Below are 45,156 nucleotides of genomic sequence, written 5' to 3' on the forward strand. Positions count from 1 at the left end.
AGATGACGAATATACACACTGGAATTGTCCCGATACTGAATGGGTTACTACTCTTTCCGACTTGGTTAATCCGAAAAAAATAATCCAAAAGAAAGACGATTTTGATGAGGATTGGTTACGTTTACGTTATTATAAAAAATGGGAGGAACCGAAGAAAATTGGCAAGGATAAATATTTCGGACGAAGAAAAGATGTTTTCTACCTGATAGAAAGTTATTTGGTTAGAAAAACAGATAAGTTAAATATTATTAAGTATTTAGAAAATAGAAATCTTTGGGGTAGACAGATGCCTGAACGTCGTGACGAACATTCATTGCTGTTTAATCGCGAAAAATTTTGGTCTCCCGCTTATCTTGATACTTACCAGAGTAACAAACGAATATGGTATACGATTCCTGATACCTCTTATAAAGTTTTAGTTACAACCGAAGCCGCAAATGGAGGTATAGAAAATGATAAATCGGGAGCTTGCGGTTCATATCGTATTCCTTGCAAATATATCTTTGAAAAAATGCAGCTTCAATATGCACCAGTTGATGGCCTTTTAAAAAATATGGAAGGAGAAATTATTGTATTTAACCATAATCTTAGAGGAGTTCTCATCAAAAAGAAGGGTTTAATTCAATTCTTAAATGAAAATAAATTGGAAATTATTTGGACGGTACTTGGTGAAAAGCTTTCATTTATTGATGATAGAAATGAAGAATCATATTTTAAAGTTCCTTGTGGCGTCTTTTGGCTGAATGAGCATGGTAAAATGGAAGGCGAATTAAAAATGTACGATAGGTATTGAGATATGGAATTATATTGTTATCAGGCAGAATGTGGCGATGCCTTACGCATTAGATATATTGGGGATGACGGGAATCCGCATAATATTTTTCTTGATTCGGGATACGAACGAACATTCAGATATGTTCTTCAACAAGAAATAAATTCACTTATTGATAGTAATGAATCAATTGATTTATGGATTATTTCCCATATCCATGATGATCATATTGGCGGAGCAATAAAATATTCCAAATCGGTAAATGATTCGGAGACTAAAGATATAGTAAAGACTTGGTTTTATAATCCGCCTCGAAAATATTCGATTCCAAAAAACAATAATGATGATATCAGTTCGGCAAAAAGTATCCGACAGGGGGATTTGCTCTATGATTTTTTGTTACAAACCAATAAACTTCCGACATTCGATATAACGACAAACTTATCATGCCAGAATTTATTTGGATTAAAAATGTATATTCTTTCTCCGACTTCAACCACTATAACAGAGCTTCGAGAAAAATATAAAGATGGTAGATTGTTGGTCAGGAATGAAATAGATACTATTAGCAGCACAAAGGCAGCATCAATATTTGATTATGATAGATTGTTAGAGTCTTTTGATTTGAATAACTTTGAGGAAGATGATTCATTGGAAAACAGAAGTAGTATTTCTTTACTGTTTGAATTTGAAGATAAAAAAATTTTGTGGCTGGCTGATTCGCATCCAACAGTTGTCTATGAATCGCTATCCAAGATGGGATTTTCAGAAATCAATCCATTAATTTGTGATTTTGTCATTGTTTCACACCATGCAAGCAAAGGAAACAATAGCAGTGAGTTATATCATATTATCCGATGTGATAACTATCTTGTCAGTTCCGATGGTGAAAATACACATTGTCTTCCAACAAAAGAAGCATTATCACGAATTATCAGAAACCCACGCAGGGACTTGGCAATTCCTTACAATTTGTATTTCGCATACGATACTGACAATTTAAAAAGGATTTTTCAGTCTGACACGGAAAGCGTATATCGTAAATGGAATTTCAAAACAATCTATACTAAAGATAAAAGCTTGCTTTTTCGATTGTAACACCTGCTTTTAAAAGAAAATGTTACACCCTGTTAAATTTATCCATTTCACTTTCTTTTAAAGCGTCAACAATTTTCACATAAGGTTTCATCGCTTTGTAATCACTATGCCCCGTCCATTTCATAATCACTTCCGAAGGAATACCCAAATATAGCGCATTGACAATGAAAGTACGGCGACCGCAATGAGTGGTCAACAAGTCATATTTAGGATATACTTCTTCAAACCGCTCATTCCCTTTGAAATAAATGATACGCTGTGGTTCGTTGATACCAACAATTTCGCCCAATTCTTTCAGATATACATTCATTTTCACATTAGAGATTACAGGTAAGGCTTTGTCATCTTCAAAATGATAATCAGCATATTTTTCCAGAATAGCACGACTGTATTTATTCAGTTCAATTTTTAACCCGTCAACTGTTTTTTGAGTTACTACTTCAATATGGTTAGGTTTTATATCTGAACGACGCAGTTTGGCGACATCAGAATAACGTAAACCCGTAAAACAAGTAAAACAAAATACATCCCGTACACGGTCAAGATATTGTTTGGATTCGGGTAATTGATAATTGAGTAATTGCATTAGTTCTTCCCACGTTAAGTGAATTACTTCTTTAGAATTTCCGTCTGTTCCTTTAAATTTTGGTCTGAATGAATCATGAAGTGTACCTGAATAATACCCTTTCTTGTGTGCCCACCTCAAAAGCCAACGAACAAAAGCTACATTCTTACTGATTGTAGTATTACGCATACCCAAATCAAACAGGTACTGTACGAAATTTTGCAAGTCTGATTCCGAAATAGTTGAAATATCAATATCCTTGTTAAAATTAGTCAAATGCACATTCAAAGTTTTAAATTTCGCATAAGTAGAATTTGTCCAATTGTTTTGACGTCCCATTGTCTTGGTAAATTCGTCAATATAGTCGGAAATAGAGCGCTTAATCTCAATTTCAAAGTTATCATTGTCTATGCCATTCATTTTATTAAAAACGTCTCTATACTCTTGTGCAGTAGGGATATGGTTGTTAACCTCAAAAGATTTGAAAACGTCGTCCACTAATTTTTCCAATCGCTGTATTTCATTATTTATCACTGTAGCCGATATTTTCTTTTTACCATGCGTAGTCCCTACTTTACATCGTTGTGCTTCCTTAATCCATTTCGATAATTCCACACGGTAACCCACATTAAAGGCTACAATCGTATCCTTATTATACCGAATCCTCAATCTTACTTTTGCATCGGATTTGTAACCGTCTTTTTCGTTTCCTTCTTTATCCAAAAAGAACAAACATTTTCTCTTTATATCCATATCAAAAAAACTTAGTCCCTACTGTGCAAAAATAGGGACTAAAAATGAGATATGCAAGGACTTTTTGTGATATTTTATTTATTTGTAAAAATCATAAAAAGCTATAATACAGAGATATTTATGTGAAAATGAATTTTTATGATATTATGTGAATGGAGCCGTCAGCTCCACCAGAAGGTAAATCAAAACAAAAAACTCGCGAAATCAATGATTTGCGAGTTTTTTGTTTTGATACAAATAGCAAAAAATTCAAATAATAACATTCTCTAGGTGGCCAATTCGGTTACCTTGAAATAACAAAACTTTGGTAACCGAATTTCATTCGAACTCAAATCGTGCTGTGAAATCACCTTTGAATTTATCCGCGACGGTTACGAAATCATCAGTGCTACGACTTGCAGGAATATAAGAAAACATCAATCACATATTATCCTGTCACACATTGTTTCGACGATCTCGAAACCGAAGGTACCCTGAAATATTACAGCAAACAATGCAACGTAATGGGCGAAATACTACTTCATGTTATGACTATTTTACCTCCAACTACATGTAAATCAAAACTCTACCAACCTCTTCGCCTCCGAACTCGAAAACAGTTACAACAACTGTGTCTGTTCCTACATTAGGGAAATAATTAACTTAGATAGCTTTTGATGAGATATCGAAGGATAAATGTATATAATGTTGCCAATAAAAATTAATAATTTATATTTGCAAAAGGATACAGATTTCGTATCTGTTTGCAAATAAAATAATGAGTATTCGATGACATACAATTATTTAGATAAATATTTGGTGAAAATACGTTCGAAAGGACGTTATTCATTCACAATAAAAAAATTACAGGAGGAATTTAATGTGTCTTATCGAGCTATCAAACAGAACCTTTACAGGTTAAAATCCAAAAATGAAATTGCACAGGTTCGTCAAGGTTTTTATGTCGTCATACCACCAGAATATTCCAAGCTGGGAATGTTGCCTCCCTACCTGTTTATCGGCGATTTGATGAAATCACTGAATAAACCTTACTACGTAGGATTGTTGTCTGCAGCTGCATTAAACGGAGCTGCACACCAGCAGCCCATGGAGTTTTTTGTTATTGTGCAAACTCCTGCCCCACGGAGCATTAACAACGAAAAACTGAAAATTTCTTTTTTCTCAAAGAATATCTGGGAGCAGGATGATATCGTGAAGAAAACAACAGATGCAGGATATATCAACGTTTCTTCACCCGAATTAACCGCATTGGATTTATTGGCGTATACCGATAAAATAGGACTGAACAGAGCGACAACGGTATTGCAGGAGTTAGCGTCAACAATGAAGGTTTCGGCACTCTCGAAAACTGCAAAGAAATATTCTCATACGCCAGTAATTCAACGATTAGGCTACATTCTGGATAAAATATTGGGCGAAGAAAAATTGGCAGAAGCATTATTGAAAGTCCTGAATGACAGAAATGTCGTTCCTGTGTTATTATCCACTCAGAAAGAGAGAAAAGGTGAAACAGATACAATGTGGAAGGTAGTTAAAAACATGGAAATAGAAAGTGATTTATGATACCCCGGAGATATATAGAAGAATGGAAAACACAAGCACCTTGGCCAAATGACGCACAGGTGGAACAGGATTTGGTAATAGCAAGGGCTTTGGTCGAAATGTTTTCGGATGATTTGCTGAACCGCACTCTGGCTTTTCGAGGTGGGACCGCTTTACACAAGCTCTATTTGCAGCCTCAATCCCGTTATTCCGAAGATATTGACTTAGTACAAATTAACTCGGAACCGATCAATCCGATACTCAAACAAATTCGTGAACGACTTTCTTTCTTCGGTACCAAGCGAACAGTAAAACAACACATCCACAACAACACCATCATTTACCGATTTGAGACAAGTACACAGCCCATCATTAACATGCGGTTGAAAATTGAAATCAATACCCGTGAGCATTTTGATGTACTCGGGTTAAAACAAATTCCCTACAAAGTGGAAAACACATGGTTTTCTGGCGAATGTATGCTGACAGGTTATGAATTGGAAGAATTATTGGGAACCAAGTTGCGTGCATTGTATCAACGTCGCAAAGGTCGTGACCTGTTCGATTTATATTGGGCAATAGCGCATCAAAATGTCGATACCGAAAAAGTTATTCGTTGCTACAAAACTTATATGCAACATTCCGTTGATAAACCGCCCACACAAAAGCAATTTCTTGCCAACATGGAAGAAAAGATAATTGACAAAGAATTTTTGGAGGATATTCACATCATATTGAAACCAGGTGTTGAGTATGATAATTTGGAAGCTTGGGAAGTAGTGAAAAAGGAATTGATTGAAAGAGGTTAAACTGAAAAAATATCAGACAATAGAAATATATACGCTTCTTAATAGCCTATTTGTTAGTGCTTTGTTTCTTATAATAGTGAATTGATCACTCACTTTATGAAATTATTTTGATAAGAATTTATTTAATCCTCATTTTTCATCATTAGTTTTCTTATGTTTGTAAGGTTTTATATTATCCTATCCTATTATAATAAATATTAAAACAATACTTTTATCATTCAACGATTTGATATCGATCTGTTTGTCAGCGACGGTCATTCATACTTGTCGACAGGTTAATAGTTTGATAGAAAAACTTGCAAAGGAGAGCAAATTCTTGGTGTTATCTAATATTTTTCATTGATGGACATAACAATCTATGAAGTAAAGCAAAAAAGAGACCTGAAAAAATTTGTCAGGTTCCCGTTTAAACTATATGCAACCTGTAGCAACTGGGTCCCGCCCATTATTGCGGATGAAATGTCCACATTGCGGAAAGATATAAACCCGGCATTTGACTATTGCGAAGCCAAATACTGGCTGGCTTATAAAGGTAAGGAAATAGTAGGGCGGATAGCAGGTATCATCAACCACCGAGCAATTGAGAAATTCAGGAAACGTTCATTAAGGATAGGTTGGGTGGATTTTATCGACGACTATAATGTGTCCGAGGCGTTATTTTCAGCGGCAGAAGATTGGGCGAAAGAAAAAGGATTGATCGAAACACACGGACCGCTGGGCTTTACTGATATGGATAATGAAGGTTTATTGGTTGAAGGTTTTGAAAACCTGCCGACAATTGCCAGTATATATAATTACCCGTACTATGAAAATCATTATGTGAAATATGGGTACCAGAAAGATGAAGACTGGCTACAGTATAAAATTGACTTTACAAGGCCTGTGCCGGATAAAATTGAAAGAATTAACAAACTGATTATTGAAAGGTACAATCTTAAAGTATTGAAGTTTTCATCCACAAAAGAGATGTTGGGTCGTGCAAAGGAAGTGTTTGATGTTTTGAATACATCGTTTTCCAATCTTTATGGTTTTGTTTCGCTAACAGATAAAGAGATCGATTACTACGTAAAGCAGTATTTCTCATTTATCAATCTCGAATATGTTTGCCTGGTTGCCGACAGTAATGATAAGATTATCGGTTTCGGTATCAGCATGCCTTCTTTGTCCCGGGCTATGCAAAAGGCTAAAGGACGACTTTTCCCGTTTGGTTTTATTCATTTGCTAAGAGCACTGAAAAAGCGTGATACTATTGATTTATACCTGAATGGGGTATTGCCCGAATGGCAAAAAAGAGGAGTTCATTCAATATATTACTCTGAAATGAATAATGCATATTTACGGAATAAAATTCCGGTAGGCATAACGAATCCTCAGCTTGAAAGCAATGCAGGTGCGATTTTGGCCTGGAGGGATTATAATAAAGAATTGTACTTCAGAAGAAGAGCGTACAGTAAATCAATCGGGTAATATTCAATCTCCTGAGGATTTTATTGCTACTGAATGTGTTATATATTACCAAATGATATGAAAAATCGTTGGGTATGGTTTTCTGTTGCTACGGTAAAATTGAATTTACCAATTCTTTAAAAGACATGTTGTAGAAAATATTGACGCGATGATTCTAATTGAGTGATTCGATAAAGAAGAACTGTGAGGTGAAGCCAAAGGATGATTGTGGATTATGCTTATGACATAGAAACATTGAATAGATCCGACTTCAAAATTATCCATCGAACACGCCACTTATTTGCATCAAAACTCAAAACTAACTTTCTCTATAGTCTAATGGGGTCATGCCGGCATACTGTTTAAAAAAACGCCCGAAAAAGGACGGATTAATAAAATTTAACTCTTCTGAAATCTGTACAACTGTTAAGTCAGAGGTCTTTAACAGGACTTTTGCTTCGAGTATTACAGCATCAATGATCCATGAATTAATAGATCGTCCGGTTATATTTTTCAATGTTTTTGATAGATATTTAGTCGTAATACATAATTTATCCGAGTAGAATGAGGCACTTCTTTCTTTTTTGTGATGCTCTCTTAATAACCTGATAAACTTCTCTACGATGATTTCTCCCCTTGTAGTATATTTTATGATATTACCGGTTTTAGATTCAGAATATAAAGAACCAATTTGTACGATGAGCGAATAGATCAAACCCTTAACGACCTCTTCTTTATATATGTTATCTTTTCGGCCATAAGATTCTAGAATAAAAGCATGGAATTTCATTAAATATTTCATATCCTCATCCGATATAACCAGGCAAGGACAATTTCTTATTCTGTCAAAAACGTCGAAATCAGTAGGTAAGGAGGTGATAAAGTCAATAGAGAAAAATAAATTTTCGACAAAATCATCCTCAGAACTTTCCATTGGCTCAACGATCTGGTCCGGAAGGATGGTAAAAATGGTATTTGGTTTTAAAAAATACTCTTTATAATCTATTTTGACTCTCGATGTCCCCTTAGAGCATATCCCGAACAATATTCCTTTTAAAAGGAAAGGGTGTTCGAGTGAAATATCCGAAGGAGATGAGGAATTTGTAAATACATAATTTCGAACCGTTCCCGATTGAGGATCTAATAAACCGTCTAATGATACTATAGATAATTGTTTCCGCATATTATAAAGATAGTTAAGGATAACTAATGAGATGTCTTTTCAAATTAAAACAATATTTACTACTGCTTTTATATCAAAATTAATTCACAAAGCGACATTTAGAACGTTTCTGGAACTATTCAGGTATTAAATCAGGAGAGCAAAAGCCCAATATTTGTAACGGAATAAAGCAAGAATAGTTTTTAGTGCATGGCATTATAGTCTTTTTTTAATGGATTATTTGGTAAGGTGCCATCATTGTAAGCTTACTTATAAATATTTTGTAACAGAACTAAAACTTAAATTGTATGAACAGATGTAAGGCATCACAATACCGACAGGAAAATGTGGATAATTTAATATGGCGGGTAATTAAACTTTTCATCAAACATAAAAGGCAGATCTTGGAAAGATTTGCCCTTACATGTCCTCAATATGAAATTCTTTCCGCATTATATTATTATTCCGATAATAAAACAGAAATATATCAGATTGACCTGTCTGAAAGAACAGAAATTGATCCACTCACCACTTCGATCATTTTACGTGGTTTTCAGGAAAAAGGCTTGATAACACTACATCACAACAGTATGGATACCCATATTGTCATTGTTGAGTTTACTGAAACCGGAGTGGAATTATTCGAAAACGTTTCGAAGCAGATGAAAAAGTTAACCGACCATGTATATCAGGGTATAAACATGGATCGTCTCATACCACAGTTAATAAAACTATCAGATAAATTTAATAATTTAATTTAAGAAGATCATGAAAACTAATAGAATATTTTATGGAGCAGTAGTTTTTGCCATGTTTGTCTCCTGTGGAAACAAACAACAGGATGCATCTCAGGCAAACCAATTGGTATATCCTACAGAGATGTTGAAAAAGTGTGATGCTCAATCACAGGTTGTGTATCCTGTGTCGATTAAAGGGCAGGAAGACATTGAAATACGTCCCCGTATCGATGGCTTTATCGATGCTATTTATGTAGATGAAGGTTCGGCAGTGGAAAAAGGACAATCACTTTTCAGGATCAATTCGCCACAGGCCGAACAGACCCTTACTACCGCAAAAGCATCGTTGATCAGTGCACAGGCGCGGGTAAATACGGCAAGAATAAATGTAGAGAGAGTAAAACCTTTAGCCGAAAAAGGAATTATTGGTGAAGTCCAACTGGAAACAGCCAAAGATTCTTACCAGTCGGCATTGGCCGATATGGCACAGGCAGAAGCTGCACTTAAAAATGCACAGGCAACTGTTAGCTGGACGAATGTGACCGCTCCCGTAACAGGTTTTGTCGGTGCATTACCCTATCGTCAGGGAAGTCTGGTGAATTCATCCAATGTGCTCACTACCGTTGCCAATACAGGTAATGTATTTGCCTATTTTTCATTAAATGAAAAGGAATTAAGGGCTTTGATGAATGATCTTGAAGGGACCACCCAGAAAGAAAAGATCAAAAATATACCGCAGGTGTCATTAATCCTTGCCGACGGGACTAAATATCCGGAAAAAGGAACAGTAGAAACCATTACAGGAGTACTGAATGCAAGTACCGGATCAGCCAATATAAGGGCCGAATTCCCTAATGAACATGCTGAATTGAAAAGCGGAACAAGTGGAAGTATCATTATTCCCCGCACATTACACAATGTCTTTCTTATTCCCCAGAAAGCCACTTTTGCCCAACAGGATAAGACGTTGATCTTTGTTGTACAGGGCGATTCTGTGGTGCAAAAAGTAATATCGGTTGTCCCGATAGCCGGCGGGAAAAGTTATGCGGTAACCGACGGATTAAAGGAGGGGGAAAGGATCGTCACCGATGGCATTGTCACATTGAGCCATGGTAAGAAAATAGAATTCAAATAATCTTAATTTCCGGAAACCATGTTAAAATTATTCATAGGAAGACCTGTATTATCTACCGTAATATCTATTATTATCGTAGTACTAGGCTTCATCGGTATCGTATCGCTACCGGTTGAAATGTACCCGGATATTGCACCACCCACTGTACAGGTGGAAGCACAGTATCCCGGAGCAAATGCGGATGTGGTGATGAATAGCGTGATCATCCCACTGGAAGAACAGATAAACGGCGTGGAAGGAATGACCTATATGACTTCTACGGCATCAAATACCGGTATTGCCAGTATCTCTGTGTTTTTTAAAAAGGGTATTGATCCCGATATTGCAGCAGTAAATGTTCAGAATCTGGTTGCCCGGGCCACATCACAATTACCTGCTGAAGTAAATCAGATCGGTGTTTCGGTGAGGAAACAGTTGAGTAGTTATATCCTGATGATCTCGTTGTCTTCCTCCAATGAGGATTATGACGGACAGTTTATCCAGAACTATGCCAATATCAATCTTATTCCCCAGATAAAACGTGTTTACGGTGTTGGAGATGCGATGGTATTAGGTGCTAAGGACTATTCAATGCGTGTGTGGCTCAAGCCCGACGTAATGGCATCATATAAAGTAAATCCGACAGAAGTGATTGCGGCATTACAGGATCAGAATATTGAAGCAGCACCCGGGGAACTGGGACAGAATAGTGACCAGACTTACCAGTATACACTGAAATATACCGGAAGATTAAAAACGGTAGAACAATTCGATGATATCATTATCCGTTCAGAGGGTGGTCATATTCTACGATTGAAGGATGTGGCCGATATTGAGTTGGGATCGTTGAATTACAGTCTTATCAGCCGGACAAACGGGAATGAGTCCGTTTTTATGGCCGTTAGTCAGACCGCCGGATCCAATGCCCAGGACCTGATCAATAATATAAAGAATGTGATCAATGAGGCGTCCCTGACATTCCCTCCCGGATTGGAAGTGACTTATATGGTAGATGTCAATGAGTTTTTAGATGCCTCCATGCGGAAACTGATCCAAACATTTATTGAAGCCCTGTTATTGGTATTTCTGGTAGTATTTATTTTCCTGCAAAGCGGAAAATCGACACTTATACCGGCTATAGCAGTTCCTGTCGCCATTATCGGTACCTTTTTTTTCCTTCAGGTATTGGGTTTTTCCATCAATATCCTGACCCTGTTTGCCCTTGTTCTTGCCATTGGTATTGTGGTGGATGACGCCATTATTGTGGTGGAGGCAGTACATGCCAAGATGGAAGCCGGCGAAACGGATCCGAAAAAAGCCGCATTGGCTGCGATGACCGAAATAGCGCCTGCTATTGTAGCTATAACACTGGTGATGTCATCGGTATTTATTCCGGTTAGCTTTATTGGCGGTACAAGCGGTGTGTTTTTTAGGCAATTTGGCCTGACGCTGGCCATTTCGATCCTGATTTCAGCAGTAAATGCACTTACCCTGAGTCCAGCCCTTTGTGCCTTATTCCTTAAACCGCAACATGGCGGAACGAAAAGGAATTTTGTACAGCGTTTCTTCTATTATTTTAATATATTATTCGAAGCAGGTACTGCAAAATACAAATCATCGCTGGTTTTTCTGGGCAAAAAAAATCATCAGTGGATAGCTGTGGGTGTTGTGCTACTGTTTTCGGTAATATTATTCGGTATCATGAAAAAATTACCGACAGGTTTTGTGCCCGCCGAGGACAGTGGAAGCATGGTTGGTCTTATATCCCTTCCTCCGGGATCATCGCTGGAAAGAACGGATTCTATCGTACAAAAAGTAATTGCGGTGACGGATGAGATTGATGCGATCGATTTTGTTACCGAAATTACAGGTGTAAATTTCATGAGTGGTGCAGGAGGTATGGCCGGTTCATATAGTACCCTGATGATCAAATTGAAACACTGGGAAGAACGTTCGATCTCCACTAATGAATTATCCGCCTTACTTACCGAAAGAACACAAGGAATACAGGGAGCTACGTTTATGTTCTTCGGTATGCCTACTTTGCAAGGATTTGGTATGAGTACGGGTGTGGAATTGAAAATGCAGGACAGGACAGGTGGTAACGTCCAGGATTTCTATAATGTTACCGAAAAATTTCTGGGTGACCTGGGGCAGCGGGAAGAAATCATGACTGCCATGACCACCTTCAATCCGAACTTTCCTCAACGGATGATTGAAGCCAATATGCCTAAAATAAAGGAAGCCGGATTGACATTAAATGATGTAATGACCACCCTGCAAGCCTATATAGGCAGTATGTACGTAAATAATTTCAATATCTTCGGCAAGCAATTCAGGATCATGCTGCAGGCACCACCCGAATACAGGGAAAAACTCGAAGATTTGAACAAATTGTTTGTCCGGGTACCATCGGGAGATATGGCTCCGATAAGCGAATTCATCACCGTAACCCCGATTACAGGACCGCAGTCCCTTACCCGGTTCAATATGTTCCAGTCGATGGATGTTACCGTGATACCCGATTATACCAAAGGATACAGTACGGGTGATATTATCGGCATTATTGATGAATACTCGAAAGAATCACTCCCAAGTGGGTATGGCTATGAATATTCAGGGATGACACTCGAAGAAACCAATCAAAGTTCCCAGATCATCTTCATATTTGCCATCTGCCTTATCTTCGTTTACCTGCTTTTATCAGCGCTGTACGAAAGTTACATTATCCCCTTATCGGTATTGTTTTCATTACCGGTAGGATTAGCGGGTGTGTTTATCTTTTTAATGATTTTTGGAGTACATATCGGTATTGTAAACAATATTTATGTACAGATCTCCATCATCATGCTGATCGGGCTTTTGGCCAAAAATGCCATCCTGATTGTCGAATATGCCATTCAACGGCGCCAGCAGGGTCAAGGTATTGTTGAGGCGGCAATTAATGGAGCAGTTGCACGTCTCAGACCGATCCTGATGACATCCTTTGCATTTATATGCGGACTTTTGCCGCTGATGTTTGCCAATGGTGCCGGCGCATTGGGCAACCGGTCTATCGGCATCAGCGCTGTCGGAGGAATGCTTTTCGGTACCCTGATTGGAATATTGGTGATACCCACATTATATGTACTCTTCCAAACCCTGCAGGAACGTTTCATTAAAAAAGAACCGGTATCAAATAATCAATTAACAGATAACGATCATGAAAAGTAAATATATAACAGGAATAGCTTTATTGGGGATAATTATCTCCATAGGAATGACCTCCTGTAAGGTGAAAACCAGATATAAAACCCCGGAGGTCAATACAGAAAATATGTTCAGGGACATGGATCCGGCAGATTCTGTCACCATTGCAGATATCCCATGGAGGGAATACTTCAAGGATAATCATTTACGGGCTTATATTGAAGAAGCAATCAATAATAACTTCGATATGTTGATTGCTGCCGAACGGATTAAGCAAGCTGAAGCAGCCTTAGGAGTTGCCCGTGCTGCCTATTTTCCCGATATCGCAGTTGCAGGACAAGTCGAACAAAACAGGTTAAGTAATGCGGATCCGCTGACAGGTATACCAAAAGACAAGAAAGGGCTGGCGTATCATACGGAAAATTATTCCCTGGGCATCGCCACAAGTTGGGAATTGGATATCTGGAACAAAATACGTCAGTCGAAGGCTGATTACGCCGGGATGTTAAACAGTTATGCCGGTCGGGCGCTGGTTCAGACTTCGCTGATTTCAAATATGGTCAATACCTATTATTCATTATTGGCATTGGATGAACAGTTGAATGTAACCCAACAGATGATCATGTTGATGGAAGAAAATCTGGTATCCACCGAAGCTTTGAAAGAAGCCGGGATGCTCACCGGTGCAGCCGTGGAACAAACCCGTGCGGCATTGTATAGTACCCGTGCTTCCGTACCCGACCTGAAGTCCAATATACGGCAATTGGAAAATACGATCTGTACATTGATGGGACGTAAGCCTGATCTGATTGAAAGATCGACCCTTCCGGAGCAAATTGTTCCGGATGGACTGGCTTACGGCATACCTGCCCAGATGCTCGCCAGGCGTCCTGACGTATATCAGGCGGAATTATCCTTTCGTTCCGCATTTCATCTGACTCATATTGCCAGGTCGAACCTATATCCGAAAATAACAATAAGTTCCGGTATATTAGGTTTTTCTACTGTTAATTCACTAAGTAATTTTTTTAAATCAGACCATTTCTTTTCTTCAATAACGGGAGGTATTACACAACCCTTATTTGCGCGCAGACGATTAACAGCTCAGTTGAAAACAGCCAAATCAGATCAGCAGATTGCATTGCTGACATTTGAAAGGAGGGTTCTGGAAGCAGGTCAGGAAGTATCGGATATTATGTATGTCTTCACTTCCTCGCAGGAAAAGGAAGAAAATCGAATCCAACAGGTTGAATCATTGAATAAAGCAGTGTATTACACCCAAGAATTGCTTAAAGCCGGCGAGGCCGATTATCTGGAAGTATTGACAGCACAACAGGGGCTGTTACAGGCGCAATTGAGCCAGATAAATGATCATCTGCAACAACTCCAGGCAACTTCAGATCTCTATCGTGCTCTTGGCGGCGGTGTTGAATAATAGTGGGGTAAACGTTTATTTTTTATGTAAAACTTTTTTCATCATATAAAGATTGAGAGGATATCCGAAAATGTAGGGTATCCTCTTTTTATATGATATTGTTCGTATACTCATTTTCTCATAGCATATTCTTTAGGGTTTTTGCCGGTATATCTTTTAAACAATTTTGAAAAATGACTTAAATTGGAAAAACCTAAAGCATAGCCAACATCAGCTATTGTCATACTTTTATCACTTTTCAACAAAGAAGCAGCCTCATTTATCCGTGCGGACAAATAATAATTATAAATGCTATCACCAAAGACCTTTTTGAATAACTGTTTCATTTTTGTTTCGCTCATTCCTATTGAATGTGCAAGCCCGTTAAGTGTGGGAGGTATACTCAGGTCATTCAATATTATTTTTTCTATGCTGAGTATCTTCTCTATATCATTCTTGTTAAAATGTATAGAATCATTAGAAGCCCGCCTTGAAAAACGAATGAAGAAATGATACATTAAATCCATTATTTTTATTTTGTAATAGAGCTTCTCCAATTTTCCATGCTCTTTATTTTCATAAAGTTCTCTTAAAATCTCTTTCATTCCTAATGTCACATTTTCCTGATAGATAAACGGTCTGTTCAGGTTGTCCGTAAAAGCAGCAAACTCCTTTGATTTCGGACCAATATTGATTATGGAAAGAAGTTTCTTTAATTTTATTTTTACAATAACATTACAAAAAGGTGTATTTGCAGAAAGCTCATCTTTTACATCGATAGTGTCATTCAGGACCTGAACATTGGATAAATAGTTCTTATCCTGTTCCAGGTAACAAATAAACCGGAAAGTAATTGAATCTTTGTTTGTATTTGTTGCTACCCTGTTGAATGTAATTGGCTCTTTTAAATTGTATGAGTGGATAATAACACGTAAATCACTGTCAATATCGATCCTTTTTGCGTATCCCTGACCAAACCGGGACGGCAGATATAATACATTATCCCTGATCTCTGAATTGAGTTTTCTGGCAAACTCGTCCATATAGCCGGAATTCCACTTAGGTCCAAATTCTATATACATTATTCCCGGTATTAAATTTTTATAACTATACTAAGTTAAATCAAAGGTAAAAAATATGTCGGATATTGATAAAAATATGTCGTATTTGTAGTTTATGATCCTATCCGGTAAAATACTTTTGCACTTGATCAAAAATATTGGATATGGGTTTTAATAAAAACAAATGGTTGGCGGTATTCATTGATATTTTCCTGTGTTTGCTATTAATGACAAGGATCATATCAGGATATTTACCCCTTATAAATAATTGGAAAACAGATGAAATCTAAAAAGAATAAGTGGTTGAATAAATTCCTTAAAGTATTTCTGTATATTTTGTTGGCTACAGGAGTAGTATATACGCTAATGCTTTATAATATATTACCTCCGGGTAATGATGAGTTGTGGGGCGGCTTACACAGGATTTCGGGGTTTGTCTTTTTAATTTTTGTCTTAGTGCATTGTATCAAAAATCGGAAATGGTATAAAGCATGGTTCACTCAAAAGCTGAAAAATAAGAAAAGCAGGCTCGCTAAATTCATATCTGTTTCTTTTGTGCTTATGCTCCTATCCGTGATGTCGGAAGATTTATTTACACAGAACCAGTTTGTTCTCATCCATATATTAATAGGATCTGTATGGATTCTGGGTATCCTGTCTCATTTTAACAGTAAAAAATACTGAAAAATATATTCCTGAGAAAACAGGTTTTAATTGAAACATTGATCTTATCAATCATTTTATAAAACATTGTAGTGTACTTTTCCATCTTTAGATAGATAGAATTTTTATTTGATTTATTCGTATGTTTGCCAATAATAAAATGATGACAATGGAGAAGAAAGAATATACCCCTGAACAGGAACAGATGGCACTTATGGCAAAAGCCCTGTCACATCCCGCGCGCATATCTATTTTACAAATGCTTTCCAAACAATCCTGCTGTTATCATGGCGATTTATCAGAAGTTTTACCTATTGCAAAAAGTACATTATCAAGACATTTAAAAGAACTAAAAGCAGCCGGATTGATACAGGGAACATTTTCACTTCCAAATATCAAATATTGTATTAATCGCCAAAACTGGGAAATAGCAAGAGATTTATTCCATTCACTATTCGATGATTAACAGCTTCAAATAAAAAATCTCACTGTTTTTTTGATAAAACAGTTCGCATGTTTGCGAACATTAAAACTATTCATATATTTGCAAAATATAAAACAAATGGGACAGTTTGTTGTAAAGTGCAATTAATCAATTAAATAATGTATGGGCATGAAAAGGAATATTATGTATGTACTGTTAGCTTTCACTTTTGTCGCTTGTGGCGGAAATTCGAATGCAAAAAATGATAAAAAGGAAAACACTCTCGGGACAGACCCCTCTATGGTGAATGTTTACTATTTCCACGGTAAGCAACGTTGTAAAACTTGTATAGCTGTAGGCGAAGTATCTGGGAAAACAACAAAAGACAACTATACCGGAAAAAATGTAAAGTTCATAGAAGTAAATACCAGTGACAAACAATTTGAAAAACTGGTTGAAAAATATCAGGTTACATGGAATGCATTAATTATAGCCAAAGGAGACAATTCTATCGACTTGACTGAACAGGCTTTTGCAAACGCAATCATTAATCCGCCGGCTCTTGAGGAAATCATTAAAGCAGAAATTGACAAAAGACTGTAATCCGGCAACGTTATGATGGAATTTCTCCAAAACCTGGTGGATGGTTCGGGCTTTCCCTTACTTACAGCGTTTTTGCTGGGATTAATGACTGCCATCAGTCCTTGCCCCCTGGCGACAAATATCACTGCTGTAGCTTATCTGAGCAAAGATATTGCCGATAAGAAGAAGGTATTGTTCAACGGGATATTCTATACCATTGGACGCATATTTTCCTATACAGCGCTTGGTATTGTATTTTTCTTTGGCGCCAGTCAGTTTCAGGTTGCCCGTTTTCTTCAGGATATAGGTGGATTGTGGTTGGGAGTGGCCCTGGTAGTTATTGGGATATTGGTGTTGGATATTATCCATATTAAAATACCTGTATTAAATAAATGGACTGCACGGTTAGGAGAAAAACCACACAAAAAAAATTATTGGAATGCATTTTTATTAGGAGTGCTATTTGCACTCGCATTTTGTCCTTACAGTGGGGTGTTATATTTTGGTGTACTCATTCCCATGACCATTGCCAGTCCGTCGGGCTTATTGCTTCCTTCCGTTTTTGCTATTGCTACAGGTCTGCCGGTAATTGTTATTGCATGTTTATTAGCATACAGTATAAGCAATGTAGGCGGTTTTTACAATAAAATGCAGGCTTTCCAAAAATGGTTTAAACGTATTGTTTCCGTAATTTTCATTGTTGTCGGAATTTATTATATCATCATAAATATTTAAAATCAAATTACCATGGAAGTAATCATATTGGGCACAGGGTGTGCAAAGTGCAAACAATTGTATGAACTTGTTCAGGAAGTCATCAATGAATCAGGGATAGATGTCAATCTCAGCAAACAGGAAGACATTATGGAGATCATGAAATACAACATAATGACCATGCCGGGATTAGTGGTTGATGGAACGGTAAAGGTCAAAGGATATGTTCCTTCAGAAAATGAGATACGAAAAGCACTGAATATTTAAAGTTATGGAACTGAAAAAAGAGCTCAGGATATTGATATGGATCATCGTTGTTTTTGCTGCGGTTTTCTTTATGCCGATTGGTAACCAGACTTTTATGACAGCAATAGCTGCCACATTGGATCTTGCTAAATGGTATGCACAAGAACATGTAGTGTTGTGTTTGTTACCGGCATTTTTTATTGCCGGGGTAATATCCGTATTTGTCAGTCAGGGAGCGGTCTTAAAATATTTTGGTGCCAACGCGAAAAAATGGCTGTCATATACTGTCGCCGGAGTATCCGGGGCTATTCTTGCAGTCTGTTCTTGCACCATACTGCCTCTTTTTTCCAGTATCTATAAACGCGGTGCCGGTTTAGGACCGGCCATTGCATTCTTGTATTCAGGTCCTGCCATAAGCATACTGTCAATTATTCTTACTGCACGAATCCTGGGTTTTGAAATGGGGATGGCACGAATGATCGGAGCAATCGGTTTTGCTATTATCATCGGTCTGATCATGTCCTTTATATATCGCAAAGAAGAAAAAGCCAAAAAGGAAGAACAGATGAATATACCTCCTGTTCCTGAAAAACGTCCGATGTGGCAAACTACCATTCATTTTTTTTCTTTGGTACTGATACTCGTTTTTGCTAATTGGGGAGCACCTTCACCGGATGATACGGGAAGTCTTTGGTACTACATTTATTCTTATAAATGGTATATTACCGCAGGTTTGTCACTGGTACTTGCCTACTCATTGATTCATGTACTGAAAATAAAGTGGACATGGGTATTGGCAGGTATTGTAGCAACAGTTATATCTGCGTTTCTCGCATCGCATTTTGTCGGTAACCCGAAATTTGTGCCACTGATTCCTATGATTACCGGAATAATTTCATTAAGCCTGATGACTTTACTGGATAAAAGGAATGGCGAGAACAGGGAATGGACATTGTCATCATGGGGATTTGCCAAGCAAATCATCCCCTTATTGGCAGTTGGCGTACTTATTGCCGGTTTTATGCTCGGTTCTACCCATGACAATATATCTATACCGGGAGTGATACCTAATGAATGGGTGCAATGGGCTGTCGGGGGAAACTCTTTTTTTTCAAATTTCTTTGCGAGCCTTGTGGGGGCATTCATGTATTTTGCTACTCTTACCGAAGTTCCTATAATACAGGGTTTATTGGCTTCAGGTATGGGAAAAGGTCCTGCATTAGCTTTATTATTGGCCGGACCTTCATTATCTTTGCCCAATATGTTAGTCATTAAAGGTGTGCTGGGAACAGGGAAAACAGTGGTTTATGTATCGCTGGTAGTAGTGATGGCAACTATTTCAGGGCTAATATACGGAACATTCTTTTAATCATTCATACAATGGCATCTTTAATAAACATAAGAAAAATAGCACTGGAGGATGTACCGGCCATTTGCCGTATCTATAACTACTACATTGAACATACGGTCATTACGTTTGAAACATCACCTGTCTCGGAAAATGAGATGAGTCAACGGGTAAAAAGCATTATCAGTGACGGCTTTCCTTATTATGTCGCAACAATCAACGATAAAATAGCCGGTTATTATTACCTGAATAACTGGAATAACCGGTGTGCGTATGCGTTAACCAAAGAAGTCACTGTTTATCTGGATAAGGAATGTACTGGTAATGGTTTGGGAACACTTTTGTACCAACATCTTTTCGAAAATCTGGATAAAGAAAAAGTCCATGTACTCATTGCCGGGATCTGTATTCCAAATGAAAAGAGTGTACGGTTACATGAAAAATTCGGTTTCAAACAGGTGTCCAACATGAAAGAAATAGGACGAAAGTTTGATGAATGGCGAGACGTCGGACACTGGCAACTGGTTATGACCTGATCATACACTATTCAAATCGTTTGGTTATTTACTACGAATTATTTTTCATCTGCCGGTGGTCTTATAAACAAACCGCTGATCTGTCCCTGTTTATTGAAAGTAAGTTGCAAAGTGATGTTCTTTTGAGAAAAATGGCAGGGGATCATCAATATATCATATTCTTCACGGGTAATTGCCTTTACATCAGTATCCGCTTCTTTAAATTTTCCATTGAGTGTAATCAGCTGTGTCCATAGCATTCTCAGCTTATTACTATTTACCCCTTCCTTCATTTTTTCATCAAAATATAGAATAATCCTCCCGTAATCACCACTATTGAGATATCCTATTACCTTACCTGCTGTTTGTTGAATCGTTTGTCCTTCAGGTATCCGGAATTCTTCTGCTGTTAACAAGGCCTGTTTTGTCGTTACGGAATCTTCGGATGTGATGATGGTTTTTTCGTTGCTACTGAAGAACAAAAAATTTCCTCCCAGCAACAATATGAAAATGCATTTGGATATGATCTCTGCTACAAGCAAAGCGCCAATGAAGACAATGTTGCCACGTGTACCTCTTATGTTGCATGACACGATGAACGCATGATACATCAACGTAATCATCCAGACAACGAATATGAAACAGATAACGACAAAAATGGCTGTTTGCAACATATCGAATATGCTTTCAGGCACAATCGGAAGAAATCCGACCAGGGCGAGAAATAACATCGGGGCCCTTGATAGGGCCATGGTGCCTGCAATATCAATGGGGCGTATTTTTGATCTGGAAAAAAGAGCTCCTGCCAGCCACATAACGATAAATACTGAAATAAGATTAATGGCCTGTGCGGCAAATGCCTCTGCAAAACTGTGGGAAAGAGTGTGTACATCCAGTACCCCGTCAAAAAACATATGGTTTATTTTTCCGAATATGGCGGTAGCCAACATGATAACTATACCTAAACCTAATGCTCTCCATCCGGCAATTTTTTGAAAGGGGTTGACCAGCCATTTAGTACTCATGATCTTAATTATTAATCGTTTTACGTATGTGAATAAAATATTATTTTGTCTGTTCCAATATCCAATCTGAAATGTCTTCCAATACAACGGGCGAAAAAGTCTGTTCTATAATAGCATACTCACTGGGTGATCCCGTTTCACATTCCTGGAATAAATGATTAAGGCCCGGGTATTCTTTTACGGTAACTTTGTCATTTCCGCCTTTTTCCAAAGCATTTTTGATAGCACTGAGGTTTCTTTCCGATGGTACCTGTAAATCTTTTTTACCATTTAATGCAAATACGGGACAGGTTACTTTCTGTAGAATGATAGATGGGTCATATTTGATAAAATACAACATCCATGGGTTGGTAACACTCATTACAGCTTTATTTATCTGATCTTCAGCTGTGCTCTCCTGATCGCCCAAAGTGATCTTTCCCGATTTAACGGCCTCGGAAATGATATTTTTTATATCTTTTTTTAGATCGGCCACAGATCCGGAATTATTGACAATACATTCATAAACGGTGGAATTGATTTCTGAAGATTGTCTGATTTCTTTTTCAGGCACACCTGATGCTTTGGCGATCAGTTCCGTTTGCATCAACAAAATGGAATCACCACGAATCCCGCTTCCGGCAAGTAATATAATAAAATCCACATCTTTGGATTTGACGGCTACCATCGGTGCAATGATACCACCTTCGCTATGGCCGATCAATCCTATTTTTTTATGGTTGATTTCTTTTCTTGTTTTCAGGTAGGTAATCGCACTTTCAACGTCAGTAGCCAGGTCTTCGGTGGTGGCAAGGGAAAAATTACCGGTAGATTGGGCTGTCCCACGATCGTCGTACCGCAATACGGCAATTCCGTTACGGGTCAGATAATCTGCTATTACGAGGAACGGCCTGTGATTCAATATCTCTTCGTTCCTGTCCTGAGCACCGCTACCCGAAATCAATATTACGGCAGGGAAATTACCTTTTTCTTTCGGAATAGTTAAAGTTCCTGCCAGGGTAATATCCGCATGGTCGTTCCTGAAAGTAATATCTTCGGAAGAATATGGATAGGGTTTCACAGGATCCTGGGGCCTTTTTACCGTTTTTATATCTGTTATTTCCCGATACAGGTTCAGTGGGATTTTAAACCCGTTCTGCTCAAAAATCCCTATAATTGAATCATTCTGCCATTCCCCTTCGTATTTCAGTCCGATATTGGGCATTCCCAGGGATAATCTGGAGCCGTCGAACACAATCGTGGTGACAGGAATGTCATTCGCTTTCTGATCCGGACTATCCATGGTGGCGGATAATTTATTATCCGTCTCCCGGATATGAAAAATAAGTCTTAGGTTGCCCATGAGGCTATTCCATTGTCCGGTAATTATATTGTTTTCAGACAATGCTGTTACAGCTTTCAATCTTGAAAAGACATTCCGCGTTTGCCCCGGATCTTTAAAATTGAAATAATAAGCCTGTCCGCCTTGGTCAATCATCCTGATTACCGGATTCATATTCCCTTTCAGGCTGAGCCTTACTTTTTCGCCAGTGGTTAGTTGATAATTTCCACGCTGCACGCCCGGCATCCCGAAACCATTTGTACGCATGCTTATGGCCGGCATTTCTTCCCGGGTAATGGTGTCTGTTTTTGTAATTTCATTAATAGGAATTTGTATTCCATACAGACCACTCATTTTGAAAACATCCTCATTGATACTCACTTTCGGATCCCGGTATCCTATCCATATCAACAATAAGACAAGGCCTATAACAACATAAGGTATGGTCCGGAATACCCGTTGCCTGGTTCCGGTTTTTCCGGTCATTAAATCGGATATCTCCTGTTGTCCGGTTTTTTCCGCAATTTTATCGATGATCAACAGATCATCCGGAGCTACTACATAACGGATATGATCGGTAGCTATGATTGCCAGATGATTGGAACGTCTTGCGAACAGGTGTAATTCAGGATGGCCCTTGGTTGAGAATAGTCCGAACCGTCCAAAAGGGCCAGAATAGCCGAAGGAACGCCACATCTTTTTCTCCTCGGCATCTGTCATGAAACGGACTGCTTTTATCTTATCCAGCGGGATATGGATATTTCCGACATATCTTTTAATAATAAAATCTTTATCTGTAAGTACATATTGGTTAGGCGTACATGCCAATCCTGCTACTGATATACTAAGAAACAGGAAAAACAGGATGCACCAGTGAATATTTTCTACTATGCCATATTGAATATATTCCGGGAAAAACAACCATCCGAATATAATAACAGGTAAAATACCTAATAAAAAGGTCAGGACCCATGTTTTTTTATCCTGGGTAGATGGACTGATGTACAAAATTGTATTTTTCATTTGCTTTATATTTTGCTTTTAAGACCAGGTATGATGTCAGAAATTGATTATTGGCTCAATCATTTTTATTTTTTTTCTTCATGCTCTTCCCTTTCGATTTTACTGATAATATCATCCAGTAAATTGCGTACGGTAGGATAACTTAATCCCATGTGCTTGGACATTTCTTTCAGGCTTCCGCTTTTCTTTACGAAACTGATGATGAATTCTTGTTCTTCACGCGTAAGTCTCGCCAATAGAGGTAATTCATATAATCCGGAAACTTCCGTCTGGCATGTTTCACATTTCAGGCTTTTTACTTTGAGTACTGATTGGCAACTCGGACATATACAGGGTAACATAATTCGATGTTTTTTTTGCAAATATAAGATCAATTTTAATTATATTTATACTAATTTTAATAAAATTAAGTGTATGTTTAATTATTGTGAATCGTGATATGTGGATATTATATCATAAAAATGTTTATCTTAGTGATAAATCATTCGGTTTATTCGAAAAGATTTATATTTTTGATGCGTTAATCTTTTGCAATAACTTAATCATCCTGATTTAATAAAAACTGATTCCTATGTTTAAAAATCATCCAAAAGGCCTGCTTGGAGCTGCTCTCTCGAATATGGGAGAACGTTTCGGGTTCTACATTATGATGGCCATCCTATTGCTTTTCCTTGAGTTCAAATTCGACTTTGTGGGAACACCCTACGGAGGCCTCATTTATTCAGTATTTTATGCGCTGATCTATGTTCTTGCACTTGTTGGCGGTTTGATTGCAGACAGGACCAAGAACTACAAAAGCACCATTACCATAGGTATCGTACTGATGATGATCGGTTATGCGGTGATTGCATGGCCTACGCCGACACCTGCCCCCAATAAAACGATCACTTTAATCATCACCTGTCTCGGACTGTTTGCAATTGCTTTCGGTAATGGCTTGTTCAAGGGTAATCTCCAGGCTGTAGTCGGACAACTTTATGACAATCCCGAATACTCCGACAAACGTGATACGGGTTTCCAGATCTTCTATATGTTCATCAATGTAGGAGCCATGTTTGCACCTCTTCTTGCCGTGGGGCTCAGGAACTGGGTCGTTTCATCGCAGGGATATGCTTTTAATGAAGATCTTCCAGCCCTTTGTAACGAGTACTTATCAAATGGAGCAGCAATGACTCAGGAAGCTATGGCCCGTTTTACGTTACTTGCTTCTGAGGTCGGAAATAAATTACCTAATCTGGCAGATTTTGCAAAAGATTATCTTAACGTATTCGTTACCGGTTATCACTACTCCTTTGCCATTGCAATCTTAGCGATGTTGATATCTTTTGTGATTTTCATGACAAATAAGAATAAATTGCCGAATCCGGCCGATAAAAGTATTAATAGATCTCAGGCAGCAGAAATCGTAGAAATGAGTGCGGCAGAAATCAAGCAACGTATATACGCCTTGTTTGCCGTATTTGGTGTCGTTATCTTTTTCTGGTTCTCTTTTCACCAAAACGGAGTAACCCTGACAAAATTTGCCAATGACTATACCCGTCTTGACGGTATGGTTCTGGATCTTGGATTTACTGTCCTTAAAGGCGCCGAGTTGTTCCAATCCTTTAATCCATTTTTCGTGGTGTGTCTTACACCCATAGTGATCGGACTTTTCGGTTGGTTGAAAGCCAGGGGAAAAGAACCTTCCACTCCCAAGAAAATAGGAATAGGCATGGGTATTGCTGCAATTGCCTTTGTAGTGATGGCTCTCGGCTCATACGGACTTCCTTCTACTCAGGAAAGAATAGCCGAAGGCGGATTGAATCCAGCTTTGCGTGTAACCCCGTGGTTGCTTATAGGTACTTATTTTATCCTTACAGTGGCAGAATTATTTATTAGTCCCCTCGGATTGTCATTCGTATCAAAAGTCGCTCCTCCCCAGTATCAGGGTATCATGCAAGGGGCATGGTTAAGTGCAACGGCAGTAGGAAATCAGCTTTTATTTATTGGTACTATATTATACAATAACATCCCTATCTGGGCTACATGGACCGTATTCGTAGTAGCATGCCTGTTATCGATGGGTACAATGCTTGCTATGGTCAAGTGGCTTGAAAGAGTAACAAAATAAATGATAACATAAAGATATGAGAGCCGATGTGTATATACACATCGGCTCTTCAAATCAGGAAGGGCGTTATTTGTTTGACTACGATAGCAATGCCGGTAAAAATGGTACGATTATATACATAATGTACCGGTAAGTAGCATCAATAATTAAAAAAATCCTACATTTGCTATTTGGTTTATAAAATATTAAGAGAGATCGTATGATTGATTTTCAGGAACTTTGCATGAAAGTATGTGAAGTGGCCAAAGAAGCAGGAACTTTCATCCGTAAGGAAGCGGATACGTTTTCATCGAAAAAAATTGAAGTAAAAGGGCTGCATAATTTTGTATCTTATGTGGATAAAGGATCGGAGCAGCTGATCGTGGAACGGTTGCAACAACTGCTTCCTGAAGCCGGTTTCATTGCCGAAGAAGGTACCAATGACACCCGGGGAGATAGATATAACTGGGTTATCGATCCACTGGACGGGACTACAAATTTTATCCATGGATTACCCCCTTATGCCGTCAGTATAGGCTTATTGGAAGATAACCGTCCGGTAATGGGGGTTGTATATGAAGTGACCCTAAAAGAATGCTTTTACGCATGGAAAGATAGTGCCGCCTATCTCAACGGAAAGGAAATACGTGTTTCTGATAGGACTGTAGTACAGGATGCTTTGATTGCCACAGGTTTTCCTTATTATGACTATCATCTAATGCGACCTTACATTGAATGCCTGGAATATTTTTTGAAGAATTCACATGGGGTAAGACGTCTTGGATCGGCAGCTACTGATCTTGCTTATGTTGCCTGCGGACGTTTCGAAGCATTTTATGAATATAGCCTCAGCCCATGGGATGTGACTGCAGGTGTGTTCATCCTGCAACAGGCCGGAGGCCGGATCAGTGATTTCTCCGGTGGGGATAATTACATTTTCGGAAAAGAGCTGGTGGCTTCCAATGCACCTATTTTTGATGAGTTTTTACATGTAGTGCAAAAATACCTACATAAATAATATGTTAATATAAAGAAAATGAAAAAAATAGCTTTAGTTACCGGAGCAACGGCAGGCATCGGAAAGGCGACTGCAGAAATTTTGGCATGCAACGGCTATAATCTCATTATTACCGGTCGTCGTAAAACGATACTTAACGAATTGAAAGGTGAATTGGGCGTAAAATTCAAATGCGATGTTCTTGCCCTTAATTTTGATATTCGTAACCGTGAAAGTACAGAAACAGCCATAGACAAATTACCGGCTTCATGGAAAAAGATATCCGTATTGGTCAACAATGCCGGATTAGCAGCCGGATTGAGTCCGATTCAGGATGGATGGGTAGATGATTGGGATCAAATGATTGATACCAATGTCAAAGGTTTATTATACATTACCCGCAAAGTAGCACCTTTAATGGTCGAAGCCGGAAGCGGACATATTATCAATATTACTTCCATAGCTGCCAAAGAAGTATATGAGAACGGGAATGTATATTGTGCGACCAAGCATGCGGTTGATGCGCTGACAAAGGGAATGCGCATTGACCTGCTGAAACACAACATAAAAGTCACATCAATTGCTCCCGGAATGGTAAATACTGAGTTTTCCCTTGTCCGCTTCAAAGGAGATAAAAATCGGGCTGATAAAGTCTATGAAGGACTTGTTCCGCTTAATGCGGATGATGTTGCAGAGGCGATCTGGTTTGCTGTTTCAAGGCCTCCCCATGTCAACATTAATGATCTGTTGATCATGCCTACGGCGCAGGCAACCATTACTGCCACCTATAGAAAAGAGAGCAATGAGGTAAAGCGGTAGATAGCTTCGTTTTGATTAGCTATTTATACTGGAAGTCGAGACAAAACCGATATTGATATTGATAAATTGTAACCTTTTCAGGAGGTTTCTCGTATAAACATTTGTAAGTAATACAATATTTTGTAATTTTACTTTTTTATTTTTTAAGGGTTCTTCTTAATATGAAAAGAGTTTGTATCATTTTGGTTTTTTGTGTGTTCTCAGGAGTAGTGATGTCATCATGTGCTAGTAGTAAGCCTTGTCCGGCATATCGTTCTGTGTCAATGGTTGAGCAACCTGCTGATACCGTTTTTCCGGGATAAGTTAGGAGTCGTTTTTCTGTCCATTGCCCATCTCTTGATTTAGAATAAATATAGTTCATAACATCATTGTGTGAAAAAATATTTTACAGTTTTTATCTGTATAATAAATACTTCACTTGCAGTATTGGCTCAGGGTGAAATTGATCTGCAACCGAAGGTATTCTACCGCAATGAGTGGTCTGTGGCTGCTATGCTTAATTCTAACGGATTTGGTGCTAATTATCGATATGGAAAAAGGATCAATGCCCGCAATAAACGGCTTTTTGAGGTCGACTTCGCATACATGAAGCATCCTAAGGAATCCAAAACTTATACGCCGGATGGTTCAAGGGTTGTCTACGGAAAAACTAATTTAGCATTTGACTTTCGTTTTGCTTTAGGGCGTCAGCATGAAATTTTTCGTAAATATGATGTAGGAGGTATCGCTATCCGTTATTTTTATAATTACGGGCCGGCAGTAGCTATGCTTAAGCCTATATATTACAATGTTGGGGAAGCAGTACAGGTACCCGGTAATCCTCCAATCACCGTAATTATGCCTTTGGACGATCCGGAAATTTTTGATCCGACCTGGTATGGTAATAATATTTATGTGCTCAGCCGCTCATCCTTTTTTAAAGGATTCAATAAGATGGAATTTGTTCCCGGTGTTTTCGGGAAATTTGGGATCAATTTTGAATATAGCAAGCAGGACCGGATCATACATGCGTTAGAAGCTGGTTTTATTATAGAAGCATTTGCAAAAAAAGTTAAAATACTGAACCTTGACGATCCTCCTACCTATTTGGATAAAGTCGCTAAAAATCAGCAATTTCTATTTACATTATTTGTCAGCTATCGTTTCGGGCGAATCGTCGATCCGTATGAGGTGAAGAAAAAACGTGAGCGTTCTAAAGAGATTAGTTATTGAGCCTCTTGAAGTAACCTCGCCTGAGTCATATTTTTTCCATTTTTTTTTCTAGTTTTCTTTTGACAAATATATTTTTGTTCTATCTTTGTCGCGTCAAAAATGAAACACCTGCGGAAATAGCTCAGTTGGTAGAGCATAACCTTGCCAAGGTTAGGGTCGCGAGTTCGAGTCTCGTTTTCCGCTCTGATTTTTCCCGAAAATTCGGGATTTTTTATAGAGCCTTGGTGGTGGAATTGGTAGACACGCGGGACTTAAAATCCCGTGGGCAGTAATGTCCGTGCGGGTTCAAGTCCCGCCCGAGGTACACAAATAAAAAAGCTTGCGATATGGTCGCAAGCTTTTTTATTTTCTACAACACGATCAACATAAAACAGAAATTGATGCGATTTTTGAAATGTAGAAAAAGAGTACTGGTCATAGGCGGATTTGTTTGTGGAAAATATTATCAAATATATTGATAATGAGTATATTATTTTCCGGTCATTTATATGGAAAAGATCACCTGTATTAAAAATTTGAAGAAAAACCCAGTAAATAATAAATTGTCTGTATATCTGATATTTGCAATAAATGAAAATCAAACAACCATTTAATGGTTCAAAATTTGGTAATTATTTATTAACTTTGACAGATTTTTAGGCTATGATAGTAGATAGCACAGAAATCAATAAACATAATTGAATATGAAAATTCTGTTATTTTGTAAAAATATTTTTCTCTTGTCCTTCCTGACAACAATTTCTGTTTTTTCTCAAGGGTATGAAATTAAAATATCTTTAAAAAGCAAAAATGATACAGTGATGCTGGGACATTATTTTGCTAAAAGAGATATGATGATTCCTGATGATACAGTGGTTCTGGATAAATCAGGAACCGGAATCTTTAAAGGAAAAAAGAAACTGGATCGAGGGGTCTATTTCATCATTAATGATCAAAAGCAACTTTTCGATATTATAATAGGCGATGAACAGAAATTTGAGATATTGGTAGATACTGCCGATATGCTAAATAAAACCCGGTTTAAATCCTCTATTGAAAATGATGTGTTTTTTGGTTTTCAGCGTTATAACATTGAAAAATCCATAGAAATGCAGCAATTGCGTCAGGAATTTGAAACTGCTACGGAAGAACGAAAGAATGCAATACGTATCCGGTTACAGGAAATGAATAAAGAACGGATTGAGTATATTCAACAAACGATAGATGCCCATAAAGGCTTATATGTAAGTAAGTTTTTAAATTCACTTGTTCCAATAGACAGTAAATTGCCTGATTATCCGCGTGATGCAGAAGGCAATATTACTGATTCCACGTACCTGTACCGATGGTACAGGTCACATTTTTTCGACAATTTTGATATTTATAATCCGGATATGTTACGTACTCCTTTGTATGAGGAGAAGTTAATGGAATATATGACCCGGGTCATTCCGCAGCATCCCGATACCATTTGTGTAGAAGCAGATAAAATATTGGCAAAGACGAAATCTAACGATGATATTTTCAGGTGTGTACTCGTGTCACTATTTAATTACTACACCAAAAGTAAAATAATGGTACATGAGAATGTATGGGTACATTTGGCGGATAAATGGTATATTCCTAATGCAACATGGAGTACTGCCGATTATATCGAGACATTAAAAAAAGAAGTAGAAAAAAGAAGGTACAACCTGATTGGTATGATGGCTCCTCCGATGGAAATGCTGATGGCTTTACCTCCTGATCATTTCAGGGCGGCAGCATTGGATACTGCTATTAAATTTGACTTATATGCAGGTGTGAACATACAGGATTTTCGTAAGAGCCTGAAAGGGAAATATACCGTTATTTTATTCTGGGACTATGCATGTAGCCATTGTAAAAAAGTAATTCAGGACCTGTTTCAGGTATACGAAGAGTATAAAGACAAGGGGTTGACGGTAGTTACTGTACAAACTGTAATATCCAGAGAAGCCAAAGGAAAATGGATTGATTATATTAATGAGCACCAATTTTTCGGTTGGACCAATGCATGGAGTCCGTTCAGTAATAAATATCGGGATCTGTATGATGTTTCTATGACTCCGATTATATTCCTGCTTGACGAAGATGAAAAGATCATTGGAAAACGTTTGGTTCCGGAGCAAATAAAAGATTTTATTGAATAGTGAAAATGACCGGTATTGAATTCAAGTATAAAAAAACGATCAGATACCGGGAAGTTTCCGGAGATTCAATGTTTACGGGAATAATGTTTGAATTCGTGGCATTGACATACATAGCCAATTTGGTATATGAGGGCCTTATGTCTCCTGGTAAATCCGATGATATGGTTTTTCTTGACAACAATTCCAGTTTTTTTCATGAATTACGAAAATTCTTTTAATGAGAATACCCTTTTATGTCCATAGGTCAGGACCATATTATAAGCCAGATGATGAGCATATTATATATTTATCAGAGAATTGTAAACAATTAACATAATGACAGACATCAAGATTATTTTGGAAGATGGGACCGAATACACTGGAAAATCATTCGGATACAAAGGATCAGCAGCAGGCGAAGTAGTATTTAATACGGCCATGACAGGATATCCGGAAAGCCTTACGGATCCTTCTTATAAAGGACAGATTTTGGTTTGTACCTATCCTATTATTGGGAATTATGGCGTGCCGGGAAATGAAACGGAAAATGGAATGCCTAAATATTTCGAATCTGATGGAATTCATATTTCAGCATTGGTAGTGACTGACTATACGGCTAATTATAGCCACTGGAGTGCAACCAAAAGTCTGGCCGAATGGATGGAAGAATATAAGGTACCGGGAATATATGGTGTAGATACTCGGGCATTGACCAAACATCTCCGCGAAAAAGGTACTATGCTGGGAAAAATAGTGTACCAAAATCAGGATGTCCCATTTTATGATCCATATGAAACCAACATGGTGGATATGGTTAGCTGTAAGGAAAAAATGGTATATGGAAATGGAAAATACCGTATTGTGCTGATAGATTGCGGAGTAAAATATAATATCATTCGCGATTTAATCGCGAATGGTGCCACAGTGATCAGAGTACCATGGGATTATGATTTCCTGAATGAAGATTATGATGGATTGTTCATTACCAATGGTCCTGGCGATCCCATTAAATGCGAAGTCACGATAAAGAATATTGCTAAGGCTTTTAAACGTGATGAACCCATGATGGGTATTTGCTTGGGGAATCAGATAATGGGACTGGCTGCAGGTGCGGAAACATATAAATTGAAATATGGACATCGTAGCCATAACCAGCCGGTGCAGCAAGTTGATACCAATACTGCATTCATTACAGCCCAGAATCATGGTTTTGCAATCAATCTTGATACACTGTCGGATGAATGGGAGCCATTCTATATCAACCTTAATGACCGGACTAATGAAGGTATCCGTCATAAAACGAAACCTTTCTTTTCGGCGCAGTTTCATCCTGAAGCTTCAGGAGGAGCTACAGATACGGAATATATGTTTGGTGTATTTATTGATGAAGTAAAAAAATATAAATCAATAAATAAATAATCATATAGGAATTAAGTTTCTAATTTCTGTTTTTGATTATATAGTATATGCATTTTAACCAACGAAAAATAAAAATCAGTATCCTTCTGACGGTTGTAGTCATCATCACATCCGTATCATTTGTACAACTTTCCGATCGGGAATTTCAGATTGTAAAAAACATGGACATCTTTTTTAATTTGTTCCGTGAAATTAATTTGTTTTATGTGGATGATACCGATCCTGAAAAATTGATCGAAAAAAGCATTGAAGGAATGTTGGAAACGTTAGACCCGTATACCACATTCATTCCTGAATCGGCTATGGAAGATTACAAAACCGTGACTACCGGTCAATATGCAGGCGTAGGCCTTCTTGCCCGGAATATGGATAATTCCGTTGTCATTATCGATATTTCAAAAGGTTCCCCGGCAGATAGAGCAGGACTGAAAATAGGTGATGCATTATTGAAAGTAAATGGAGAATCGGTTACCGGAAAAGATGAAATTGCGATCCATGAGTTATTCAGTGGCGCCCCGAATACGAAGTTACAGATTACTTACCAACCGGTATCTTCAAAAAAAGAAATCAGCAAGGAACTCGTCCGGGAAATGATTTCTATTCCTAATGTCCCATATTACGGAACGTTGGATTACCCCCAGAATAAGATTGGTTATATTCGTTTATCCAATTTTTCCACTAATGCAGGAAAAGAAGTTAAAGATGCTTTCCTTGCATTAAAAAAGAACCATCAAATCGATTATCTGGTATTGGATGTTCGCAGTAATCCCGGAGGGCTGTTGCTTGAGGCTGTGGATGTGGTCAACCTGTTTATCAAACGCGGGCAGGAAGTGGTCAGCACACGGGGGCGTATTAAGCAGTGGGATAATATATATGTGACACGGCACGAACCTGTCGATACAGTCATTCCTTTAGCGGTGATTGTAAACCGTTCTTCTGCATCCGCTTCGGAAATCGTTGCTGGAGCTATCCAGGACTTGGACAGGGGTATCATTGTGGGGCAACGAACTTTTGGTAAAGGTTTGGTACAGGCTACTCGTCCCTTGAGTTATAATACTCAACTGAAAGTAACCACCGCAAAATACTATATTCCCAGTGGACGTTGTATCCAGGCGCTGGATTATACCCATCGTGAAGCCGATGGTAGTGTAGGATATATTCCTGATTCGTTGATCCGGGAATATAAAACATTGAAAAATAAAAGAATCGTTAAAGATGGAGGAGGAGTAAGCCCGGATATTGAAGCGCTTCCGGAAACACTCAGCCGTATAGCAGTTACATTATATATGCGCCATCTTATTTTTAATTATGCTACCTTATATACACAACAACATGATTCGATTTCTTCTGCCAGGACTTTTGACATTACCGATCAAGAATATGATAAATTTTTGGAATACTTGAAAGATAAATCTTTTGATTATCAAACGGAAACAGAATCAACCTTTCTTAAATTAAAGCAACTTGCAGGAAAAGAAAAATATTTGGAAGATGCAATGCCTGAATTTGATGCGCTTCAGGAAAAACTGAAACATGACAGATTCAAGGATTTAGAAATCCATAAAGAGGATATCAAAGAATTATTGAGCGAAGAAATTGTTTCAAGATACTATTATGGTTCGGGAAAAATAGCCAATACTATACGGAAAGATACGCAGATCCGGGCAGCATTGGATGTGCTTACCGAAACAGATAAGTATCAATCAATATTAAATGTAAAATAAATTATCGAGTCTACGAATAGAACCAAAAAACAATCTACTATGTCAGAAATTAAAAAATTAGGAATGCTTGCCGGAAGTGGTATGATGCCGGTAGAAATCATTAAGTATTGCAAACAAAAAGGGATCGACTTATTTGTAGTAGGTCTGGAACCATTTGCCAATGAAGATGTTTTTGCCGATTTACCTCACACTATGGCAAAACTTGGAGAAGCAGGTAAGATAGTTAAAGCACTTAAAGGATATGGGGTGCAGTATGTGGTCATGGCAGGGGGAATCAAACGCCCTTCTCTGAAAGAATTGATTCCTGACTGGGAAGGAATGAAAATTATGGGTAAGCTGGCCATCAAAAAAATGGGTGATGATAGTATGTTCAGGGCTATCATTCATGAATTTGAGAGTCGTGGATTTAAAATTGTGGGTATTGAAGATGTAATTCCTGAAATGCTGTTTACAGAAGGGATTTACGGAAAGGTGAAGCCTTCTGATGACGATATGGATGATATCAAACGTGGCATTGAAGTAGCCAAAGCCTTAGGGAGTGTAGATGTCGGACAGGCAGTTGTTGTTCAGGAAGGAATGGTACTTGCCGTCGAAGCCGTCGAAGGAACGGATAATATGCTTTCCCGTGCTTCGATGTTAAAGAAATCAGGAAAAGCGCCTGTAATGGTGAAAATTAAAAAGCCCGGGCAGGAGGTACGGACAGATATGCCTGCAATAGGTCTACAATCCATAGAACAGTTGAAAAAATACGGCATGAAAGGTATTGCCGTGGAATCAGGGGGGATACTTTTGATTGAAAAAGAAGAGGTGATCAAAATGGCTGATGAGTCAGGGATCTTTATTATCGGAATGAATATTGATTAATTTCTTATAGAGAATTTGATGAGTACTTTTCTATTGTCAATAGCCATCGGATTTGGAGTCGCAGTACTTGATATTGTTCCAATGGTTTTGCAACGATTGCCCACCTATATGACTATAGCCGCATTTATTCATTATTTTTTTATTTCTATCATCATCATTAATATAAAGCTGCCCTATATCCCGTGGTGGATGCAAGGAGGGTTAATCAGCCTGACCCTGATCACACCCTTGATGATACTTATTGGGCATACGGATAAGAAACCACTGCCTGGTATCCTCATAAGCGCGCTTGTATTGGGGACATTGGTGGGATTTGCCGGATATGTGTTGCGGTGTGATTATTTTTGATGTAACATCTTGAATAAATGCAGGGAGAATGTTGGTATGTGAAAGTGTTTTTTCGCATGTTCATTCTTTTTTCATAATTTTGCTTTTTATTTATTTAAAATACCAATGGAATTAAATATCCTTTCCGCTATTTCTCCTGTTGATGGCCGTTACCGTAATAAAACGGTTCCTTTGGCAGACTATTATTCGGAATATGCTTTGATCCGTTACAGGATAAAAGTTGAAATCGAGTATTTTATTGCTTTGTGCGAAATACCATTACCCCAGTTACAGTCGTTCAATAAGTCGAAATATGACGCTTTAAGGAATATTTACCTGAACTATAACATAAGTGCTGCTGAACGGGTAAAATCCATTGAAGAAGAAACCAATCATGATGTTAAAGCCGTTGAATACTATCTGAAAGAAGAGTTTCGTAAACTGGATATTGAATCATATAGTGAATTCATTCATTTCGGGCTAACTTCTCAGGATATTAATAATACCGCCATACCTCTTTCCAATAAAGAAGCTATTGAACAGGTATACATTCCTTATTTCCAGGATATCATGTTACGGCTTCGTAATTTTTCTGATGCGTGGTCTTCAGTTCCGATGCTTGCACGTACTCATGGACAACCGGCCTCTCCAACCCGCTTGGGAAAAGAAGTCGCTGTTTTCATAGAAAGACTTGAAACACAATTCGACCAGTTCTCCATGATTCCTTTTTCTGCTAAGTTTGGTGGAGCTACAGGTAATTTTAATGCACACCACGTGGCTTATCCTGAGATTGATTGGATAGCTTTTGCCAATAATTTTGTGAGTCGGTCATTAGGATTAAAGCGTAGTCAGAAAACCACTCAGATAGAGCATTATGACAATATTGCAGCACAATGTGATGCATTAAAAAGAATCAATAATATCCTGGTAGATTTATGCCGTGATGTTTGGACATATATATCACAGGATTATTTCAAGCAAAAAATAGTGAAAGCGGAAGTCGGTTCATCAGCTATGCCTCATAAAGTAAATCCGATTGACTTTGAAAATGCGGAAGGGAACTTGGGGATCGCCAATTCGTTGTTCGAACATCTTTCGAGTAAATTACCGGTTTCCCGGTTACAGCGGGATTTGACAGATTCGACAGTATTGCGGAATATCGGAGTTCCGGTAGCACATACCATCATTGCTTTTAGTTCTTTATTCAAGGGATTGGATAAATTGATCGTTAATTATGCTGCATTGGATGCAGATCTTACGCGCAATTGGATTGTTGTAAGTGAGGGAATCCAGACGATATTGCGTCGCGAAGGCTTCCCTAAACCTTATGAAGCATTGAAAGAACTGACCCGTACAGGAGAAAGTGTTGATAAACAAAAATTAAATGATTTTATTGATACACTGGATGTATCACCGGAGGTGAAGGAAGAGTTGAAACAAGTCACTCCGTTTAATTATACGGGAATTTAGCCTGGAAAAATAGTATCTTTTTTATAAAAAGCTTTTTATGATAAAAATCACCTTTCCCGATGGGAATGTAAAGGAATACGAAAAAGGAATCACAGCGTTGGAGATTGCCCGGCAGATTAGCCGTAAATTAGCTGAAGAAGTCTTGGCGGCAAGTGTAAACGGAGAAACATATGACCTTTGCCGTCCGATCAATGAAGATGCCTCACTAAAACTTTATAAATGGGATGATCCGGAAGGAAAGCACGCATTCTGGCATTCTTCATCACATTTAATGGCTGAAGCGATCGAAGCCCTGTATCCGGGAACGAAATTCGGTATCGGACCAGCCATAGAAAACGGATTCTATTATGATGTCGATTTGGGAGAAGGGAAACAGCTTACAGATGCCGATTTACCGAAAATCGAACAAAAGATGATGGAGTTGGCCAGGGAAAAAACACCTTATCTTCGTCGTGATGTGTCGAAATCGGAAGCCATGGAGTATTTTTCTCAAAAAGGAGATGAATATAAAACCGAATTGATTTCCGATTTGGCTGATGGGACCATTTCTTTTTACAGCCAGGGTGATTTTACAGATCTATGTCGTGGTCCTCACTTGCCGGACACTACGCCTATTAAAGCGATCAAATTACTCAGTATTGCAGGTGCATATTGGCGTGGAGATGAAAAACGGAAACAGTTGACACGTGTGTATGGCATTACCTTTCCCAAACAAAAGATGCTTGATGAGTACTTGCAAATGCTTGAAGAAGCAAAATTAAGGGATCACCGGAAATTAGGGAAAGAACTGGAACTATTTATGTTTTCACAAAGGGTAGGACAGGGGTTACCCATGTGGTTGCCTAAAGGGGCTAAATTACGTGAGCGGCTGGAAGATTTTCTCAAAAAAGTACAGAAAGAGTATGGGTATGAACAGGTAATTACCCCACATATCGGCCAAAAGGAATTATATGTGACTTCGGGTCATTATGAAAAATATGGAAAAGATAGTTTTCAGCCTATCCACACGCCGCAGGAAGGTGAGGAATTCCTTCTGAAACCGATGAACTGTCCACATCACTGTGAGATGTACAAGTTCAAGCCTCGTTCTTATAAAGACCTTCCGGTTCGTTATGCCGAATTCGGTACAGTATATCGTTATGAACAAAGCGGCGAATTGCACGGATTAACGCGTGTTCGTGGTTTTACACAGGATGATGCACATATTTTTTGTCGTCCCGATCAGCTCAAAGAAGAATTTATCAAAGTCATAGAGATCATCTTTAGGATTTTTAAGGCTTTGGATTTTCAGGATTTTATAGCACAGGTTTCATTACGTGATCCTAATAATAAAGAAAAATATATTGGGAGTGATGAAAACTGGGAAAAAGCTGAAAATGCCATTATTGAAGCTGCTGCAGAAAAGGGACTTAATACGGTTGTTGAGTTAGGAGAAGCTGCATTTTACGGGCCGAAGCTTGATTTTATGGTTCGTGATGCACTTGGGCGTAAATGGCAGTTAGGAACTATACAGGTAGATTATAATCTACCTGAACGTTTCGATCTGGAATATACAGGTGCCGACAACCAAAAACACCGTCCGGTCATGATTCACAGGGCGCCTTTCGGTTCTATGGAAAGATTTGTTGCCGTTTTACTGGAACATACTGCCGGAAAGTTCCCGTTATGGCTCACTCCTGACCAGATAGTGGTCATGCCTATCAGTGAAAAATTTAATGATTATGCAAAAAAAGTTGTTGATTTTCTAAATAATTACGATATTCGCGCCTTAATTGATGATAGGAACGAAAAAATAGGTAAAAAAATACGTGATAATGAATTGAAACGTATTCCTTATTTGTTGATCGTTGGTGAAAAAGAAGAACAAAATCAAAGCGTTTCTGTCAGAAGACAAGGTGAAGGAGATAAAGGATCAATGTCTTTGAATGAGTTTGCCGATTCAATACAAGAAGAAGTGAGTCGACAGATAAATTCGTTGTAATCATCATATAAATATTAATACATATTAAAAATAACTCAGTAATCAATCCCTGCAAATCTTAGATGGCATATCAACAAGCTAGACCGCAAAAATCATCAACTCCTGAGTTGAGAATCAATCGTGAAATACGGGCGAAAACAGTTCGTTTGGTAGGCGATAATATTGAAACCCCTAATCAAGTAGTTCCAATAACCGAAGCTTTAAGAATGGCGGAGGAATTGGAATTGGATTTAGTTGAGATTTCTCCTACGGCCGATCCTCCTGTTTGTAAAATAGTTGATTACCAGAAATATCTGTATCAACAGAAGAAAAAGCAAAAGGAAATTAAGGCCAAAACAGTCAAAGTCGTAATTAAGGAGATCCGCTTTGGTCCACATACGGATGATCATGATTATAATTTTAAATTGAAACATGCCATCAATTTTTTGGACGAAGGGGCAAAAGTAAAAGCATTTGTCTTCTTTAAAGGGCGTTCTATTATTTATAAAGAACAAGGGGAGATACTTTTATTGCGTTTTGCCCAGGATCTGGAGGAGCATGCTAAAGTCGACCAGTTACCCAAACTTGAAGGAAAAAGAATGATCATGTTTCTTTCTCCGAAACCCAAAAAGAAATAGCCAATATATAAACATACATTAAAGTAGGAAGTAATGCCAAAAATGAAAACAAATTCCGGTGCTAAAAAGAGATTCCAGCTTACCGGAACAGGTAAAATTAAACGCAAACACGCTTTCAAAAGTCATATCCTGACTAAGAAAACGACCAAGCAAAAACGCAACCTCACACATATGACATTGGTTGCCAAGCCTGACGAGAACAATGTAAAATTGTTGCTTGGGCTTAAATAATTTTTAAAATAATAGTAATAACCAAGAGTGAATTAGCTTCAAAGAGCCTGGATATAGGCCGCTAACCATTCGAAAAAAATGAATTATGCCAAGATCAGTAAATTCAGTCGCCTCCAGGGCACGTCGTAAAAAACTTCTTAAACTCACACGGGGTAATTTTCTTGCCCGTAAAAACGTGTGGACTGTTGCAAAGAACACATGGGAAAAAGGTCAACAATATGCATACCGCGACCGTAGGAATAAAAAACGTAGTTTCCGTGCATTATGGATACAACGTATCAATGCCGCTGTAAGGCCTTTTGATATGTCATATTCGGAATTCATGGGAAAAGCAGGTAAAAAAGGAATTGCACTTAACCGTAAAGTGTTGGCCGACCTCGCTATGAATCATCCAAAGGCATTTGAAGCCGTTGTAAAAGCCGTAAAATAAATTTATGATATATTGGCTGTTTTAAAATTAGTATCATATTAATGATATCACAATAGCTTCCGTTTTGACGGAAGCTATTTGCGTTTTAGAAGTCCTCAGTAGTGATTTTCGTTCACAACAAATATTACTTCCATTTCCATTCAGGATTTGTATTTTGTTGAATAGTATTCTTGGAAGAAATATGATCCAATGCCTTTTTTATATCTTCTATGTTTTGAACCCCTTCTTTAGGTATAATCAGTGCTTGTCCCGATGATATATGCAAAAAATAATGGGTATTTATCTCATCTATTTCGCTAATTTGAGATAGATTGATCTTACTTTCTCCTGTTCTGTCACTTGTATATAAAAAATCTTCTCCAAAGGTGACCGTAATTTTTTCCCCGAAATTATTCTTAAAAATATCTTCAATATATCTCTTATAATGCCGTTTATAATACCATCTGGAAAAATAATGATACGAAAAACAGAATACAACCATAAGTATTAAATACGTAAGCGGAAGCGTGATGTTTTTGTATAATGCATATGACAATATTACTGCCATCATAAAGATAAAAATGATGTAAACATACCCTTTCCTTCTTGATGCTTTCACTCTTTTTGATTTCGATGCTGCATAGAGTTGATAGACCAGATAGTCATTTTCTTTGATGGTGTAGGATACCTCAATATTCATGATGCATTCTGGTTTTTAAATTTTTCTCTCTAGCATCACCACATTTTCTACATGATGGGTGTGTGGAAACATATCCACAGGTTGCACTGTTTTGATGTTATAATATTCCTGTATCAATGCCAGGTCACGTGCCTGGGAAGATGGATTACAGCTGACATATATTATTCTTTTCGGCATGGCAAACATCAGGGATTCTATAACTTTTCCATGTATGCCGGCACGGGGAGGGTCAAGAATCAGCACATCAGGCACACCGTGTTTTTGCACGAATTCGGTGGTAAATATATCCTTCATATCACCTGCAAAAAAGAACGTATTCTGGATTCCGTTAAGGGCTGAATTATATTTTGCATCTTCAATAGCCTCTTCTACATATTCAACACCTATCACCTTTCGCGCATGTGCAGCTATAAAATTGGCAATTGTACCAGTACCGGTATATAGATCGTACACTGTTTCCTTTCCGGTAAGTTGTGCCAGATCACGGACAATTTTATATAACTCATAAGCTTGTTTGGAGTTGGTTTGATAGAATGATTTGGGACCGACCTTAAACTTAAGGTGATCCATTTCTTCCATAATAAAAGGCTTCCCTTTATATAATTGTACTTCAAGATCGGCGAAACTATCATGGGGTTTAGGGTTGATCACATACATGAGCGAAGTGACTTCCGGAAAATGTTTCCAGACATAATCCAGTAATTTTTCACGTTGCTCTATATCTTCGTAGTGGAAATTTATGATTACCATTACTTCACCGGTAGATGAAGTGCGAATGACCAATGTCCGTAAAAAGCCTTCGTGGTTACGTAAATCGAAAAAAGACATGCCTTCCTGTAATGCAAAATTACGGATAGCCAAACGGATAGCATTAGACGGATCCGGTTGAAGGTAACATTGTTCAATATCAAGGACTTTGTCAAACATACCCGGAATATGGAATCCTAATGCGTTTCGGTTAATTATTTCACTATCCGATTCAATTTCCTGGGCAGTTAACCAACGATTGGATGAGAATGTAAATTCCAGTTTGTTCCTGTAAAAAAAGTTTGGGTCAGCGGCTAAAACCGGATTTATTCCGGGTACATCCAACTTTCCTATACGGATCAAACAATCCGATACATTCTTATGTTTATAATGAAGTTGTTTCTCGTAATCAAAATCCTGCCATTTACAGCCTCCGCAAGTATTAAAATCGGCACACCTTGGTTCTACCCGAAATTCAGAATAATTATTAATATGAACAACTACTCCTTCTACATACTTTTTTCGTTTTTTATGAACCCTGACATTAACATTATCACCGGGAACAGCATGTGAAACAAACACGACCAGATCGTCTATCTTTCCAACCGCTTTCCCGTCATCGGCTATATCGTGAATTGGGACATTTTCTATAATTAGCTGTGTTTTATTTTTCTTGGACATAATCAATAACTTGATTTATTTCTTGTTACAAAAAAACGTGCAAAAGTAAATAAAATATTAAATATGAGCAATTCGATATTGGATCATTACAGGATATATCCTTTTGTTAAATAAACGGTTATGGATGTAATCCATCCGGATCTTCACTATCGGCACTTTTACCTGCCCTTTCAATAACTCTCACAAAAACGGATTCCCGGCTACAAGAATAGATTGCAGCAAGTGCATAAAATAGAATAGACATATTAATTTTTATAAAAATAACCCCTATAATAGATCCGGAACAGTATTCAATACATGAAAAATGTTCCGAGTGTGATCACCAATCCCAATAAAGTTCCTGCATAATATTGCGCAGGAGTATGTGCGTTCAATTTAATCCTTGCATATCCGACAATTCCCACAACAATGATGGAACCTAACAGCATGGGTAACAATGATGGCGATAATAGTGTCAATGATGCCAGCATTCCGGTTATTCCGCCGATTCCTACACCGTGTATACTGATTTTCCATTGTAAAGATATGATGGAGGTCAGGAAAACAGCGATAGCCGAAGCCAAAACAAATTTTTGAATCATATATGGTGTATGCATTGAATGTAGCACCCAGTAAGCTATAGAATAAAATAACGCGATAACAATAAGAGGAGCGATGCGTTCTTTCCGGTCGGAAATGTAGATATCACTGATCCAATGATGCATCCAGTAGAACAGAAGGAGTGCTACCGGTAAAGCCAATGTGCATAATCCAACCACAGTCAGTATCACCTGTTTGGCTTGCATAGGCAACATAGTGATATACATTCCTGAGAAAAACAGGATGAATAAAGTTCCTATCACAGGCATCAATAAAGGATGGAATATAACAGACAGTATATTGGGTAACGCCTGCTTATTCCTGAATATTGAATTTGATTGTTTGATGGAAATTTTCACTATTTTACAACTGTTTTCTTAAACGGGCAACCGGAATGTTTAACTGTTCCCTATATTTTGCCACTGTTCGCCGTGCTATCTGGTAACCCTTTTCCTGAAGAATTGCCGCTAATTCATCATCAGTGAGCGGTTTACGTTTTGATTCGTTTTCAACACATTCCTGCAGGATTTTCTTGATTTCACGGGTAGACACTTCTTCTCCCGAATCGGTTTGCAAACCTTCTGAAAAGAAAAATTTTAAAGGAAATATTCCAAAGGGGGTCTGTACATATTTACTGTTGGCCACCCTTGACACTGTAGATATATCAAATCCTGTAGTATCAGCAATGTCTTTTAATATCATTGGGTTAAGTAATGCTTCGTCGCCACCGCTCAAAAAGTAATTTCTTTGATAATCCACAATGGCTTCCATGGTATGCATTAATGTATTTTGACGTTGTCTTATGGCTTCAATAAACCATTTTGCAGAATCCAGTTTCTGTTTCACAAAACTGACAGCATCCTTGGTTTGTTTGTCGGATTTATTTTTGCTGTAGGAATCAAGCATATCGGTATATGTACGGCTAACACGTAATTCAGGGATATTACGCGAATTCAGAGATAACTGTAAAGTACCGTCCTTGTTTTCCAGTATAAAATCAGGAATAATGTGTTCAGCAACCCTGTCAGATTGAAAGGATCCTCCAGGTTTGGGATTCAATTTCAGGATTTCGGAAATGGCGTTTTTTAATTCATTTTCACTGACTCCTAAACGAGACATGATCTTGTCATAATGCTTTTTGGTAAATTCATCGAAATGTTGGATCAAGATCTTTTTAGCCAATATAATATCCGGGCCTTCTTCCTTTTGTTGGAGCTGAAGCATCAGGCACTCCCGCAGGTCACGAGCCCCCACTCCCGGAGGATCAAATTCCTGGATTAAATGTAATACTTTTTCTAATTCTTCCTCAGATGTCTCTATACCGAGAGAAAAAGCCAGGTCGTCAACAATAGCGCTGATATCACGTCGCAGGTAACCGTCATCATCGATATTTCCAATCAGGTATTCTGCTAATGCCTTTTGCCGGCCATCTATGTTACGAAGACCCAATTGACTTTCCAACTGATCATGAAAGCTATTGCCGACAGAAAAGGGAATTTCGTTCTTTTGTTCTTCCTGGCTGAAATTTTTTGCGTTTAATTTATAAAGAGGAGTATCATCTGAACTAAGGTACTCATCTATGGATAAATCAGTATTATCACTATTGTCTTCCGCCTGCGAAGAGGCGTCGTCACTGTTGTCCTCCGTTTTTTCACGTCCTTCCTCCAAAGCCGGATTTTCCTCCAACTCTTCTTTTATGCGTTCCTCCAATTGCATGGTAGGTATCTCCAACAACTTGATCATCTGGATTTGCTGTGGAGATAACTTTTGAACCAGCTTTTGCTGTAGGCGTTGATTTAACATGAAAACATTTTTTGTTTACTGAAAAAACTATCCGATAAATTTTGCATTATAAAGATACAAAATTTTTATTGTATTTTCAATCTATTAAAATAAATTTTGAACAATAAAATGGTTTTTGAGATTAAAAATCAGCATTTTTAGGTGTCCTTGGAAAAGGTATGACATCACGGATATTCGCCATTCCTGTTACAAAAAGCAATAACCGTTCAAATCCCAGTCCAAATCCGCTGTGCGGAGCGGTTCCGAATTTGCGGGTTTCAAGGTACCACCACATATCTTTTTCCGGTATTTCTAATTCCTGAATACGTGTTTTTAGTTTGATATAATCTTCTTCACGTTGCGAACCACCGATAATTTCCCCGATTTTCGGGAAAAGTACATCCATGGCACGGACTGTCTTACCATCATCATTTTGCTTCATATAGAAAGCTTTGATTTCCCGAGGATAATCAGTCAGTATTACCGGTTTTTTAAAATGCTTTTCTACCAGGTAACGTTCGTGTTCGGATTGCAGGTCAACTCCCCAGCTTACCGGAAATTCAAACTTTTGCCCTGCTTTTTCTAGTATTTCAATGCCTTCAGTATAACTCAACCGGACGAAATCATTTTTTACAACGAAGCGGAGACGTTCCACTAACTCTTTATCATACATATCAGATAAGAATTGCAGATCATCCATGCAATTATCCAATGCATAATTGATCAAATATTTCAGGAACTCTTCCGCCAGATCCATATTCTCCTTGATTTCATAAAAGGCCATTTCCGGTTCAATCATCCAGAATTCCGAAAGATGACGTGGAGTATTCGAATTTTCAGCACGAAAAGTAGGTCC

Annotated in this window: 41 protein-coding genes and 2 tRNA genes; 32 read left to right on the plus strand and 11 right to left on the minus strand. The window is 38.1% G+C overall.

The annotated features are described in order from the left end of the window. Both LBQ60_08750 and LBQ60_08755 read left to right on the plus strand, forming a co-directional pair. Positions 1 to 793: hypothetical protein (locus LBQ60_08750; protein MDR2037999.1), on the plus strand; the 793-nt coding region annotated here is incomplete at its 5' end. A gap of 3 nt (positions 794 to 796) precedes the next feature. After that, positions 797 to 1,870: a hypothetical protein gene (locus tag LBQ60_08755; GenBank protein MDR2038000.1), complete on the plus strand. Its 1,074-nt coding sequence runs from the start codon at positions 797 to 799 to the stop codon at positions 1,868 to 1,870. Positions 1,871 to 1,892: 22 nt separating this feature from the next. Here LBQ60_08755 and LBQ60_08760 read toward each other — a convergent pair whose 3' ends face one another. Next, positions 1,893 to 3,188, minus strand: a complete 1,296-nt coding sequence (locus LBQ60_08760) for a site-specific integrase (GenBank protein ID MDR2038001.1) — start codon at positions 3,186 to 3,188, stop codon at positions 1,893 to 1,895. Between the two features lie 768 nt (positions 3,189 to 3,956). On the opposite strand from LBQ60_08760, the gene LBQ60_08765 reads away from it, so the two are divergent. The 3 genes from LBQ60_08765 (at position 3,957) to LBQ60_08775 (ending at position 7,006) form a co-directional block, all read left to right on the plus strand. Beyond that, complete coding sequence (locus LBQ60_08765) at positions 3,957 to 4,751, plus strand: type IV toxin-antitoxin system AbiEi family antitoxin (protein MDR2038002.1); 795 nt, start codon at positions 3,957 to 3,959, stop codon at positions 4,749 to 4,751. Beyond that, on the plus strand, positions 4,748 to 5,539 hold the full coding sequence (locus tag LBQ60_08770) for a nucleotidyl transferase AbiEii/AbiGii toxin family protein (protein ID MDR2038003.1): 792 nt from the start codon (positions 4,748 to 4,750) through the stop codon (positions 5,537 to 5,539). Before LBQ60_08765 ends, LBQ60_08770 begins: the two co-directional genes overlap by 4 nt. Before the next feature lie 342 nt (positions 5,540 to 5,881). Then, a complete protein-coding gene (locus tag LBQ60_08775; GenBank protein MDR2038004.1) occupies positions 5,882 to 7,006 on the plus strand; it encodes an N-acetyltransferase in 1,125 nt (374 codons plus the stop codon). 298 nt (positions 7,007 to 7,304) lie between these two features. On the opposite strand, the gene LBQ60_08780 is transcribed toward LBQ60_08775, so the two are convergent. Next, positions 7,305 to 8,168, minus strand: coding sequence for an AraC family transcriptional regulator (locus tag LBQ60_08780; GenBank protein ID MDR2038005.1), 864 nt, complete (start codon positions 8,166 to 8,168; stop codon positions 7,305 to 7,307). A 287-nt stretch (positions 8,169 to 8,455) separates the two neighbouring features. Here LBQ60_08780 and LBQ60_08785 point away from each other — a divergent pair, with 287 nt between their 5' ends. Genes LBQ60_08785 through LBQ60_08800 form a run of 4 tightly spaced genes read left to right on the plus strand, consistent with a single transcriptional unit; the run spans position 8,456 to position 14,622 of the window. Then, on the plus strand, positions 8,456 to 8,908 hold the full coding sequence (locus LBQ60_08785) for a MarR family winged helix-turn-helix transcriptional regulator (GenBank protein ID MDR2038006.1): 453 nt from the start codon (positions 8,456 to 8,458) through the stop codon (positions 8,906 to 8,908). A 7-nt stretch (positions 8,909 to 8,915) separates the two neighbouring features. Further along, complete coding sequence (locus LBQ60_08790; protein ID MDR2038007.1) at positions 8,916 to 10,019, plus strand: efflux RND transporter periplasmic adaptor subunit; 1,104 nt, start codon at positions 8,916 to 8,918, stop codon at positions 10,017 to 10,019. A gap of 18 nt (positions 10,020 to 10,037) precedes the next feature. Further along, entirely contained in the window at positions 10,038 to 13,211 is a 3,174-nt protein-coding gene (locus LBQ60_08795; protein ID MDR2038008.1) for an efflux RND transporter permease subunit, read from the plus strand. After that, a complete protein-coding gene (locus LBQ60_08800) occupies positions 13,201 to 14,622 on the plus strand; it encodes an efflux transporter outer membrane subunit (protein ID MDR2038009.1) in 1,422 nt (473 codons plus the stop codon). Before LBQ60_08795 ends, LBQ60_08800 begins: the two co-directional genes overlap by 11 nt. A 110-nt stretch (positions 14,623 to 14,732) precedes the next feature. Here LBQ60_08800 and LBQ60_08805 read toward each other — a convergent pair whose 3' ends face one another. Then, on the minus strand, positions 14,733 to 15,683 hold the full coding sequence (locus LBQ60_08805) for an AraC family transcriptional regulator (protein ID MDR2038010.1): 951 nt from the start codon (positions 15,681 to 15,683) through the stop codon (positions 14,733 to 14,735). 258 nt (positions 15,684 to 15,941) lie between these two features. On the opposite strand from LBQ60_08805, the gene LBQ60_08810 reads away from it, so the two are divergent. The 7 genes from LBQ60_08810 (at position 15,942) to LBQ60_08840 (ending at position 20,175) form a co-directional block, all read left to right on the plus strand. Beyond that, on the plus strand, positions 15,942 to 16,346 hold the full coding sequence (locus tag LBQ60_08810) for a DUF4405 domain-containing protein (protein MDR2038011.1): 405 nt from the start codon (positions 15,942 to 15,944) through the stop codon (positions 16,344 to 16,346). A 148-nt stretch (positions 16,347 to 16,494) separates the two neighbouring features. Beyond that, positions 16,495 to 16,791: a helix-turn-helix domain-containing protein gene (locus LBQ60_08815; protein MDR2038012.1), complete on the plus strand. Its 297-nt coding sequence runs from the start codon at positions 16,495 to 16,497 to the stop codon at positions 16,789 to 16,791. A gap of 147 nt (positions 16,792 to 16,938) precedes the next feature. Then, positions 16,939 to 17,352 (plus strand): nitrophenyl compound nitroreductase subunit ArsF family protein, encoded by a 414-nt coding sequence (locus LBQ60_08820; GenBank protein ID MDR2038013.1) that lies wholly within the window; start codon positions 16,939 to 16,941, stop codon positions 17,350 to 17,352. Positions 17,353 to 17,367: 15 nt separating this feature from the next. After that, a complete protein-coding gene (locus LBQ60_08825) occupies positions 17,368 to 18,066 on the plus strand; it encodes an aromatic aminobenezylarsenical efflux permease ArsG family transporter (protein MDR2038014.1) in 699 nt (232 codons plus the stop codon). Positions 18,067 to 18,078: 12 nt separating this feature from the next. Continuing rightward, complete coding sequence (locus LBQ60_08830) at positions 18,079 to 18,312, plus strand: thioredoxin family protein (GenBank protein MDR2038015.1); 234 nt, start codon at positions 18,079 to 18,081, stop codon at positions 18,310 to 18,312. A gap of 4 nt (positions 18,313 to 18,316) precedes the next feature. Further along, the gene (locus tag LBQ60_08835; protein ID MDR2038016.1) at positions 18,317 to 19,660 is read left to right on the plus strand and encodes a permease; all 1,344 of its coding nucleotides are present in this window, start codon (positions 18,317 to 18,319) and stop codon (positions 19,658 to 19,660) included. An 11-nt stretch (positions 19,661 to 19,671) separates the two neighbouring features. Next, positions 19,672 to 20,175 (plus strand): GNAT family N-acetyltransferase, encoded by a 504-nt coding sequence (locus LBQ60_08840; protein MDR2038017.1) that lies wholly within the window; start codon positions 19,672 to 19,674, stop codon positions 20,173 to 20,175. A 38-nt stretch (positions 20,176 to 20,213) separates the two neighbouring features. Here LBQ60_08840 and LBQ60_08845 read toward each other — a convergent pair whose 3' ends face one another. The 3 genes from LBQ60_08845 to LBQ60_08855 all read right to left on the minus strand — a co-directional run bounded on the left by LBQ60_08845 (position 20,214) and on the right by LBQ60_08855 (position 23,864). Beyond that, positions 20,214 to 21,179: a DUF3887 domain-containing protein gene (locus tag LBQ60_08845; protein MDR2038018.1), complete on the minus strand. Its 966-nt coding sequence runs from the start codon at positions 21,177 to 21,179 to the stop codon at positions 20,214 to 20,216. A gap of 40 nt (positions 21,180 to 21,219) precedes the next feature. Continuing rightward, on the minus strand, positions 21,220 to 23,523 hold the full coding sequence (locus tag LBQ60_08850; protein ID MDR2038019.1) for an alpha/beta hydrolase: 2,304 nt from the start codon (positions 23,521 to 23,523) through the stop codon (positions 21,220 to 21,222). A 65-nt stretch (positions 23,524 to 23,588) separates the two neighbouring features. Beyond that, positions 23,589 to 23,864, minus strand: a complete 276-nt coding sequence (locus LBQ60_08855) for a DUF2089 domain-containing protein (protein ID MDR2038020.1) — start codon at positions 23,862 to 23,864, stop codon at positions 23,589 to 23,591. 230 nt (positions 23,865 to 24,094) lie between these two features. Between LBQ60_08855 and LBQ60_08860 the strand changes: the two genes are divergently transcribed. From LBQ60_08860 to rplT, 16 genes are all read left to right on the plus strand, one after another. Next, entirely contained in the window at positions 24,095 to 25,633 is a 1,539-nt protein-coding gene (locus tag LBQ60_08860; protein ID MDR2038021.1) for a peptide MFS transporter, read from the plus strand. A gap of 199 nt (positions 25,634 to 25,832) precedes the next feature. After that, on the plus strand, positions 25,833 to 26,630 hold the full coding sequence (locus LBQ60_08865) for an inositol monophosphatase (protein ID MDR2038022.1): 798 nt from the start codon (positions 25,833 to 25,835) through the stop codon (positions 26,628 to 26,630). Between the two features lie 18 nt (positions 26,631 to 26,648). After that, positions 26,649 to 27,428 carry an SDR family NAD(P)-dependent oxidoreductase gene (locus tag LBQ60_08870; protein ID MDR2038023.1) on the plus strand — a complete coding sequence of 260 codons (780 nt, stop codon included), beginning with the start codon at positions 26,649 to 26,651 and terminating at the stop codon, positions 27,426 to 27,428. Between the two features lie 372 nt (positions 27,429 to 27,800). After that, positions 27,801 to 28,640 (plus strand): hypothetical protein, encoded by an 840-nt coding sequence (locus tag LBQ60_08875; protein MDR2038024.1) that lies wholly within the window; start codon positions 27,801 to 27,803, stop codon positions 28,638 to 28,640. Positions 28,641 to 28,750: 110 nt separating this feature from the next. Next, a tRNA-Gly gene (locus tag LBQ60_08880) sits at positions 28,751 to 28,823 on the plus strand. Between the two features lie 35 nt (positions 28,824 to 28,858). After that, positions 28,859 to 28,944, plus strand: a tRNA-Leu gene (locus LBQ60_08885). Between the two features lie 379 nt (positions 28,945 to 29,323). Then, the gene (locus LBQ60_08890; GenBank protein MDR2038025.1) at positions 29,324 to 30,790 is read left to right on the plus strand and encodes a redoxin domain-containing protein; all 1,467 of its coding nucleotides are present in this window, start codon (positions 29,324 to 29,326) and stop codon (positions 30,788 to 30,790) included. Between the two features lie 315 nt (positions 30,791 to 31,105). Beyond that, positions 31,106 to 32,188, plus strand: a complete 1,083-nt coding sequence (gene carA, locus LBQ60_08895; protein MDR2038026.1) for a glutamine-hydrolyzing carbamoyl-phosphate synthase small subunit — start codon at positions 31,106 to 31,108, stop codon at positions 32,186 to 32,188. A gap of 47 nt (positions 32,189 to 32,235) precedes the next feature. Then, positions 32,236 to 33,912, plus strand: coding sequence for a S41 family peptidase (locus LBQ60_08900; protein ID MDR2038027.1), 1,677 nt, complete (start codon positions 32,236 to 32,238; stop codon positions 33,910 to 33,912). A gap of 39 nt (positions 33,913 to 33,951) precedes the next feature. After that, on the plus strand, positions 33,952 to 34,776 hold the full coding sequence (gene lpxI / locus LBQ60_08905) for a UDP-2,3-diacylglucosamine diphosphatase LpxI (GenBank protein MDR2038028.1): 825 nt from the start codon (positions 33,952 to 33,954) through the stop codon (positions 34,774 to 34,776). Positions 34,777 to 34,794: 18 nt separating this feature from the next. After that, positions 34,795 to 35,124 carry a hypothetical protein gene (locus tag LBQ60_08910; protein MDR2038029.1) on the plus strand — a complete coding sequence of 110 codons (330 nt, stop codon included), beginning with the start codon at positions 34,795 to 34,797 and terminating at the stop codon, positions 35,122 to 35,124. A gap of 105 nt (positions 35,125 to 35,229) precedes the next feature. Continuing rightward, positions 35,230 to 36,573: an adenylosuccinate lyase gene (gene purB, locus LBQ60_08915; GenBank protein ID MDR2038030.1), complete on the plus strand. Its 1,344-nt coding sequence runs from the start codon at positions 35,230 to 35,232 to the stop codon at positions 36,571 to 36,573. A 37-nt stretch (positions 36,574 to 36,610) separates the two neighbouring features. Beyond that, a complete protein-coding gene (thrS, locus tag LBQ60_08920) occupies positions 36,611 to 38,554 on the plus strand; it encodes a threonine--tRNA ligase (protein MDR2038031.1) in 1,944 nt (647 codons plus the stop codon). A gap of 62 nt (positions 38,555 to 38,616) precedes the next feature. Continuing rightward, positions 38,617 to 39,171 carry a translation initiation factor IF-3 gene (gene infC, locus LBQ60_08925; protein ID MDR2038032.1) on the plus strand — a complete coding sequence of 185 codons (555 nt, stop codon included), beginning with the start codon at positions 38,617 to 38,619 and terminating at the stop codon, positions 39,169 to 39,171. Positions 39,172 to 39,204: 33 nt separating this feature from the next. Then, a complete protein-coding gene (gene rpmI, locus LBQ60_08930) occupies positions 39,205 to 39,402 on the plus strand; it encodes a 50S ribosomal protein L35 (protein ID MDR2038033.1) in 198 nt (65 codons plus the stop codon). An 85-nt stretch (positions 39,403 to 39,487) separates the two neighbouring features. Further along, complete coding sequence (gene rplT, locus LBQ60_08935; GenBank protein ID MDR2038034.1) at positions 39,488 to 39,832, plus strand: 50S ribosomal protein L20; 345 nt, start codon at positions 39,488 to 39,490, stop codon at positions 39,830 to 39,832. Between the two features lie 124 nt (positions 39,833 to 39,956). On the opposite strand, the gene LBQ60_08940 is transcribed toward rplT, so the two are convergent. The 5 genes from LBQ60_08940 to asnS form a co-directional block, all read right to left on the minus strand. Next, positions 39,957 to 40,511, minus strand: a complete 555-nt coding sequence (locus LBQ60_08940; GenBank protein MDR2038035.1) for a YcxB family protein — start codon at positions 40,509 to 40,511, stop codon at positions 39,957 to 39,959. 15 nt (positions 40,512 to 40,526) lie between these two features. Then, positions 40,527 to 41,939 (minus strand): 23S rRNA (uracil(1939)-C(5))-methyltransferase RlmD, encoded by a 1,413-nt coding sequence (gene rlmD / locus LBQ60_08945; protein MDR2038036.1) that lies wholly within the window; start codon positions 41,937 to 41,939, stop codon positions 40,527 to 40,529. 290 nt (positions 41,940 to 42,229) lie between these two features. After that, positions 42,230 to 42,877, minus strand: a complete 648-nt coding sequence (locus LBQ60_08950) for a hypothetical protein (GenBank protein ID MDR2038037.1) — start codon at positions 42,875 to 42,877, stop codon at positions 42,230 to 42,232. Between the two features lie 4 nt (positions 42,878 to 42,881). Beyond that, positions 42,882 to 44,321 (minus strand): RNA polymerase factor sigma-54, encoded by a 1,440-nt coding sequence (gene rpoN / locus LBQ60_08955; protein MDR2038038.1) that lies wholly within the window; start codon positions 44,319 to 44,321, stop codon positions 42,882 to 42,884. 121 nt (positions 44,322 to 44,442) lie between these two features. Further along, on the minus strand, positions 44,443 to 45,156 hold a 714-nt coding region (asnS, locus tag LBQ60_08960), incomplete at its 5' end, for an asparagine--tRNA ligase (protein MDR2038039.1).

Source organism: Bacteroidales bacterium (assembly GCA_031275285.1).
Lineage (GTDB): Bacteria > Bacteroidota > Bacteroidia > Bacteroidales > UBA4181 > JAIRLS01.

Excerpts from the sequence above, each read along its gene's own strand:
- LBQ60_08755 (MDR2038000.1), top strand. The coding sequence starts at position 797 with ATGGAATTATATTGTTATCAGGCAGAATGTGGCGATGCCTTACGCATT.
- LBQ60_08760 (MDR2038001.1), bottom strand. The coding sequence starts at position 3,188 with ATGGATATAAAGAGAAAATGTTTGTTCTTTTTGGATAAAGAAGGAAAC.
- LBQ60_08765 (MDR2038002.1), top strand. The coding sequence starts at position 3,957 with ATGACATACAATTATTTAGATAAATATTTGGTGAAAATACGTTCGAAA.
- LBQ60_08770 (MDR2038003.1), top strand. The coding sequence starts at position 4,748 with ATGATACCCCGGAGATATATAGAAGAATGGAAAACACAAGCACCTTGG.
- LBQ60_08775 (MDR2038004.1), top strand. The coding sequence starts at position 5,882 with ATGGACATAACAATCTATGAAGTAAAGCAAAAAAGAGACCTGAAAAAA.
- LBQ60_08780 (MDR2038005.1), bottom strand. The coding sequence starts at position 8,168 with ATGCGGAAACAATTATCTATAGTATCATTAGACGGTTTATTAGATCCT.
- LBQ60_08785 (MDR2038006.1), top strand. The coding sequence starts at position 8,456 with ATGAACAGATGTAAGGCATCACAATACCGACAGGAAAATGTGGATAAT.
- LBQ60_08790 (MDR2038007.1), top strand. The coding sequence starts at position 8,916 with ATGAAAACTAATAGAATATTTTATGGAGCAGTAGTTTTTGCCATGTTT.
- LBQ60_08795 (MDR2038008.1), top strand. The coding sequence starts at position 10,038 with ATGTTAAAATTATTCATAGGAAGACCTGTATTATCTACCGTAATATCT.
- LBQ60_08800 (MDR2038009.1), top strand. The coding sequence starts at position 13,201 with ATGAAAAGTAAATATATAACAGGAATAGCTTTATTGGGGATAATTATC.
- LBQ60_08805 (MDR2038010.1), bottom strand. The coding sequence starts at position 15,683 with ATGTATATAGAATTTGGACCTAAGTGGAATTCCGGCTATATGGACGAG.
- LBQ60_08810 (MDR2038011.1), top strand. The coding sequence starts at position 15,942 with ATGAAATCTAAAAAGAATAAGTGGTTGAATAAATTCCTTAAAGTATTT.
- LBQ60_08815 (MDR2038012.1), top strand. The coding sequence starts at position 16,495 with ATGGAGAAGAAAGAATATACCCCTGAACAGGAACAGATGGCACTTATG.
- LBQ60_08820 (MDR2038013.1), top strand. The coding sequence starts at position 16,939 with ATGAAAAGGAATATTATGTATGTACTGTTAGCTTTCACTTTTGTCGCT.
- LBQ60_08825 (MDR2038014.1), top strand. The coding sequence starts at position 17,368 with ATGGAATTTCTCCAAAACCTGGTGGATGGTTCGGGCTTTCCCTTACTT.
- LBQ60_08830 (MDR2038015.1), top strand. The coding sequence starts at position 18,079 with ATGGAAGTAATCATATTGGGCACAGGGTGTGCAAAGTGCAAACAATTG.
- LBQ60_08835 (MDR2038016.1), top strand. The coding sequence starts at position 18,317 with ATGGAACTGAAAAAAGAGCTCAGGATATTGATATGGATCATCGTTGTT.
- LBQ60_08840 (MDR2038017.1), top strand. The coding sequence starts at position 19,672 with ATGGCATCTTTAATAAACATAAGAAAAATAGCACTGGAGGATGTACCG.
- LBQ60_08845 (MDR2038018.1), bottom strand. The coding sequence starts at position 21,179 with ATGAGTACTAAATGGCTGGTCAACCCCTTTCAAAAAATTGCCGGATGG.
- LBQ60_08850 (MDR2038019.1), bottom strand. The coding sequence starts at position 23,523 with ATGAAAAATACAATTTTGTACATCAGTCCATCTACCCAGGATAAAAAA.
- LBQ60_08855 (MDR2038020.1), bottom strand. The coding sequence starts at position 23,864 with ATGTTACCCTGTATATGTCCGAGTTGCCAATCAGTACTCAAAGTAAAA.
- LBQ60_08860 (MDR2038021.1), top strand. The coding sequence starts at position 24,095 with ATGTTTAAAAATCATCCAAAAGGCCTGCTTGGAGCTGCTCTCTCGAAT.
- LBQ60_08865 (MDR2038022.1), top strand. The coding sequence starts at position 25,833 with ATGATTGATTTTCAGGAACTTTGCATGAAAGTATGTGAAGTGGCCAAA.
- LBQ60_08870 (MDR2038023.1), top strand. The coding sequence starts at position 26,649 with ATGAAAAAAATAGCTTTAGTTACCGGAGCAACGGCAGGCATCGGAAAG.
- LBQ60_08890 (MDR2038025.1), top strand. The coding sequence starts at position 29,324 with ATGAAAATTCTGTTATTTTGTAAAAATATTTTTCTCTTGTCCTTCCTG.
- carA (MDR2038026.1), top strand. The coding sequence starts at position 31,106 with ATGACAGACATCAAGATTATTTTGGAAGATGGGACCGAATACACTGGA.
- LBQ60_08900 (MDR2038027.1), top strand. The coding sequence starts at position 32,236 with ATGCATTTTAACCAACGAAAAATAAAAATCAGTATCCTTCTGACGGTT.
- lpxI (MDR2038028.1), top strand. The coding sequence starts at position 33,952 with ATGTCAGAAATTAAAAAATTAGGAATGCTTGCCGGAAGTGGTATGATG.
- LBQ60_08910 (MDR2038029.1), top strand. The coding sequence starts at position 34,795 with ATGAGTACTTTTCTATTGTCAATAGCCATCGGATTTGGAGTCGCAGTA.
- purB (MDR2038030.1), top strand. The coding sequence starts at position 35,230 with ATGGAATTAAATATCCTTTCCGCTATTTCTCCTGTTGATGGCCGTTAC.
- thrS (MDR2038031.1), top strand. The coding sequence starts at position 36,611 with ATGATAAAAATCACCTTTCCCGATGGGAATGTAAAGGAATACGAAAAA.
- infC (MDR2038032.1), top strand. The coding sequence starts at position 38,617 with ATGGCATATCAACAAGCTAGACCGCAAAAATCATCAACTCCTGAGTTG.
- rpmI (MDR2038033.1), top strand. The coding sequence starts at position 39,205 with ATGCCAAAAATGAAAACAAATTCCGGTGCTAAAAAGAGATTCCAGCTT.
- rplT (MDR2038034.1), top strand. The coding sequence starts at position 39,488 with ATGCCAAGATCAGTAAATTCAGTCGCCTCCAGGGCACGTCGTAAAAAA.
- LBQ60_08940 (MDR2038035.1), bottom strand. The coding sequence starts at position 40,511 with ATGAATATTGAGGTATCCTACACCATCAAAGAAAATGACTATCTGGTC.
- rlmD (MDR2038036.1), bottom strand. The coding sequence starts at position 41,939 with ATGTCCAAGAAAAATAAAACACAGCTAATTATAGAAAATGTCCCAATT.
- rpoN (MDR2038038.1), bottom strand. The coding sequence starts at position 44,321 with ATGTTAAATCAACGCCTACAGCAAAAGCTGGTTCAAAAGTTATCTCCA.